A 57,671-nucleotide genomic window follows, 5' to 3' on the forward strand; every position below is an offset into this window, starting at 1 on the left:
AAAATCGATAAGATTTTTAGTGGCTATCGAACTTTTATCGATTTGTATTACAATAACGACCTCGTCATCATCGATGTAAACGAAGATGCCAGAATTACCACAAAATCGACCATTACCCAGGACGTATTAGAGCTAAAAGCGCAAGAAGGGGGCGAATTGGTGGTTTCGGCGGAGGTAGAACAGTTGTTGATAAAAACTGTTACGGGTGGACAGATAGAAGCCAGCGGTTCTGCAGATCTGCAGGACGTGGCTATAAACACCGGCGGGGTGTATGAGGGTAAGGCACTAAAGACCAAGTTTACCACCGTTAACGTAAATGCCGGATCAAAAGCGGAGATTTTTGCGACCGATTACGTAAAGGCCACGGTAAAGGCCGGTGGAGAAGTGTTGGTATACGGCGACCCGTCAAAAATGGACGAGAAAACCGTTTTTGGTGGTATCGTTACCCGCTTGTAATGGTATAATCCTTTTTTTAACTAATAACTGTTTGTAGATCAGATGTGGGAAGATATTCAGGCTGCCATACCATTGGGCTTTCTTTTAAGCTTTATGATCGGACCTGTTTTCTTCGTATTGTTGGAAACCAGTGCGATCAAGGGGTTTCGGGCGGCAGTAGTTTTTGACCTCGGCGTACTTCTGGCCGATGTCCTTTTTATCAGTGCGGCATACTTTAGTAGCTTTCAATTGTTGGAAAACCTCAGCAACCAACCGGGACTTTATGTTTTTGGAGGGGTCATTCTATTGGTATATGGGGTTACTACTTTTGTAAAGAAGCAGAACAAGGTGAAAATGGCAAAAGGGATGGAAAATGCCCCTATAAAAAAAAGCAAAGGATACATTGGCCTGTTCGTAAAAGGATTTCTACTCAACTTTATAAACATCGGGGTATTGGTTTTTTGGTTGGGCATCATCATCGTTGTCGGACCGAGTTTAAACAACGATTCTTCTCGTATTATCACGTTTTTTACGGCTATGATATCGGCCTATTTCATTACGGATATCTTTAAAATTCTTTTGGCGAAACAACTCAAGCAAAAGTTGACAAGGGAACGCATACGACTGGTAAAAAAGGCACTCGGCATCATTTTAATTATCTGCGGTATCGTGTTGATTATAAAAGGTTTTTTACCCAAGGACAAGTTTACCATTGAAAAGGGTTTGGAACATATTGAAAAAATCCGATAGTTGTGGATTTTGATGTTATACTATTTGTGGTGTTAAGGGCACTGAGCGACCTTATGCTTCAAAAAAGCCGCTGAACCCATAGTTTCAATGTACTACGAACAAAAAACCTGTCGTGAAAACAGGGATTTTTGCAGCGGCATCGAGCGCCCCGAAGCGTTGGGGGAACCGCTGTACCTATATTTATTATCATACTACAAACAAAAAAATCCCTGTCGTGAAAACAGAGATTTTTTTAGAGGCATCGAGCGGATTCGAACCGCTGTACAAGCTTTTGCAGAGCCTTGCCTAGCCACTCGGCCACGATGCCCTTAAGCGGGGCAAAGGTAATATAATTTTAGATAATCAACTTCTTTTTTCAGATAGGATTATGGTTACTTTGGCCACATCACCACCGATCGGTGGGTTTACTTTGGAAACCTGTACCTCAGTATGGGAAACGATCGGCAATTCCTTAAAAATCCGATCGATCACGCGTTGCGCAACGTGTTCCAAGAGTTTGGAAGGAACTTGCATTTCTTCTTTCACTATCGTATTGATGGTAACATAGTCGGCGGTATGTTCGAGTTGATCCGAGGATGCAGATCGGGAAAAATCGGCGGTCACCGATACATCTACCCGATAGTCACTTCCGATAATGGTTTCTTCCGGAAGACACCCATGATGGGCGTATATTTTAATGTTTTCAACCTTTATTGTTCCCAAAACAAATCGTTTTAGGCAAACTTAAGCCAATAGTCCGAATAAAGTGAAGCTAGGTTGCCGTATTTGTAAATGGTGTTATGATACCAGTGTTAGTAGGTACATCTACAATTACTAAGGCCCTGGAAGAGATCTACTCCAATGGTAACTACATGGGTACCGGTGCTATAGGTGATAATTTCGTTCAAGATGATCTGGTAGGAATATCCAAAATAGAAATTGGATTTTTTTAAACCTGCAAAAGGCGCAATATAAAGGGGATCACCAATTTGGTCGTTCAAGAAACGGTAATTGACACCGGCATAATAGTAATCTTCAAAATCGTACCATCGAAATTTAAGGTTAAGGTCCGTTTCGGAACGGCCATCACTTTCAAAAATCTTGTACAGTAACGAAGGCTCTATTTCCAGGTCGCTATTTTTATTTTTTCGGTAGCGATAGCCCGTGTATACGTAATAATTTCGAAGTTCGTTGGGTTCGTCGGCATCAAAGGTAAGGTCCCTAGGGTCTTTTCCTAAAAGGTTGGACGCATTTGCACTAAGATAAAATTTACCGTAGCGGTACATGGCACCTACATCAAAGTTATGGTTGGTGGTTTGCCGGTTGTTCACTACAGAGGGATCTAAATTACCATCGATAAACTCGTCGATATCGATACGAAATTGATTGAAATTATAGGAGAGTCCCAAAGATAGAAATTCATCGTCGTAGCGATCTAAGGTAAGGTGATGCGCAAAGGAAAGGCGCGCTCCCTGTTGTTTGGTGTAACCGTTGCTATCGTTGTAAAGAAAAAGTCCCACCCCGGATTGTTCGCCGACACGCATGTCCGCGGCCAAAGATTGGGTCTGGGGCGCATCTTTAATACCCACCCATTGTGCAAGTCCGTTAAGCCTGATCTTTACATGATCTCCAATACCAGCATATACCGGCGACAACACAAAAGGGTTGTCGGCCAAATACTGGGACAATTGTGGTGAATTCAGTTCTTGTCCTCTGGCTAGTATGGAGCAAAAAAGGAGGCCAAATGTTAATAGCGTATTGCGCATGGTTCAGTTCGGTTAATTTTTATCGATATAGGGTAAAATGGCCAACAAACTCGCGCTCGTCGGTTTCTCCGTTCAGTTTAATAATGTACCAGTAATCCCCGCTAGGCAGTTCTTTGGCTTGGTAAATGCCTTCCCATCCCGGATCACCGATGCCCATTCTATAAATCTCTCTACCATAACGGTCAAAAATGATAGTTAGTATCTTTGGAAAGCCTTCATCGTTTCTTGGTTTCCAAGTATCGTTCAAACCGTCTCCATCCGAAGGGGTAAAGAAGTTTGGAATTTCGATATCGATGAACTCCATAAATATGGTGCCACTGGTCTCACAACCGTTTTCATCGACCACCCGAACGGTATAGGTGTCGGTACGGTTTATTCTGTAGGTGTTGTCGTTGCCGTTGTTGATATCGTCAAAATAGAAGGTATACGGCGCCCTTCCTCCACTGGCCACGGCGGTAATTTCATTAATGTTCCGCTGTTGAAGTATGAGTTCTAGCGGTTCAAAATCATCGATGACAAAAGGATGCGGTTCACTTACGCAACGGCCGCTAAACAATGTAATATAATGTTCGCCCGGAGCAGAATTCCTGAAATCCGGTGTCAATTGCGCATCATTGATATCTTGGGAGTCCAGTGCGTAAAGCACGTCGCCAAGAACACTTTCGTCTTCCAATGTGATGTTTACATAATTGGACAGCACATCGGTGGCACATTCATATACCGGGGTAACTTCAGCATTTAAGTTTACCCCAGGTGCTACTGTGGTAATGGCCAGTGCCGGACAATCGTTCTCATCCAAAAGGTATATTTCATAAATACCGGGTTCCAAATTTTCAAATTCGTAGCCGTCGGTAATCGGAACATGACCGGAATCCACATTGAGTGCGGCTCGGTATTGTCCCGTACCACCGGTGATATTTAACCGAATACTTCCATCATTACGGTTCAAACAACTTTCTCCTGTGGGTTCGACCGTCAATTGTAAGGGGTCCGGTTCAAAAATGGTAATTTCGAAAAAGCTTGGTGGACATCCGTTGGAGTCCTGTGCGATGACCCTATAAACAATACCCGTTGGAGAACCTTCCAAACCGGTAAACGTGTTTATAGTATCGAATTGTTGTAGGTTGTTGTCGTTCGGTCCGGAGATTGCATATTGGTAAACGCCGGTTCCTCCTCCATTGTCCAGAATTGTAATGGTACCGTCGTTCTCTTCGGAACAGGTGGCGTCGGTTTGCGTCGGTGTAAATTCGAGGAAGGTGGCCGGTGCAACGATAACCTGTATCGGGTTGGCCGTACAGTCCTCACTGATGACGTTTACATAATAGGTTCCGGCAACCAGGTTCGGGAATTCTCCGGTGGTATTGGTGCCGGGCAAACGTGTGGTGGCATCCAAATTTGCCGGATCCAGCGCATCCAGGTCGGCAAGGCTTCCGGTATAGTTGGTGTACAGTTCATATTCGTAGTCTCCCAAACCACCAATGGCATCGGCATAAATGGTGGCGGTATCGTCAAAACACCCTATAAGGGTCGCCTCAACGTCTATAAGCGCTAACGGGGTGATTTCCGTTTCGGTAATTCCGTTGGACATCACGGCATCGCATTGGTTGGCATCGCGGACCAAAAACTGGTAGGTTCCCGCTCTTAGCGGACCGGTAAAGGAAGCATTAGGGAATACTTCAGAATCACCGCCGGACATTGGAGTCCATGTATTGTTTTGGGTATTAAAATATTCATAAGGTCCAACTCCCGTACCTGCGCCGCCCGTAGCGGTCAGTAAGAACGTGGCGCCGTTATTACAGGTCATTGAAGCTGTTTTTACCAACTGTGGCGCTACCTCGGTCGGGTTAATGACCTCTATTATATTGGATTCCTCGGAACAACCGATATCGTCGCTTACGGTAACACTATAAAAACCAGGTGATAAATCGTCGAATGTAGGTCCATTTTGGACAACACTCTGTTGGGGAGTATTCGAAGCACTGTCACCATAACGGTTCAATTGATATTCATACACCGGATTTGCAGGAACCGTCCGAGGTCCTACGATTGCCGTTAAGCTGGCATCGTTACCATTAAAACAACGGAGTATCGGCGTAGATATGGTAGCCACAATATCATCGGGTTGTTCCAGTACGATTGCAGTGGCGAACGTAGCAGGGGTACAGTTAATGGCGTCCGTAATGGTAATGTCAAAACTTCCTTCGGTAAGGTTCTCAAAGATATAGGCCGAAACGCCCGTTTGCGTAAAGCTTTGTGATGCGGACTGTATGGTGATGGTGTATGGACCAACACCGCCCGTTGGCGCAACCCTTATTTTACCCTCGTCGTTTCCGGCGCCACAGCTTACAAATGCTTCAATGGTGGCATTTGGCATAATTTCATCGGGCTGGCTAATGGCAAAATAATTGTTCAGATCACAGTTCGGAACGCCTACTTGTGAAATCTGTACCCGGTAATTGCCAAATGGCAATCCGTTTGGATTGATGACCGTATTGGCGGGAGCCCTGCCTTGATCTACTTGGGTATCATCCGTAAAATCGGTTTGTGTTCCGTTGGTTTCAAATATGGTCCAATCAAAATCTCCGGTATAGCTGCTATCAGAAATTTCCAAGGTAATCGCCCCAGTGGCGGTGTTATAGCAGATGACATCGTTCAGTTTGTCAATGGCAAGACTGAAGGTGTTGGGGTCTTCTACGATATATTGTACCTCCAATATGCATTGGGTAGCAATGTTCTGCGCTTCAAATCGGTGTACACCGACTTCTAAACCAGGGAACACGGCAGAGGGCTGATATGTACCGCCCAATTCTCGGAACAGGTAGTTGGCAGGATCCGCCGCGGAGTTGGTAAAGGCACTTTCGGCATACAAGGTCACCGTTTCAAATCCACAAGAATCGGGAGTTGCGGTAGCCGTAAGATCGGTAAACTCATCAAAAGGCACAATTTGAACGGTGTTTGCCGCCATTCCCGAACAACCGTCCGTATCAAAGACTTCAATACTATAGTTTCCTCCCGCAAAATCGGTTTCCGTATAGTCCGGGCTGCTGCCGTCCTGTACCGTAATGCCGGTATCGGTGTTTACGAATACGTATCTTGGGTAGGTATTGGTACCTCCGGTAACACCGGTAACGCTGATGGTAGGGAAGTCCGTTCTGTTCCCATTGCTACATTCGAAGGAAACCGGGCTCGGGTCGGGAACCAGTATTTCGCTAGGTTGCGCAATCGGAATGTCGATGGTATCGGGACAACCATTGTCGCCCGTCACTGTCACCGTATAGCCGACACCGCTGGTGCTGGAAAGGCCGTCAAAAGTGGCGGTCAATGCCGTGGTAGTTGTTGGTAGTATCGATGTTGCGGCACCATCTACAGCGGTAATTTCAAAATTGTACGGGCTTAGGCCATTGTCGGGAACGCTAACGGTGATCAAACCGTCCGCTACGTTAAAACAACTGGCATCGTCCACATTATCGATCGCAATTTGCGGATATACGATGGCGACCAACTCTTCTACAATGGTTTTGGGACAACCACTGATGTCATCCGTAATGGTAAAGGTATATTCCCCAACATCGGATAGGCCTGTAAATACCCCTGTGTTTTGTGGTGGAAAGGGTGTAGAACCGTCAGGGAACGTTACCGTATAGGTATAGGTACCCGAGGATCCACCGGTATGGGTAATGGTAATTTCACCCGGACCGTTACAGTCGATAGGTTTGACGATGGTCTTTGAGGGAACGATAGGGTCAAAGAACGTAATCGTTGTCGGTGTTGTGGCGGTACATCCCCATTGGTCGGTGATGTCCACGGTGTAGTCGCCCGCTCCCAATCCTGTAAACAAGGTTGTCGTCTGCGGTGCGCCAAAAGCGATTCCGTTTCGTAATAACTGGAACGTATAGCCACTCCCCTGTCCGCCACTAATAGGATTGCCGGAAGGAATACCGGTAATTTCGATTTCCCCTTCAAAATCGGTACAGTTTTGTTGAATGATCTGTAGATCTGCTAAGATCGGGGATGGATCTGTTAATCTAACATTGGGCAGTTGATGTGTGCAGCCTTCACGGTCCATGATCCATACTTCATAGATGGCGGCACTCAGATTGTCCGCCCTCGGACTTGTACCATAGTTGGCGGCATCATTGGTATCGGGAGTTAAGGAAGTGTCAAAAATGAAGTACGAATAATCGCCCCAACCTCCTTGAACGTCGATAATTTCAATAGTTCCGTTGTTTGTGGGGTTACAGGTGATTTCGGTAAACGTGCGGTCTCCGGAAATCGGATCGCTAGGTTCGCCGATGGTAAAGGCACGTCTGTTGGAACAGCCGGGCAAGTTTGTTTGGGTAATCTCAATGTTGTATCCTGAGGCGATCAGTGCATTTGATGAGAGTGTGTTTTCATCGCCAGAGTCGTACGCTATGTCATCGGTATAATCCAATGGCGTATTGTTGTCCCTATAAATCGTCCAAGTAAACGGTCCGGTGTAAGTGGCGTCCGTTAGGGCGAAAGTAACTGCACCAGTGGCACTGCCATGGCACACTACATTGTTCGTTACGGTAACATCGATATCAAAGGTGTTCGGGTCTTCGATGGTTTCCGATACGGGCAGTATACACCCGGTGTCCTTATGGCGCACCAATATCGTGTAGGCGCCTATGGACAGGCCACTGAAAACATTGGGATCTTGCCAGGAGGTACCGTTGTCGATACTGAATTCGAACCTTGTGGTATCGTTGAACGTAGAGGTCGCCGTGATGGTGATTTCCCCATCAGGGGTTGGGCTACAACTTACGGTATAGGCGCTGGAGACCGATAATAATTCGTCAAAACCGAGTATGGTAACCCTTGTTGGAAGCGCAGCATTGGAGCAACCTTCATCGTCATAAACGATGATGTCGTAGTCACGGTCAGTATTAATGACCCTGGTTTCCGTATAGGTGTTATCCGTACCATCTTGCAATACGGTCGTCGTGGCGGTTTCTATAAACACGAACCTTGTATAAGTACCCGACCCACCGTTGACCGATCCGGCACCACTGGTAAGTACGGTGATAACGGCGTTGTTTTCATTGTTTCCTGCGGTACACGCAAATGGGGTAATGGCGATCGCCGTTAGCGGAACATCCACTATTGAAGGTTCGGATATGGTGATCGGTATGGTAGTATCCGTAGGGCAATTGTTGGTCGCGGCATCGGCGGTAGCCGTAACTACGTAGCCAGCAGCTGTCGTTGTTGGCGCGAGCCCGGTAAAGATAGCACTTGTAGCCGATGTGGTGGTGGGCAGTATGGAAACTGCGGCACCATCCAAACTGGTAATCCTAAACGTATAGGGACCGATTCCGTTATCAACAACACTGACCGTAATGGTACCGTCGTTTTCGCCGAAACAACTGATATCCGTTGCCGCAATGTCGTCAAAAACAGGTGTTATCCGGTCTTCGACCCTTAGCGGTATTACCGTTGGGCAGGCCGACGAATTGGTATCGTATATGGAAACCGTGTACACTCCTGGGGTATCGGCCAGGTTCCATACGGTACTATGGGTCGGCGATGCGACTCCTGAAGCGGGTATGGCCGTTCTGGTCTGATTGACCGGACCGTTGATCTCATATTCAAAATTGCCCGATCCGTCCGTAGCCGTAATGGTAATTTCCGCATTGCCCGAACCGATACAGTTCAACAGTCCGGTTACCGTGGCGCTTGCCTGAAATTTTGGAAAAATAGTGAAGTTTTCCGTTTCCCCACAACCCTCCAAGTCCTGAATGGCAACCGTTTGTGCAACAGTACTGGAACTCAACCCTGTTATGGTGTATTCGTTACTGGCATCAAAAACGATGTTCTGGAAGGCCGAACCGTTGACACTTATGGCATAGGGAGCGTTACCCGCTTGGTCGAGCGTTACCAGCACCTCATAATTGCCCTCGGTAGCGCACTCATCTACGACGGCCAACGAAATTTCGGGATCGGGATCGGTTTGCACATCAATTCGCGGCGATTTCCAAATACAGTGAAAGGCGTCTTTGATATACACGTCATAACTACCGCCTTCTACATTAAATACGTTGGTTGCCGAACCTGCCCAAGTGGCCCTTACCGGTGGGGTTGTCAAAAACGGCAATATTTGGTATTCGTAGGGTCCGGTACCAAATTGTCCATTGGCAGTGATAACACCTGCATTTAGATTACAATTGTCGTTTTTGGTAACGTTTACGTCGCCCGATAGCGGGTTTACCGACTCTCGGATGGTAAAGGTGCCACCAGCTACCGAACAGCCGGCGTACGGACCGCCTACTTCCGTCAATAACAGATAATACTCGCCCTGTGGCAAAGCTCCTGCGTTGTTTATGGTTTGGGCGGTGACGGGAGCGCTTACCGGCACGGAAATAGGAGCTCCGGTGGAAATGTTGGACTGTGCATTGAATATTTCGTAAGTTACATCTGATGCCGCGGCATCGTAATTGTCAAAAGTGAACGAAATGTTTCCATCGGCAAATCCGGTGCAGCTTACATTGGCCACCTCATCCAAGGTCGACGTTAGATTGGATGGCGAATCGATAGGCAATAAGGCCTCTTCGAAATAATAACAGTTGGTCACATTGTCGTAAACGACAAAGGTATAGGTGACTCCCGGGCTAAGATAAATACCATTGGCCGCCTGCGAAAAGGTTACCGTATCCCCGCCAGGGGTATCCGGCCCAACGTAGTTGCTGGAATAGGGCGGTGTATTGCTTTCGTAAATGGCAAAAGAATAATCACCACTACCAACAGCACTACTTACCGAAACGATTGCGGTCCCTCCATCGGCGCAACTTGCCGTTGCTGTGGTGACATCAATGTCCAGATCATTGGGCGGCGAGGCGATAATTTCGGTTTGAAATGCAGAACACCCATTGGCATCGACTACGTCAATTTGGTAAATACCAAAATTTAAGATATCGAAGGTATGGTCTCTGGTAGTAGCAGTAGTGGCATGTGTTTGCGTAGGGATGCCGTTATTGGCCGAAAGGTAATACGTGTATTCGGCGGTGCCTCCCGTAATTCCTGAAATACTTATAGAGCCCGGATTGGTCGTGGTGCCGCTCACATCACAGGTGATAGGAGTGCTCGTAGCCGTATAGTCGATAATGGCCGGCTCGGTAATGGTTTCGGTACCCACAACAAAACACCCTTTGGCGTCCGTTACGGTCACTTCATAATTTCCTGCTGCGAGGCCTGTAGTCTGTGTGCCGTAGTTGGTGGCCGTACTGGTGTTTACCACGGAAATGGTAAAGGGCGCCAAACCGATATTGGTATCGATAACGATATCCAAGGCCCCGGAAGCATCATTGTTACACCGTAGGTTGGTCGGGGTAATACTTGTGATGACCGGTGTAAGGGCCGGAGAAACCACAACCTCATTGGTGGTTACGGTACATACGGTCGGTGTTGTGGTGTCGGATACCAAGAAATAGTAGGTGCCGTCGGTATTGGTGGTAAATACGTTGCCCGTAAAGCCGCTGGTGTTCCACGGTCCAGTGGCGGTGTTGCCCCACTGATAGGAGTAAGTTCCCGAACCGCCGATAGCGTCGATATCAATAGTAGCGTCCGCCGTACAGGTCAGATCCGACCGTAAGGTGGCGGTCGCCCTTAGCTGAGGGTTCAATACGATGGTTTGTTGGGCAGGGCTACAGCCGTATGCATCCCGAACATCGATCGTATAGCTACCGTTGGCCAAGTTGGAGAACGTATAGTTCAATGAGTTGGCCGGTGTTGGGGCTTCCCATGGACCTCCATCGATGCGGAACAGGTATGCTCCATTTCCTCCGGTAACATTTACTGCTATGGTACCGTCGTTGGCACCGGAGTAACAAGGTGTAGGGACGGCGGTAAACGCTGGTATTGTTGGGGTAACAATGGATAAGGCCGTATCTATTTCGTCATCGCAACCGTTTACGTCCCGCGCCCTAACGATATAATCTCCTGCCGACAATCCGGAAAAAATGGTATTGGACCCGTTAGTGGCATAATCGTAACCGCTAATGGCAGTTCCACTCGTGTTCTCCAACTGATATTCGTATCCAGGGGTTCCTCCCATGGCATCGGCCGTTATGGTGGCACCTGTGGCGGTATTGTTACAGGTCAACACTTCTGTTACACTCGCCGTGGTGCGCACTGCGCTGGGTGCGGTCAATGTTCGTGACAAGGGAAGCGTACAGGACCCAACGGTAATATCGATGTTTAGGGTACCGTCCCCTAGGCCTGTTAGATCTAATGGGCTGGTGGTTCCGGTCTGTGTAGTGGTGCCACCATCAGTGGTGTAGCTATAGCTACTGCCAAAATTTTCGATTTCGATACGGATGGTCCCGTCGGTGTCAGAATTACAGCTGGGGTCGGTAGCTCTGATTATTGTGGCGGCAAAGGCTTGTCCGTCCAAAACGGTAAGGTTATGGTCGAGCGAACAATCGCGCCCATAGTCTACGGTAACCGTATGTGGGCCGGGGGAAACATTGGAAAACACATTGGCTCCCGTTCCGGTCTGGCCGGGCAATGCCCCATCCAGGATATAGGTGTAATTGGCGTCAAATGGGGTAATGGTAATGTTTCCGGATCCATCGCAATTATAGGTGATGGAATCTCCTAGGGTCGGTGGGGTCGGTAAGGGGTCGATTACCACATCCGGTAAAACGAGGGTACAAACAGGGTCATTGGCGTCCCGAACGAGAATAGTGTAGGTACCATCTGCTAAATCGGTAAAAATATGACCTCCCGTAGTGCTTGTGGTCCACGCACCATTGTTAATGTTGTATTGGTAGCTGCCGGAGCCTCCCATGGGGTTGCTCACGGTAATTTGCCCAAGTACGGGCCCACAGAGATAATCCTGTGTGAGTACTGGGTTATCAGCGGACAACGCGTCGGGCTGTGCTATCGTTCTGGCAATAAATGCAGGGAGATTACATCCTCTGTTGTCGATGACCTGAATTTCATAATCTCCCTGTGAAAGGTTTGGAAAGTTAGGGGAGAGTTGGTAGGAAGCGCCGTTGTCGATACTATAACGATAGGGTGCTTCTCCTCCTCCATTGACCGTTACCGATATGCTACCATTTGCGCCGCCGTTACAACTAACGTCGTCATGGGCAACACTGACATCCAATGGCGGATCTTGGGCGATAGTAATCGGGAACAGTTCTTGGCAGTACCCCGGATTTCCCGAATTGTCCCGAACAAACACATCATAATCATCGGGAACCGACACTGAAATCGGATTGGTGGTGGAGAAATTCCCGTCCGGCGGAACGGTACCGCGCGGGGCAATGGCAAATACAAGGGTCCCCGACCCACCGTTTGCAGTAATGTTTATGTCCGTTGCGGTATCACATGCGCGAATGTTGGCGGCGGTGGCGGAAATATTCAGGGATGGACTTATTTGGGCAGTTTCCTGTACCGCATCGCATCCCAGACTATCACTAACATCGATTGTGTAAGATCCGTTTGACAAGTCTTCAAAAACATAGGTATTTGGTGTCGCCGTATCCGGGGATAGCCAAGGGCCGGTTCCGTTCAATTGGAACAAGTAAGTGCCAGTACCACCCGAAACGGTCACCGTAATGGTGCCATCACTATTACCGCTGTAACAATCGGTTGCGTCTACCGTATCGATAACAGGTGTGCTAGGGGTAACAATTTGAATGGGTGTGCCCGTCTGTGCAGGGCAATTATTGGTATCTAAAACGGCCACGATGTAACTGCCCGCTCCCAATCCTGAAAAGACCGTATTGGTAGTATTGGTGGCAAAATCGTATCCCGTAATCGGGGTGCCGGTATTGGCATCTTGCAGTTGATAGGTGAAACCGGGGATACCTCCCGTAGCGTTGGCCGTGATGACCGCGTCATCGGCATTACAGGTCAGCGCGGAGGTAACCGAAGCATTTACGGTTATCAAATCGGGTTGGGAAATTGTTGTCGTTAACGAGAACATACAACTGGTATCGTCCGCCTTACGGATCCAAACGGTATGTGACCCGGCCGCATAGAGCTCCGGTGTGGGTTGTGGGGAAGTAGTGCTATTGGTCCAAGTGCCCCGATTGTCCACGGAGTAGTCAAAACCGGCGGTTGGGTCAAAATTGGCCACGCTAAAGGTAATACTACCGTTGCTTTGTCCGTTACATGTTACATCTTTGGTTCCGGTAATGGCCCCTTCAAAGGTTCTACCACCCTCGATCAACACCTCGGTATCGATAGATTGTTCGCAAACTTCCGGTGTCTGTTCCACCAGAATATCGTCAATGGCGACGTCATTGCCATTATCTTCACTTTCATTAGTAATAATCAATAGCTCCAAGCTACTATTTGTGCCAGGGTTTAACGAAATTAAAGGAGGTTGGTTCCAAGTGTTGTTACGAGGAATGATACCTGTTGTTGCAGAAGCTACCAAATTTCCGGTACCACCGGTCGCACTGACCTCTCTAAGTTCAATAGTCAAATCGGGGTCAACTCCATTGGGGTTCCCCATTTGCATGAGGTTTAAAGCCCACAAAGAAACTGTGATGTCTTGATTTGGGTAAATATCATTTATTATACTACGATAGATGGCTTGTCCCGTATCGGGTTCACCGATATTTACTACCAAATATCGACCATCAGGATCGCTTCCGTTGGAGGTATGATCTGTCACCGGGCGGATCCAAGCACCAAAAGGACTAACAATGTTGCTGGTGACGGCATATTCGTTGTCGTTTATTTGGGTGTTGGTACCGTCCCCTGGGCGCATATTGGCGTGTGTGCCCCCTGTTTGATCTTCATAGTAATATATGGTGGTATTGGGGCTGGGCACCGTGGGTCCCGAGCCGAAATCTTCCAGTAAAAGAACACTAGGTGTCGGTGGAGTTTGTGGAATATAATTTGTTGTTACCGTATAAGTGGCGGGCGTGAGTCCGGTAAAGGTATTGCTATCGGGAGGGGTATTCAACACCCCATTAAGTTCATAGGTATAGTCGTAGGTGGTAATGTCCGGACTCATTTCAATGGTGCCAAGACCATCACAACCATAGTCCACTGTTGGCGTAAGGGTGACGATGGGCCGTTGTGGCAAATCGTCCACGGTGATATTCATAGGGAATTCGCAGTCGTTGGCATCCCTGACGATGATAGTATACGATCCCGCTTGAAGGTCGGCCACACTATTGGTTCCAAAGTTGGCACCACCATCAAAACTATAGCTGTAGGGTGCCGTACCACCGGTAACATTGGTGACCCGAACCTGCGCTCCCAAGGTAGGGTTACAACTAACGTCCCTGGATACCCCGGTAGCCGCGGATAACGGAAATGGTTCGTTGACATCGTGTACAAAACGTACCTCGCAACCGGAGTCGTCCGTAACGACTACATTATAGGTGCCGGCACCTAGGTTTACAAAGCCTGCCGTGTTTTGGAAAGTGGTTCCGTCATCGATACTGTATTGATAGGGCGATACCCCACCTGTGGCCACAATATTGATTTCGCCATCGGTCCGCCCACTACAGGAAACATCGACCGGAGTGGGCACCGTGGCCGTCATGGAGCCGTTGTCATCTATGCGAACGGGATTAGAATATCCGATACAGTTGTTATCGTCTACTACGATAAAGATGTAGGTTCCATCATCGTTGGGAATATAGGTATAGATGTCATCGGCGTCCTCATCTTCCCATCCAAAGGTAAAGGTATTGCTCAACCGAAATTCCGAACCCGGAATATCGCTAATGTCGGTATATAACTGACTTCCGTTTTTACTCCAAATGGCATAACTGTATTCTGTGCCGGCAGGACCCCCGTTGGGAGTAAGTTCAATTGTGCCGGCAGTACAACCAATATTTGCCGTTGTTATAGCGGAAACAACGGGATTAGGATCTCGGGATAGCGTTACATCGGTAACATTAAAACAACCGTCCGCTGTTCGGGTAATGATATGATAATCTCCTTGGGTAAGGTTGTTAAAGGTAAAATTGTTGCTGGGTTGTGCCCTTTCATCATCCAAAAACGTTCCACCGGGATGCCCGGCATAATAATCCGGACTGGTAATCGGGGGCGGTGGGCTACCATCGGCGATACGAATTTCGTAATGATAATCCCCTACCACGTTCAGGGCCTGAATGTTTATGGAACCGGGGGTATTGCAATTTTCCGGGGTCAGGTTGGTGGTTACCTCAAAAGGTCGTTGCAATACTTCTATGGGATCGGTTTCAAATACACAGGCCCCTGTTAACGGAAGTCCGTCCGGCCCCAATTGGATCACTTCTACCTTGTAGGCCCCAGAGGTGGTAATATCAAAGCTATTGCTGACACCATAAGGTACTTGAACGCTATTGGTGGACAAGTTGAACAATTGAAAACCATAGCCACTGGTCGGTCTGGTGACCGTAATGTTGCCCGGGGTTTCACAAATGATGTTCCTTGATCGGAATTCGATGTCGAGGTTGTTCTGAAATACGTTAAAGTAAAAGATACTGGTACAACCGTCCTGGTAGGTGAGTACCACCCGATACTGGCCTGCCGTATTTGCCGTAAAAACGTTTCCGGTAGTGACCTCGGAATAACAGCTATTGGTTACCGTAGGGCATGAAGGATCGGTATTTACGCAACTTCCCGATGCATTAAAACGCTGCCAGGAAATTCCGCGAGCATCCGATATGTTCAGCGATATGTTTTGGGAATCGTTAGATCCGCAAAGGAAAAGGTTGGTAATGTCCCGTCCATTATCGCTACAGGTGGCGATTTCGCCCCGGATATCATTGTCGGGATCTCCATCGTTATTGGCATCGTTAAACAGGGCAATGATCGGATCGGTCTGGGTGGTGCCAAAACGCTCTACATTGATGATTTCCTTAAAACCCTTACAAGGATCGTCTATTTGTTTGTCCACAATATAGGTGCCGACATCGCTTACTACAATACTGTTCTGGGGTCCATCGGACAATACGGGATCACCTGGGTCGATTTCACCATTATTGTTGGCATCAAGGACCCATACATAGTTGTTGAAGTTTTCTCCAGCTTCTAATTGTATGCTGTTTCCACAAAGTTGTTCCGTTCTTGTAAAATTACAATCGTCTAGATCATCGAGCAAGAAATTGGTTGCGCCCGGAGTTACAAAACCACAATTGTCAAAATCCGAGACACTGGGGTCATCGGATATGGTAGCGGAATTGTCGACACCGCGATAGGTGGAATAAGCTAGATTATCGATTCTATTGGAACAAGCGTCTACAAAATCAAAGCAATTTTCGGCAACCCTCACTTGAATTCGAATAGTATATCGGGGCCCACCCTCCAAAACCAGATTATCGGGTATCGCGAAAAAGAGCTCTCCGGGAGCTTCTTCCTTATAAACAACATTAGGCGCCTGTGATAGATCTACGTTTACAAGTGTCGTATTTATAGGGAGCAGATCGCGAATGATGTAATTTGCCTCGTAGGGGTCTGAGCTTCCGGGTATTAAACCTGTGGCATCATCATTTCCAATGTTATTAAACGTAAGCTCGTAAATCAGATCATCTCCCAAGTTTACTCCGGCACCGGTAATATCGTTGGTATTGGGGTCGGGATTGCCAAATTCGCGAACCTTTTTCTCCAACACAATATTGGGTTCGATAATTTCAACTGCAAATACCGCCAGAAAAGGACCATAACCATCACCTGAAGACGTGAAACGCAAGGTCGCCTCTGTTTCGTCATTCGGTAATATAGAGTTTAAGTTGTTGTCGAGTTCAATTAAATCCAAGTCTAGACCCAAGGTGTTCGTACCATAGGGGGTTCTTGTGGGAACCTGATTTCCTTTATAGGTTATTGTGGAATTGAAGAAATTGTTTCTGGGGTTGTTGTTCTCTTCCAACCTATTGAACCCGCCCGCTGCTATTGGGGTATCGATTAAGAATCGATCTCCGCGAATTCCCAAATCCCCTTCCAACGCCGCTACACCAATATTGGCATTAACATTAAAAGGAGCGGGTAACGTTCTAAAACCCTCGACCAATACATCAATATTACTGGCACTTCTGGATACACTGGCGTATCCGTCAAATGTGGAAATGAACTTACCAGGTTCGGTAGGGTTTTCATAGATAACTACCAAGACCCACCCTGCGGAGCTGGAACCACTGCGCCTTCCGCGAGTGGCCCTGATATTGGCCGCGGTATATTCCCCGTTGGGATTGGCGTTCGAACGAACTAAATCGGTTACATTTTTATAGCATACTACAGGACCGTCCTTTATAAATGTCCCTGGATTTGCTGGTTGATAACCATTGACTATAATATCATCTTCTTCCCCGGCCGGGTCAGGGTCATTATCTGCAACGAGGTCTACATAGTTACCTCCCGGAATTTTGAACTTTATTTCGTTCCACTCCTCTATTCTTGGTGTGCCGCTAAATTGTTGTCCTCCATTGGTGCTTCGTTCATTGGGGTAAGTTCCCGCCCAATAGAGTCCGGCATATCGTACTTGCGAACAATCCGGATCCGGAATGTTAAGTTCGGCACTACTTGAGCTAAAGGTAGCGGGATCGGAGTCAATGTCGATATACTCCATCCAAAGGCTATTGTTGTTCTGGTTTCCGTTGTAAGGGGTATTTGCTTGTTGCGGGTTGCTTTGGCTCGCCCGGTTCATGATGTTGTTTCCTACCAAAAGGATATCCCCGCGAATTTCAATATTATCACCGTCCAAACGGGGTTCAAATTCTACGTATTCTTGTGCTGACATCCAAGTTGTACAACTTAGAAACAGCGCTAGAAGTAACAGTCTGCGATATGGGGAACAATGATGTTTCGTAACGGTTTGGTTTTAGGTGATCATCTCGGCTTTCACCCGCATGATCCACATTTTTTCTTCGTAAGAATCGTTTAGTTTAGAGTAATAGGAAATCAAGGCGTTGTTCCATGATTCGTGTCGTTTCAGGTATACATACCGCCAGTTATTTTCTGGGTTAACGAAGTAACTTGCACTAAGGCCGTAGGAATTCAACAGTTTCACAAAACGATTGGCGTTTTTTGGACTGGCAAATACGTTGGCAATGATGTAATAGCCCGAGCCCACTCCGTTGATAATGGTTTCTCTCGTAACCGGCTGCACGTCGCCCACGCGGTCTTTTTGCACTTGATTGTAAACTACCTCTCCAGTATTATACTGGTCGGACTTTTCCTTTACTTTTTCCACGTTGCTTGCGTAACGGTCATTGGTATAGCGGTTATCGACGTTCATGATCCAAAGATCTCCGTCATAACTGCCCCCCAAACTACTCTTGTAGGCTTCGGCGGCATCTTCCCAACTGTCATGACGCTCCAAATACACATATTTGAGGCCGTTGTCAGGGTTGTCGATATAGTCGGTAACGAACCCTTGTTCGTTGAGGTCGTTCATAAATTTATCCATGTAATGACCGCCTTTGTACACGTTGGCGACAACATAGTACCCATCTTGAACACCTTCCAAGTTTTTAAATTTTCGGCTTTTGATGCTTTCGCGGCTGGCGGCAGTGTTGTAGTCCTGCGCCTGCGTATTGTCCTGTGCAGTTTGGTAATTACCGGAGTTGGCATAGGCATCATTATCGGTGGTTGAGGTATAGCTGTTATCTGTGGCGTCAGAAGAATTGGAATACTTACCGGTATTTGGGTCGTTTTGTGTAACGGCATCGGTATAGTCATCCTCTTTTCCTATTCCGGTATTGGGGATCACGTCCTTTTGTTGGGTGGTTACATTGTCATCATCGAAAGTTGTGCCGGTGTTTGCGGCAACAGCGTCGTCCCCGTTGCGGAACAAGCTTTCCGCCCTCTTTTCCAAATCCGGTCGTTCACCATCGGTTTCGTTACGGACCATGTGCATCACCATTTCGAATCTGCGCTCCAAATCTTTTTGACGGTTCGATTCGAGGGAATCCTGGCGGAACATTAATTCGGCGATAATGGCATCGTTTTCGGCCAACTTGCGCTTCAATTCCTCTATCTCTTCGTTGCTGGCCAAGTCGGTATCTTCAGGCTCATCGTCTTCGGCCAGATCATTGTCGTCCTCTAGCATCACACGATCTTCGGTCAAGTTCGGTGTAAAGGAGTAGGCAAAGGAAATTTCATGGGTCACCCCAAAATTGTCCAGGTTGTTCACAAGCCCTTTTTCCATATTGTACCCGATGGATACCCTTCGGTTTATATTGAATCCTGCTCCTGCCGATGCGCCATAAAAATCGTCATACCCCGCCTGTACCCAGCCGAGTCGTGGCAGGTCGAGAATCAAACTACCGCCCAAGGTCAAGTCGCTGGCACCAGTGGACAAAGCCCGCTGGCCGTTCATACGAACGCGCGCCAAAGGCAATAGTCGGGCATTTTCCAAAATACCGGTACTGTTGTCAAAAGGATAGGTATATTGTAAGTGTGCGGAGTAGGCCTTATCGCCAAACTCCGAAAGCGATGCACTTGTTTTAAGGTTATATTCGATTAGGTTTTCGGCGTAGGCACCAAAGTCGAATTGTCCGTAAGAGATATTGAAACCCGGTTGAAAGGAAAGTACATTGCTGTCTTCCGTACCTACCAAACGGTTATCAAATTGGTCGGTAGCGGTGACCTCGTTAAGATTGAGCCCACTACTATAGTATGCTAAGTTACCACCGAAGGTAAAATTACTTTTATCGCTCAACTTTATACCATAGGCATAGTTCGCCAATACCCCAATATTGGATATGGGGCCTAGGCTTTGGTTATACAAGCTAAGCCCAAGACCGCTCCTATCACCGATACGACCACTATAGCTTAAAAAATAGGTTTGATCGTTATCCTGAAATTGTACCGACTGGTTTCTATGTAATAAATTGATGTACGACTTATCTTCCCGTACCGTGGAAAAGGTAGGGTTGATCAGGAACCGGTTGAACTTTAACAGGTTTTGAGGCGCCACACGGTAAGGCAAAATAGGGTCGTCTTCTTGCGCCTGCAAGGTGGTGGTTACCGCCAGCAGGGCAAGCATCGATAAGGATAACAGTCTTAAAAGCTTCATGGTCGTAGGTAGTAGGTTGGGTGTTGCGTTGGTTACCGGATTACCGTAACGGTTCCTTGTTTTAGGGTTTCACTTGCATTTTTGATGATATAGTAAAAAACCATATTTTGCTTTTGAAACGACACCGATGATTGGGGCCAGTTGTTTTGATAGCCCATTACGTTCAACATTTCCGTTCCCTTATCATCATAAATGATGACATTGACGTCCGAACGGTTCGAATAGGAATTGGGGATTACCCATTGATCGTTGGCACCATCGCCGTTTGGGGTAATCACGTTGGGAATGTTGAAAAGGTCTAAATAAGTTACCGTAATCGGTCTGGAAATTTCGCAATTATCGATATTGGCGATCAATATAAAATCGCCTTCCTCGGTAAAGGTCATACTGCTAGTGCTGCTCATGAGGTTGTTTTCGGTATCGAACCATTGGTAGGCGGTTCCTCCGCTTGCATTGACCGTTCTTGAGCTTCCTTCAGGGAATATGACGTCACCATCAATATCCAATTGAATCAAATTCGGGTCTAAAGGGGTAATGGATATTTCGTTGGAAATAAGGTCACAACCATCTTTGTCGACGATCAAACGGTAGGTACCGGAATCGGTAACCGTAAGGTCGGTATCCGTAGTACTAACGGTAACCCCGTCACGCTCCCAGGCAAAGGTTTCGCCGTTCAGGTCGGAACCTGTACTAATGGTTACGATATCGGCACTGCTACAATAAACGGTACTGGTACTGCTAATGGCCAAGGTTTCGTTGGTCAACAAACGAACCGGTAGGCTGTTGGAGGCATCGGAATAGGCATCCAATACGGCCGAAAGGCTGTAGGTTCCATTTTCAGTGGTTCCGGTCAGGCTAATGGAGTTGCCGGTAGCACCCGCAACATCGGCGCCGTTCAAGCGCCACTGATAGTTAAAGTCGTTGATGAGGGCAGCTGTGACATCGGTCAGGTTACCCGCCCCGTCATCGGCGTTGATGGTACCGACCTCTAATACGGTACTGGTACTTACACAATCGGTATACGCTCCTTGGTGGGCAATAACTACCTCAAAGGAGTCCGGCAATACGGCGGTGGTCGCCTCTGAATCCATTGTGGCCGAACACGAACCGCCATTTTGGGTCACGGCCGCATAGTACGTACCATCTTGCGTAATTTCCAAGGAAGCGCTGGTTGCACCGGAAACGGCATTACCGTTACGGTACCATTGAAAACTAGGCGAAATTGCCGTAGTGCTTACGGAAATGGTTTCCGCTTGTGCGGGCAACAATACGATATTGGCCGCATTGTTTCTGGTAATGGTAAAGTTGGAGGCATTGGTTATCGTTACCGGTGCCGAACGTTCGGTACAGATGTCAGGTCCGGAAATTTCTATTTCATAATCGCCCTCAAATCCACCGGTGTTGGCACTTACCGTATAAGAAGTACCGGTCGCGCCGGATATGGCGTTTCCATTTTGATACCATTGGTAGCTCCAGGCCGGGTCGGTACTGGCAATTTGAAGGGTTTCGGATTCATTGGTACATAAAGCCGTATTGCCCGGTGTTGCGATAGCGACACCAGAACCGGCGGAACCAATAGTTACGGTTACCCAGTTCGAGAAAGCGCTAGTGGATCCGGTACAGGCGCCATAATCGATATACGCCTGGTATACACCACTCTGGTCTGCCGAAATACTCGGTCCGGTTTCGCTGAGTTGTGTAGAACTACGGTACCAAATATACCGATAGGTACTAGCATTGGGCACGTTGTCTACAACAAGGTTGATGGCGGCTGTACTGCAGACATCTCCGGTACTGCCGTCACCGTTGGGGCTGATGTTAAAGTTGGTGGTATAGTTTTGATAATACATATCAAATGCTGGCGATTCGGATCCCGTTCGGGCCGGATCGGTACTCCTAAGCCTTAGTTTGTAACCATCTCCACGGGTATCGGTAGGTATTGAGAACTCGATACCGGTATCGGTTACCGTGGTCAGGTTGCCCTCCCGGGCCAATTCCACAGGATTGGAGAACCCTCCGGAGGCATCCGATAGTTCAAGGATGAATTCGTTTCCGTTGTTCGGCGTTCCGGTAATTTGGGAAGTTACATAGTATTGGTTAAAGCCGCCGTTACCACCTGCACAGATGCGCGTCCAAGCGCTTCCACCAAAATTGGGGTTGGGTGCGGGTTCTGGGTCTCCGATGATGATTTGAGCGGACAGGGTGCCGGTGCTTGCCAGTACTAGCGACAATACGAGTGTCCGTAGCGTTGAGAATAATGTTGTTTTCATAAGTAGTTGTAGTTTTAGTGACTACCAGTTTTATCTGACTTGGGACTGGATAAAACGAATAAGCGGTCGGTGTTGAACAATAACTCAATTTTGGGTCAGCGGGTTATTGCGTGACATCGATACAGTATTCAACAACAAATATGAAGGATAATTATGGGGAAGGGAATTTAATGTTGTATCGGGAATCAAAGTTGTTGTGAAACGGCTGTATTTGTATGGGAGGCGAATTTCAAGGGCGCCATTGAAGCATTTTCGCTATTTTTGTGGATTGAAAACAAAGCATATGAGCGAAGCGCGCGAGGCCTTAAATTTTTTGGAGCACATCATTGAGGACGACCTGGAAAACGGATACCAAAAATCCCAGCTACGTTTTCGGTTTCCGCCGGAACCGAACGGGTATCTGCATATTGGGCATGCAAGCTCCATTTGCCTCAACTTTGGATTGGGATTGAAGTACGGTGCCCCGGTCAACCTGCGTTTTGACGATACCAACCCCGCAAAGGAGGAAACCGCCTATGTGGAAGCGATTAAAAAGGACGTAAAATGGCTGGGTTTCTCTTGGGATACCGAAAGGTATGCTTCTGATTATTTTCAACAGTTATACGACTGGGCCGTACAACTGATCGAAGGGGGCAAAGCCTATGTAGATAGCCAAAGCTCGGAAGAAATGGCCGAACAAAAAGGTACACCGACCGAGGTAGGGACCAACAGTCCGTTCCGGAATAGGACGGTGGCAGAAAATCTGGCCTTGTTTTCAGGAATGAAAAAAGGCGATTTTGAGGAGGGTACACATGTGCTGCGCGCCAAAATAGATATGGGAGCGCCCAACATGTTAATGCGCGATCCCATTATGTACCGCATACTGAACAAGGCGCACCACAGAACAAATACCGATTGGTGTATTTATCCGATGTACGATTGGGCCCATGGCGAGAGCGATTATTTGGAACAGGTAACACATTCCCTATGTACCTTGGAATTTTTACCGCACCGCGAGCTCTACGATTGGTTTTTAGACCAAATTTACGAAGCGGACAAAGTACGGCCGAAACAGCGGGAGTTCGCACGGCGCAATTTGAGCCATACCGTAGTAAGCAAGCGCAAGCTATTACAGTTGGTTGAAAATAATGTGGTCAACGGTTGGGACGATCCACGAATGCCGACCATTTCGGGATTACGCAGAAGAGGTTATACACCCGAGTCCATAGTGGCCTTTGCCGATACCATCGGTATCGCAAAAAGGGAAAACCTTATCGATGTGTCGTTATTGGAATTTCATGTTCGGGACCACCTCAATAAGATTGCGCCCAGGGTGATGGGGGTATTGAACCCATTAAAATTGGTAATTACCAACTATCCGGAGGGTAAGGAGGAGTATGTAACCGCTGAAAACAATCCCGGGGATTCCGATGCGGGCTCTCGGGAAGTACCCTTTTCAAGGGAACTCTACATTGAAAAAGAAGATTTTAAAGAGGAAGCCAACCGTAAATTCTTTAGGTTAAAATTGGGCGGAGAGGTACGGCTAAAGAACGGCTACATCATTAAGGCCGAGTCCTGTACAAAAGATACCGAAGGGAATATTACAGAGGTGCAATGCACTTACGACCCTAAAAGCAAGAGCGGTAGCGGCACCGAGGAAAGCTTGAGAAAGGTAAAGGGAACCTTGCATTGGGTATCCATTTCACATGCGATTTCGGCAGAGGTACGGTTGTACGATCGCTTGTTTACCGATGAAAGTCCGGACACGCATAAGGACAAAGATTTTATGGATTTTGTGAACCCTGATTCCCTACAGGTAATTACGGCTTATGTGGAACCCAGCTTAAAAAATGCCAAGGAGCAGGATCGGGTACAGTTTCAACGGATGGGATATTTCTGTGTAGATCGGGATAGTACTCCCGATAAATTGGTTTTTAATAAAACTGTCGGGTTGCGGGATACCTGGGCGAAAATTGCTGAAAAAGCATAGTATAGAAATTTCTTATCGATAAAATTATATCAATCGGTATTATTTATGCAATCTACCTATATTAAGGGCTGTTTAAGCGCTTTAAATTGTTTTTTCGATTAACTGTACATTAAATAGGAAAAAATCCCTTAGCGTAGTTCCAGTGCGATATTTGTGTCGATTAGTAAAAAGACAGCTAACCGTTACTACCATATTAAAGTTAAGATGGTATAAGTTCCAAAAAGAAGAGGTGAAAGGTATTAGAGCGCTTTTTTTAATCAACAGACCATTTCCAATAAAAAACCATTCCAAATATGCTTTGCCAGGAAGATTTTAGGCAGCGTATTTGGAATGGTCAAAAAGGTAATGTCGTTTTGGGCCTATTCGCCTTTTTTCGTATTGGTCTTCTTCATCGATTCCCCGATCATGTTACTGGCCGTAAAAGAGGCGACCATATTATTTAACATATCGGATCCCGCTTGCGGAGAATTGGGCAGCAAGATCAAGTTGGTATTGGTCTCCTCCCCTATGGATTGTAACGTATCGTAATGTTGCGTCACTACAATAAGTGCGGAAGCTTCCTGTGAGTTAATGCCCACTTTGTTCAATACCTCTACGGATTCTTCCAGGCCACGGGCGATTTCCCTTCGTTGATCGGCGATACCCTGTCCCTGCAAGCGCTTGCTCTCCGCTTCGGCCTTTGCTTTTTCTACGATAAGAATTCTAGCGGCATCCCCTTCGAACTGTGCGGCGATTTTTTCACGCTCCGAAGCGTTGATACGGTTCATGGCCTCTTTTACCTGGGAATCCGGATCGATATCCGTTACCAAAGTTTTAATGATGTCATATCCGTATTCCGACATATATTCCTGTAATTCTCTTTTTACAGCAATCGCGATATCGTCTTTTTTGACAAAAACATCGTCCAATTTCATTTTTGGGACTTCTGCACGTACTACATCAAAAACGAAAGAGGTAATCTGATCCTGCGGATACTCTAATTTATAAAAGGCATCGTACACTTTTTCCCTAATGACCAGGTATTGCACGGAAACCTTGAGTTTTACAAATACATCATCAAGGGTCTTGGTCTCGATAATAACGTCGAGCTGTTGAATTTTAAGACTGAGCCTTCCTGCGATACGGTCCACCAAAGGAATTTTCATCTGCAGGCCCGATTGGCGAATGCTGTGAAACTTACCAAAACGTTCGATTGCCACTGCGGTCTGTTGCTTTACGATAAAAAAAGAGGATAGCAGAATTACGATTCCGAAAAAAACGATAGGTATAAGAAATACATTAAATCCCATAGGTATATAATTTTGATTAGTAAATTGAAATTACGAAAACACTTTGTATATCTGTAGGAGTTCGGTGCAATTTGTTACAAGTACGTCATACGTTGTGCATTCTAACGTTGAAACGGCAGTATCATAAAAAGGTAGTAATTTGGCTTGGTGCAAGCCTTACAAGGTGGTGATGGCCCTATCGATACGGGCCAGGGTCTCGTCTTTTCCGATCATTGCCAAAATATCGAATACATGCGGTCCTTGCATAGCGCCAACGATCACCAGTCGTAAGGGGGCGAGTACCTGTCCGAAGGAAAGATCGTTATCTTTTATCCAAGCCTTAACGATGCCCTCTATCGTGTCGGACGAAAACGCATCGGTTTCCTTTAAAGGGCCAAGCAGTCGGTTCATGATATCGGGAGTGTCCGTTTTCCATTGTTTTTTTACCGCCTTTGCATCGAAGGTTTCGGGTCGTTTAAAAAAGAAATGCGACAAGTCCCAAAAGTCGGAAACAAAAGTAGCGCGCTCCTTCACCATGTCAACGATGGTCGCTACCCGATCGCTACCCAGCAGTTCCGCAGGCACTTCATGTTCATTAAGTATGGGAAGAAAGTCTTCCACCAGTGATTCGGTCGACCGTTGCTGTAGGTATTGGTGGTTATACCATTTGGTTTTATCAGGGTCAAAACGTGCGCCGGACCGGTTTACGCGGTCCAGATCAAAGGCTTCGATCAGGTCGTCCATACCGAACAACTCCTGTTCCGTACCGGGATTCCACCCCAACAAAGCCAAAAAGTTGACCACGGCCTCTGGAAAGTACCCTGCTTCCTTATAACCGGTAGTATCGTTCCAGGATAGCGGAAACACCGGAAAACCGCCTTTCTCACCATCCCTTTTGCTCAATTTTCCTTTCCCAACAGGTTTCATGATCAGGGGCAAGTGGGCAAACTGTGGGGCATCCCATCCAAAAGCATCGTACAGCAGTTGGTGCAGTGCAAGGGAGGGCAGCCATTCCTCCCCGCGAATCACATGGCTGATCTCCATCAGGTGATCGTCCACAATGTTGGCAAGGTGGTAGGTGGGCATGCCATCACTTTTAAAAAGTACTTTATCGTCGAGCGTGTTGCTGTCTATTTCAATGGTACCACGTATGATATCGGTCAATTGCAATGTCCGGTTTTCCGGACTTAAAAAACGCACCACATAGGGTTCACCGGAATTCAAACGCTCGTTCAAAGTGTTTGTATCCATGGAAAGGGAGTTGTCCAGTTTTGACCGATTGTGCCAGTTGTAGATAAAGGTTTTTCCTTTTTTTTCATGGTCCTTTCGGTGAAAATCAAGCTTTTCCGAGGTATCAAAGGCATAATAGGCGTTCCCGGAGGCCAATAGCTGCTCAATACATTCCCGGTATAGCGCTTTGCGTTCGCTTTGCCGGTACGGACCAAAGTTTCCCTCGGCCTTAGGGCTTTCATCAAAGGCAATACCACACCATTCCAAGGCGTTCATAATATAATCCTCCGCTCCGGGAACATAGCGGTTTTGGTCCGTATCCTCGATACGGAGAATGCACGTTCCTCCATGTTTTTTGGCGAATAAATAATTAAATAGGGCAGTGCGAACACCACCAATATGCAAGGGTCCCGTAGGACTTGGAGCAAAACGAACGCGAACAGTGGATGCCATAGGTAAATTTTATGGGCGCGAAGTTACGAAATGAGCCATAACAATTCTTGATACCAACCTAAATGATTATTGGCGAATTACATCTGACCATTAAAAGACAATAAATATAAACAAATGAAAAGAACCTTTTTTTGGCGCATTATCCCATAAATTGAACAGCTATTGTTTTTGAAAGGTCCAGTTGCAAGGCGATACTACGATATATTGTCCGTAGCCCTAAAAACTCAGGAACAAGGACAGGATAGGAAACAAACACTGGGCTTCACCCAAAGGATGGCGTATGCTCCTCGGAGGTTTGTTGTGGTTTCATGTCTTTGGGGATTCTTGGGTTCATAATTTTGAACCATAGCGGTGGCACCAAGGAAAGGACCATTGAGGTGGGGTAACCAAAGGGCATCTGCGGAGAAATATCGTAATAGTCCAAAATTTGATATTTTTTGGAGGACTTATAGTGGTGGTCGCTATGTCGGGTAAGTTCGTACAATACAATACGCCCCATTACATGATTGCTGTTCCAGGAATGTACTTCCCGAACGCGTTCGTACCTGCCCGAGGCCATTTTTTTGCGGATGAGCCCGTAATGCTCAATATAGTTCACCGATTCCAGCATAGTAAAGCCGACGATTCCGGTAAAAATAGCAAAGGTTAGGCCGATAGGTCCGAAAAACACGAAGGTAGCGGCAAGATATACCGACTGGAACAAGGTATACCATAGCATGTCATTGGTGATAGAGAAAAACGGCTTGTCGGCTCCTTTCAATAGTTTTTGCTGAAGTTTCCATGCACTTGTATATTGCCGTGCCACCGAGGTGAACCAAAAAGAATAAACCGATTGATTGTATTTTGCCGTGGCGGGATCCTCAGCGGTGGCCGCGTTGGCATGATGGCCAAAATTATGTTCAATGTAGAAGTGCATATAGTGCGAGGGAAGCAATAACATTTTTCCAAGATAACGTTCCCATGTTTGCTGTCGATGCCCCAATTCATGGGCCACGTTTATGCCATTGGTGCCGAGTACGATACCTACCGAAATGATGAGGCCGACCACTTCATAGAGTGCGTAAGAATGTGCGTTCACGTCCCATAGGGTGTATAGCAGCAATCCGAACACAACGGGTACGTTAAGGTAGAGCATCCAATCAAAAACCTTGCTTTTGGCCTTTTTTTCTCGAACTTCCCCTTCATGATTGCTGGTGTCGTGCGGAAGCAATACCTCCAAAACGGGAATCATGACAAAGGCATAGAATGGGGTGAAAAAGCTCCAGGGCCCTTTAAAGTAAATACTGATGACCGCGGAAAGCGGTAAGGTCATCGCGGCAATATATTTCAGGTCTTTCATGGGAAACATTGGTTACAGGTTGACAAAACGCACTATTGAAAAAAGGTTTGCTTACACTTGCGCGCCTTAGCAGGGCATTTTAACAATTTATTCGTTCTTAAATTGGTGATATCAAGTATCTTGGTAATAAATATAATTGAAATTGAACAGTTATCACAAAATACTCGACAAACTTGATCGATTCGTAAAAAAGTATTACACCAAAATGTTGATAAAGGGGATAACCCTTTTTGTCGCTTTTGGGCTGTTGTGCTTTTTTTTGGTTTTAGGGGTGGAGTATTTCTTATGGCTGGGTTCCACAGGCAGGTTGGGATTATTGCTGCTGCTGATAACAGTGGAGGTCTTTTTGGTCTACCGGTACATAGCGACGCCTTTGTTTTATCTGTTCAAGCTAAAAAAAGGAATCAGCAATAAGGAGGCCTCCCGGCTAATAGGCAGGCATTTTGGGGAAGTGGGCGACAAGCTCTACAATCTTTTGGATCTTTCCGAGGATGCAGCGCAATCGGAGCTGTTGTTGGCCAGTATCGAACAGCGTTCGCGGCAGTTGAGCGAGGTATCATTTTTGGGTGCAATAGCCTATAAGGACAATCTTAGGTATGTAAAGTATCTGTTGGTTCCCTTATTGTTGTTCGCTGCAATCGCATTTAGCGGTAATCTCGGCTCATTTTTTGGTTCGGCAAAGCGGGTAGTCAACTATGATTTGGCCTATGAACCCCCGGCCCCCTTTCGCTTTCAGGTATTGAACGACAGTTTGGAGGTGTTGGATACCGACACCTTTACGATCAGGATGGGTACTATTGGAACGATTAGGCCGGAAACGGTGTATATCGAAATTGATGGGAAACAGGCGTTATTGACGGAGAGAAACGGGAATTACCAATACCGCTTGCCAGAGCCGCTACAGAGTACCTCTTTTTCCTTCGTATCCAATGAAGTGAGATCTCCGGAATACCGGTTAAATGTGCTAAAGACCCCCGCTATGGAAGATTTTAGCATGCGGTTGGATTATCCGAGGTATACGGGACGGGCGAACAAGCGTTTACAGGGTACGGGAAACGCCACGGTACCCGAGGGTACGCGTATTAGCTGGGAAATTAGGGGAAGGGATATCGAAAGGGTAAAGTGGACCACTAGGGATACCGCTGTCAGTTTTCAGAAGGTAGCGGATGGCTATCGTTTGAACAAGCGGTTGTTCCGTACGGTCGGGTATGAAATTTCGACCGGGAACCAAAATGTTAACGACTATGAACGATTGGGCTATAGGATAAAAGTGGTCAAGGATGCGTTTCCTACGATAAAGGTGAACAAGGTGATAGATTCGTTAACACCCAATGTAGCGTATTTTTCAGGAGAGGCCACGGACGATTATGCTTTGAAGAAAACTGCTTTGGTCTATTTTCCCAGTACGGATACCGCAAGTAAAAAGCGCGTACCCTTGGAGTCACCAAAAGGGAATTACCAAAAGTTTTACTATACCTATCCTTCGGGTATGGACTTAAAGGAAGATACGGAGTATCGTTTTTATTTTGAAGTGACCGATAATGATGCCGTCCACGGTGGTAAAACTACCAAAAGTGAAGTCTTTACCATGGCATTGTTGAACCAAGACCAATTGATGGAAAAGGATTTACGGTCGCGGGAGACCTTGATCAATAGTTTTGACAAATCCATGGAGCGTTACCAAGAGCAAAAAAACGAGCTTGGGGACATCAATAAGTTACAAAAGGAAAAAAAGGAGTTGAATTTCAACGACAAGAGCCAGATAAAGCAATTTCTGAATAAGCAGAAAAATCAGGAACAAATGATGCAAAAGCTGAGCACTCAGCTGAAAGAAAACCTTAAGCGAACCGAAAGGGATGATAAGCTGAACAAGCTATTGCAAGAACGTTTAGAGCGTCAAGAGAAAAAAGCGCTTAAGAATGCAAAACTGATAGAAGAACTACAAAAGGTAGCGGATAAGATCAACCAAGAAGAGTTGAGCAAACGGTTGGAAGAACTGGGCAAGAAACAACGAACAGGGGAGCGAAGCTTGGAACAGTTGTTGGAACTGACAAAACGGTATTATGTAACCGAGAAAATGGCACAGTTGTCGAAGGCGCTTGAGAAAATGGCAACGGAGCAAGAGAACATGGCCAAAAAGGAAGGCCTGTCCAAAGAGGACCGTGAAAAACAGGAGGACTTACAAAAGGCGTTCAAGTCCTTGACAGAGGAACTTAAAGAGTTACAAAAAGACAATGATGCATTAAAAAAACCATTGGAACTGAAAGTAGATGAGAAAAAGAAAACGGGGGTAGAACGGAACCAAAAGGAGGCAGTGGACATGATGAAGGCCGGTGAAGAGCAGACGGATGATAAACAGAAACCAAAAGCCATTTCGGGAAAGCAACAGTCCGCTGCGGAGAAAATGAAGGAAATGGCCAAAGAACTACAGCAGTCGGCTTCCGGTAGCGCAGGCGGGAGCAGCGTTGCAGAGGATGCTGAAATGCTACGGCAGATTTTGGATAATTTGGTCATTTTTTCGTTCAAACAAGAAGGCCTTTTCGAAACCTTGGAAAGTATTGATCAGGACGGACCGCAGTACAGCGGAGTCGTGCGTAAACAAAAGGAACTACGGGTGTTGTTCGAGCACGTGGACGATAGTTTATTCAGCCTGTCCCTACGACAACCGGAGTTATCTGAATATGTGGACGAACAGGTTACAGAGGTGTATTACAATATGGATAAGGCCTTGGACAATCTAGCCGAAAGTCAGGTATATCAAAGCGTTTCCTACCAAAAATATGTGTTGAATGCCTCTAATGGGCTCGCTGATTTTCTGGCGAAACTTCTGGACAATATGAACCAAAGCATGAAAATGGGACAAGGGCAGGGGGAGAGCAGTGAGGGGTTTCAGTTGCCGGACATTATAAAGGAGCAGGGTGCCATGAAGAAGAAGATGGAAGGCATGGGCAAGGATGGCAAGCAACGAGAGGGAGAAAAGGAAGACGGCCAGAAGGGTGAAGGGCAAGGAAAGGGCGAAGACGGAAAGCAAGGGCAGCAAAAAGGAGGTAAAGAGGGCAATGGTGGTGAAGATGGGGATAAAAAGGGAGATAAGAAGGGTAAAGGACCCAGTGGAAACGGAAGTGGCAATGGCAATCAGTTGGGGGAGAAAGAACTGGAGGAATTGTACGAGATATATAAGCAACAGCAGGAAATTAGGGCCGCGTTGGAAAAACAACTACAGGACATGATCAACGCATCCGATCGAAAGCTTGGGGAAAAGCTGTTGCGGCAAATGCAGGATTTTGAGGATGATTTGTTGGAGAATGGAATTACTACCAGAAGCATGCAAAAGGTAAACAACATACAGTATGAATTATTGAAACTGGAGAATGCGGCGATGAAACAAGGTAAAAAGAAGGAACGGGAAAGCACGGTTAATGACAAAAAGTACCGGAACCCGATCACCACGAAGCCGAAGTTGTTGGAGGAATTTAAAAATGAGATTGAATTACTTAATCGACAAGCCTTACCTTTGCGCCCCGATTATAAAGAGAAGGTGAAGGAATATTTTCGAGCGAATGATCAATTATAATTACGAAGGCTCTTTTAGTCTGACTGATGAACCCTATTATTCCGATTGGATAACTAGGGTTATTAGGTTAAATGACTTGTTGGTGTTGGAGTTATCGTATGTTTTCTGTGACGATGTTTATCTTCTCGATTTGAACAAAAGGTTTCTGAATCACGATACGTTAACCGACATCATTACGTTCGATTATAGTGACGGCAATAAGGTTGCGGGGGACATCTTCATTTCGGTGGAGCGCGTAGCGGAAAATTCGGAAAAGTATGGAACCGATTTCGATGCGGAATTAAGGCGCGTTATGGTTCACGGAGTGTTGCACCTGATGGGATATGGGGATAAAGATGAAGAAGAGAAGAAAGTTATGCGCCAGATGGAGGATAGCATGATGAAAATGTTCCACGTGGAACATTGATGGTCGCTAAGGGTATAAATATAATAGCGTTGACGATATGTTTGCGAACGATTATGATGTAGTGGTGGTCGGAGGGGGCCACGCAGGTGCGGAAGCCGCTGCCGCTGCCGCTAATATGGGCAGTAGCACTTTGTTGGTTACAATGAACCTGCAGACGATTGGACAAATGTCCTGTAATCCTGCTATGGGCGGGATAGCCAAGGGGCAGATCGTTAGAGAAATCGATGCACTAGGTGGTTATAGCGGCATTGTTACGGATAAGAGCGCTATCCAGTTTAAAATGCTCAATAAAAGTAAAGGTCCTGCGATGTGGAGTCCCAGAGCGCAGAATGATCGTATGCGGTTTGCAGAGGAGTGGCGTCTGATGTTGGAGCGAACGCCCAATTGTGATTTCTATCAAGAAATGGTTTCGGGCCTGTTGATAGAAGCGGATAGGGTGGTGGGCGTAAAAACGTCATTAGGTTTGGAGATAAGGGCCAAAAGTGTAGTGTTGACCAATGGAACATTTTTAAATGGATTAATTCATATTGGAGAACGACAATTGGGTGGTGGTAGGGCTGGCGAAAAGGCAGCTACTGGAATTACTGAGCAATTGGTCGCGTTGGGCTTTGAGAGCGGAAGAATGAAGACCGGCACACCCCCTAGGGTGGATGGTCGATCTTTGGACTATTCAGTGATGATACCACAACCGGGCGATGAACGGCCGGAGCGCTTTTCTTATGAAAACACTCCAAAGTTATCAAAACAACGGGAGTGTCACATGACCCATACGAGTTTTTTAGTGCACGATTTATTACGAGAGGGTTTTGACCGTTCTCCTATGTTCAATGGAAGCATCAAAAGTATCGGTCCTAGATACTGCCCGTCGATAGAGGATAAAATAAATAGGTTCGCCGACAAGGATAGTCATCAGTTGTTTGTGGAACCTGAAGGTTGGGATACCGTTGAGGTCTATGTAAACGGTTTTTCTACTTCCTTGCCAGAGGATGTTCAGTTTAAGGCGTTACGTTCGGTCAAGGGTTTTGAAAACGTAAAGTTTTTTAGACCGGGGTATGCCATAGAGTATGATTATTTTCCACCGACACAGCTAAAGCATACCTTGGAAACAAAGCTGGTTCAAAATCTATTTTTTGCTGGGCAGATAAATGGCACCACGGGGTATGAAGAGGCCGCATCGCAAGGTTTGATGGCAGGTATTAACGCGCACCAAAAAGTTAAAGAAAAAGAGGCGTTCATTTTAAACAGGGATGAAGCGTATATTGGAGTATTGATCGATGATTTGATAACGAAAGGCACCGAGGAACCTTATCGTATGTTTACGTCACGTGCGGAGTACCGTACCTTGTTGCGTCAAGATAACGCTGATTTGAGGTTGACCCCCAAGGGTCATGCGTTAGGACTTGCTAGTCTAGCGCGTTTGCGACGGATGGAACAAAAGGATAAAGAATCATCAGCGTTTGTGTCTTTCTTTAAAAAGACCAGTGTGCTGCCCGAGGAAATCAACCCGATTCTGGAGGAGTTGGATTCATCGCCGGTACGGCAATCCGATAAAATGTACAAGGTGTTTTCTAGGCCAAAAGTGACCATGGAACATATGATGGTACTGGATAAAGTAGCCGCATATGTTGACGAGCACGAGGTAGATGATGAGGTGTTGGAACAGACGGAGATTCAAGTGAAATATTCCGGTTATATCGCGAAGGAAAAACTGAATGCCGATAAGTTACAGCGACTGGAAAACGTGAAGATACCGGAGGATTTCGATTATAGCCAGTTAAAGTCCTTGTCATACGAGGCACGTGAAAAGCTTGGCGCTATCAAGCCGGTGACCATTGCACAAGCGGCTAGGGTAAGTGGTGTGAACCCGTCGGACATCAGTGTTTTGCTCGTTTTTCTAGGGCGATAGCAGATAGGGTTCCACGTGGAACCTTGTTTAGAACAGCACTGTTTTGTACCCAGCTTTGCTAAAGAATGCACCATCATAAGAACATGCACCGGCGGAAATAGTTATCCCAAGAACAAGTAGCTAACGTAAACAATACGCCACAACTAAGGCCAACAGTCCCATGAAGGAGTTTTTAAGAACTAAGGATCATTCCGTAACGGGTGAGGCGTTCACCTTAATGTTGGATGAGGACATGGAAATGCTGCGCACCGAACCGATACCGCCAAACGTAGATCGATATTATGAGAGCGACACCTACATTTCGCATACCGATGCGCGGGCTTCTATGGTAGAAAAGCTATACCAAATCGTAAAAAGGCGAAACCTTCAAGGAAAGGTGAAGCTAATAACGCGGAATAATAAAACGGGAAAACGGCTGTTGGATTTTGGTGCGGGAACCGGAGATTTTTTAGTAACCGCCAAGGAGAAGGGTTGGGAGATCGAAGGGGTGGAACCAAGTCCAATAGCGCAAGAGAACGCACGGAAAAAAGGCCTTCGATTGTGTGGCTCTGTAAAAGAGCTTCAAAACAAAAAATTTGACGTAATCACCCTTTGGCACGTTTTAGAGCATGTTCCAAATTTAGAGGAACAGATCGGGGAGTTGGAGGGGCTGCTCGCCAATGACGGAACGCTTATTGTAGCCGTTCCGAACTTTAGGTCGTACGACGCAAAACGATATGGAACCTTTTGGGCGGCCTATGATGTGCCGCGGCACGTATGGCATTTTTCCAGAAATGCCATACCCAAACTTTTTCAAAAGGTAAATCTTGAAGTCGTCGCGACCCGTCCCATGTTTTTTGATTCCTTCTACGTTTCCCTATTGTCGGAAAAATATAAGACTGGACAAAATAGATACTTAAGTGCTTTTTGGAACGGATTAAAATCGAACCTAAAGGCATCCCGCACCAAGGAATATTCTTCCGTCATTTACATACTGCGTCGCAAAGAGGCATAAACGACAACTGCATCCCGATAAAATGGATTTTAAGGCTTTTTAGGGCACTTTGGCGATAAGCCCAAACCGGTGGGTCAAATAGAAATTTTGATCGGTAAAAGCGATTTAAAACAGGCTATTTTCAATAGACTTCGACAATGTTTAAAAAATAATCAATAGGTTTTGATTATAATAGAGGTGGCTGCCAATTGCAAACGGGATAAAGGTAATGGGTTAAATTTTACCATAGTTCGTGATGCATTAGAAAAGCTTTGCTACTTTTGCCGAGTTCAAAAAAACACCATAAACAAAATATCATGAAAAAATTGTTAGTGACGCTCACGGTCATCGGAGTAATGTCATGCCAACAGCCGGCAAAAATGGCCTATGTCGACAATGTGAAATTGTTGGACGAGTATCAAGAGAAAATGGACATTGAGGCAAAGTTCAATGCCAAGGTAGACGCCATGACCAAAAAGAAGGATAGTATTTCCCAAGCTTTTCAATTGGAGGCCCAAGCCTTTCAAGCAAAAGCCCAGGGAATGTCACAGAAAAAAGCCCAAGAGGAATATGGTATCATACAGCAGAAGGGGCAGTTTATTGGACAACAATTGCAACAGGAAGAACAGCAGATCCAGCAAGAAGGCCGTACCGAAATGGATTCTCTGGTGAGCAAGGTCAAAAAGGAGATCAAAACCTTTGGTAAAGCCCAAGGATACAACTACATTCTAGGCGGTGGCGAAGGCGGTGCGGTATTGTACGGATCCGAAACCGACGATATAACCGACGAAATCCTAAAAATCCTTAACGACAAGTACAAAAAGTAAGCAATACCATTTTAACTTTAAAACGGTATAAGGCAACACTTTTTCAAAAACCCAATACCCTACCAGGGTGTTGGGTTTTTTTATTGCTGCAGCAAGTACACGAGCAACACCGCAGGAACCAGATAGATGACTATGGTCTGCGCCCCAACATACTCCTTGGCCATACGCTGTCCAAAAAAGAGCATTAAAAGGGAGATGCACGACAGTACCGCCCCGTAGAAAGGAATGTCCGAATCGATGCCTATGGAAATCGTATAAAGTCCTATAGCGCAAAGGATGCCCGAGGCAATTTCCGCAACCAAAACGGTACCCAACAGCAACGGAACCATATTGCCCAGAGGGCTTTTTGCAAAATGACCCGTTAACCAGGTCAGATTTCCCTTCCAGTCGACCACTTTGTCGATACCACTTTGTAGAAAAGTGATGGCAAGAAATACTAACAATAAGAGCTGTGCAGCGTTCGCGGTCAAGTGTTCCATAGTGTAATCCCTATTTTATGAATAGTATGTGAGTTGTTCCGATCGTTTCTCACCCAAAACATGCGGCGCTTAGCGTGGCGACGTTTCCGCTTTTCGATGCAGTAAACGGGTCAGCTTTATGGAAAGATCGGTAAAAATAATTTTTGGATTTCCATTGCGTTCCACATGGTAAATGGCATCTTCCAGTTCCTTGGTAATCTCCTGAACATTGTTCCCATGTACAAAAGGAGCGAATTTTTTGAGCTGAAAACCGTCGACATGTATTTTCATAAAGGCCAGTTGTTCCGTATCGTAATTGATCAGCAAGGCCTGCCTGATCACCGTTAAACAGTAATGGAGGAACTTTTTTTGTGTTTCGCGACCGACCGCGGCCACTTCCTCGCTCCAAAGAATGAGCTCTTTTACCGCCGATTTGTTCCCTTTTGCCTTAAAAGCGCTTCGAACCCATTGTACGAACCATTTTTCGAATATCAGATCTTCCGAATCCTGGTTCATCAGGTCCAAGGCCTTGTTGAAATTTCCGTTGGCCTCATGGGCAATGCGCAACGCCTCGTCCCTGGGAAGCCCTTTAGCAACAAGTCCATCCGCAATATTGGCTTCCGCCAATGGCGGAAAACGAAGTATTTGGCAGCGCGAACGAATGGTTTGCAACAGCTGCTCCTCATCCTCCGCCAACAATAAAAAAATCGTTTGGTTGGGGGGCTCTTCGATCAATTTTAGCAGTTTGTTCGCCGCGGCGTTGTTCATACGGTCGGCCATCCAAATGAGCATTACCTTATAACCGCCCTCGTACGATTTTAGCGATAGCTTTTTAACGATATCCAAGGCCTCGTCCACCCCTATTTGACCTTGTTTTTTTTCGATACCGATATGCCGGTACCAATCAAAAAGATTTCCATAGGGCTGTTCCGAACAAAATTGCCGCCATTCCTTCATATAATGGTCGCTAACGGCATGGCTCTTTACCTTATCGCTATTGGCCACCGGAAAGGCGAAATGCATATCGGGATGGGAAAGCGAACCGAATTTTAGGTTACAGGCCTCGTTTCCATGATCGTTTTCACCGTTTTGGTTGGAGCAGATAATGTATTGCGCATAGGCAATAGCGGTATTCAATAGTCCGCAACCTTCTCCCCCTACAAACAATTGGGCGTGCGGAATCCTTCCGGAATCGGCACTTTTGGTCAAGTGCTTTTTAATATGTGACAACCCTAAAACATCCTGAAACAGCATGTCCCAAAGATAGTTTTTTTGGGAGAACCGTAAATAAAGGATACGCTTCTCGGAAAAAATTTGAGGGCAATGGTCAACTCCCTTGCCGACCGTTCGGTTTTTCCAAAATGGTACAAGAATTACCGGGGCAGCTTTCGCCCATTCCGAGAAATAAGTACATTTGCGATTCCTTTAAAACACAACGAACATGAAAACCTTGGCCGACATTAATTTTGAAAATAAAAAAGCACTCATTCGGGTAGACTTTAACGTGCCGCTCGATGCGGAATTTAACGTTACCGATGCCAACCGGATCGAGGCAGCAAAACCGACGATCATAAAGGTGTTGGAAGATGGTGGAAGTGCAATTCTAATGTCCCATTTGGGAAGACCGAAAGGAGCAAAAAAGCCGGAACTTTCGTTGCGCCATATCTGTACCAAGGTCTCCGAGGTATTGGGTGTACAGGTACGGTTCGTAGACGACAGCGTCGGCAGTGCCGCCCAAAAGGCGGCCGCGGAACTACAGTCGGGCGAAGTGTTGTTGTTGGAAAACCTAAGGTACCATAGCGAAGAAGAGCAGGGCGATACCGATTTTGCCCAGCAACTGTCGGCCTTGGGCGATGTATATGTTAACGACGCCTTTGGAACGGCACACCGTGCGCACGCGTCCACAACAGTGGTCGCACAATTTTTTCCGGAGAACAAATGTTTTGGGCATTTGTTGGCAAAGGAGATCGAGGCCATCGATAAGGTCATGCGTACCGGGGAAAAACCTGTTCTTGCCATTTTAGGAGGAGCCAAGGTCTCTTCAAAAATTACCATCATAGAAAATATTTTGGACAAGGTCGATCATTTGATCATCGGCGGTGGAATGACCTATACGTTCGTGAAGGCCCAGGGCGGTTCCGTTGGCGAATCGATCTGTGAGGATGACAAAATGGAATTGGCACTTTCCATTTTGGAACAGGCCAAAGCAAAAAATGTACAGGTACATTTACCGGTAGACGTACTGGCCGCAAACGACTTTAACAATGAAGCCGATACCCAGATCGTTCCGGTCAGTCAGATACCCGAAGGTTGGCAAGGGCTGGATGCCGGTTCGAATTCCCTGGCCAATTTTAAAACGGTAATCACACAATCGAAAACCATTTTATGGAACGGACCGATCGGGGTCTTTGAAATGGAAAACTTTGCAAAGGGTACCATTGCTATCGGAAATTTCGTGGACGAAGCCACTCAGAACGGTGCCTTCTCCCTCGTGGGCGGTGGCGATTCGGTAGCGGCCGTAAAACAGTTCGGGTTCGAGAACAAAGTAAGTTATGTTTCCACCGGAGGAGGCGCTATGTTAGAGAGTTTGGAAGGGAAAACCTTGCCGGGGATCGCCGCAATATTGGACGCCTAAGGACGTTATCCGTTTAAAAGGCAAGGGGATTTGCACACCGCTTTGGTGGTGCCGAATTTTATACTCTCAAAAAAAAGTCGGATTTTCGTTGACCCTCCCGTAATTTTTGATAGTATGATGAAGACACAAAAAAGTAACGTATTCCTTGTGGCGGCACTACTCCTGTTCGGTCTAATGAGCCGGGCACAGGTACAGGATTCTACGGTGGTCGTTGGAAAGGAGAACGCTAAACGGGATACGGTATCAGTTGCTACACCTGTAGATTCCCTGGCCATCGGCATCGCCGAGAATGTCGAACAAATGGAGCGGATGGACGAAACTTCGGATCAAGACCTCCCCTTTCCCATTCCGGACGATAAGGGGCAATATCAATTAAAGGACCACCCCCAAGCAGCCATTTACGATAGTCTTTGGATGAAAGAGCTCTACGATACGAACATGCTCTTTGAGGAAATGTATGCCGAGGTACTCCAATTGGGGAACGGTCAAATGATCGATGGAAACCCCGTTGCCGTAGCGGAAACCTATGTATACGACCTGCCTACCGATTCCCTTAAGGCGCGATTGGAACGGCTCAACCAAAAAACCCCGTTCAATGTGGTGTACAACCGGTCTTTGGAGAGCCTCATAAAATCGTTTCTGACACGCAAAAGAGGCTTAATGGAGCGGATGTTGACGGTGAGCCAGTTTTATTTTCCCATGTTCGAGGAAGAATTGGATCGCCACGATATCCCGGTTGAAATGAAATATTTGTCCATAGTAGAGTCCGCATTAAACCCAAAAGCGCGATCACGTGTCGGAGCGACCGGGCTCTGGCAATTTATGTACAGCACCGGAAAACAGTATAAACTAGATGTAAACAGCTATGTGGACGAGCGTAGTGACCCCATAAAGGCCACCAAGGCAGCTAGCCGTTATCTATCCCGCCTCTACGAAATTTTCGGGGATTGGGATCTGGCCCTGGCAGCATACAATTCCGGTCCGGGGAACGTGAACAAGGCCATCCGAAGATCGGGCGGCCAACGGAACTACTGGAACATTCGAAGAAACCTCCCGCGGGAGACCGCTGGTTATGTTCCCGCTTTTTTGGCTACCATGTACGTATTGGAATATGCCGAGGAGCATGGCCTGAAGGGCAGAAAGGCCGAGCGGGCCTATTTTGAGACCGATACCGTTCATGTAAAAAGCCTGATCACCTTTGATCAAATTTCTAAAATGGTAGGGGTGAGCGTAGCGGAGCTTCAGGTGCTTAACCCGTCCTACAAACTAAATGTTATTCCATTTGTAGCAGGTAAGGATTATGCACTTCGGCTGCCCAAAAAAGCTATGGGAAAATTTGTTGCCAACGAGGTTCAGATCTATGCCCAGGTTAAAAAGGAACTCGATAGTAAGGAAAGCCCCTTGCCCGCGCTGGTAAAACAGGCGGAAAAAGAGCGGGTACGGTATCGGGTGCGAAGTGGTGACTATTTGGGCAAGATTGCGGAACGCTACGGTGTGCGGGTAAGCCAATTGAAACAATGGAACGGTTTACGGAGCAATAACCTAAGGGTAGGGCAACGGTTGACCATTTATCCACGAAACCGTGGTGGACGTACAAAAACCGTACAAAAGACCAGTACCGCCGCAGTTACAAAAACGACATTTCCCCCAGGAACCAAAGTGCATATCGTTCAAAGTGGCGACTCCCTTTGGACCATCTCCAGAAAATATCCTGGGATTTCCGTCGAAAACTTACGAGAATGGAACGGTATTAGTGGTAGTAACCTTAAACCAGGTACCAAGTTGAAGTTGTGCGCCTGTCCATCGTAAATGTATTTCGCTTATGAAAACGACCAAGTTATTCCTTTTTCTTTTCTGCATTGTCCTTCTAGGATGTCAAGAAGGAGACCAAAAACGGTACCTTCCCTCTAGTATCGGCCCTATCAACTCCTTGGCGGTAGTCATGGACGATGACCTTTGGAAAGGGGCCGTCGGCGATAAGGTCAGGGAACATTTTGCGGCACCCGTTTTGGCCCTTACCCTAAACGAACCAAAATTCAGCATCAATCATTTTCCGCCGAAAACCTTTACCGGTACCACGCGAAGTTCCCGATCCATTTTATACGTCATGAAAGATTCCTTGGACCTGGCGCATATCAAGACCGACCTGTATGCCTCCCCACAACGAATAGGGGTCGTGAAGGGAAGGACGGTGCAGGAACTTATAGCCAATATCGATGCCAAGGCGGGAGCAATGATCGAGGCCTTTAAGGGGGTGGAGATCAAGGAAAACCAAAAACGGTTTTTAAAGTCGCTGAACAAGGAAGGGGTACTGGAAAAGAATTTTAAGGTATCGATCGATATCCCATCGGTGTACACCGTAGGAAGGCAGGAAGACAACTTCGTTTGGTTCGATCGACAGATCTTAAAGGGTACCGCCAACATTGTTGCCTACACCGTTCCCGGTGACAGGTTTAAAAACGATACCACTTTGGTGCGCGATATCGTATCGATGCGGGATACCATCGGCAAAAAATTTATTCCCGGTCCCGACAATCCGGGAAAGGTTACTTATATGCGTACCGAGCCCGCTTTTGCGCCGCATGTGTTCCATACCGAGATCGGAGGAAGAAAGGCGATCGAAGTAAGGGGCCTGTGGGACGTTAAGAACTATCCCATGGCCGGGCCTTTTCTGACCTATATTATCGACGACCCCGAGAAAAACAGGAAAATGGTCATCGAAGGCTTTGTATTTGCTCCAGCGGCCGAAAAACGTGACGACATGTTCGAACTGGAGGCCATTCTTAAGACCATAAGGTTCCAGGGAGCACCTAAATAAAAAAAGCACCGGACGCCATTGAAGGTCCAGTGCTTTTTTTGTTGCGGGTGACTTAAACAAATAAGAAGCCCGTAGAGAGCCTGAATACGAATGCGTATACGGTAATGGCCCAAAGGAAGATACAAAACCAGGAGAAGGCCTTGAAATACCGATTTAGCATCAAATAGGTCCAATCCCTGAAAGCTTCCACATAAATTTCTCTTACAAGTAATAGTTTTTTCATATAGGGTTCTTTTTAGTTTGTGGTACAAATATGGTCAGCTGCTTAAAAAAAATGGAATTATTTAGATGAAATGGCCCCTATCCACGATAGGGATGTCCCATATTGTAACGGATCGATGAACGGCACATATATCGGCATCAAAAGCTGTATTCCATTACTTACAAGGCCGTATGGCGTTAAAGCCGTTTTAACATTAATTAGTAGGAGGTGCAGTTTTCCATAGGAAACGGACACGTGCCATGGGGCAATGAAAAAGGGCTGCAACCGGGAGGGTGTTCCGGTAACGGGGAGAAAGGGCTAATACCATTTCTACTTTAAAATTACCCATTAAAAATTGCCCATCTCCGCTTATACTTCAAAATAAAAAACAACCGTAGCTACTGCTATGCTTGATTTTTCCTTTTCGTCTAAGCAAAAAAATGACTGCGTTTTATTTGGGTGATTTTAAAGCAAAAATGGTATAAAACCAAAAAAGCACCCTTACAAAGGGTGCCTTTTTCGGTTAGGTTGGTTTTGGTCGTTCTTATTCGAAAGCATAGCCGGTCGCCACTCTGAACACAAACGCGTAGAGCATTATGGCAAAGCTGGCGAAGCAAAACCAGGAGAATACCTTGAAATAGGATTTTACAAGGACACTGCCCAGATTTCTAAAAGCTTCCAGATAAATTTCTTTGATCAGTAGGGTGGTTTTCATGATTTAGGTATTTTGGTTCGATTTGGGTTTAATTGTATATATAACTGTTAATCTGATCTTTGCGTATTTTCAACGAGTTTCTTTGTTGTGAACGATTAAAAATTTGTGGTGAAATGGATATCAGGGTACGTTTGGTGCATTGGAATCGGTTTTTTATTGGTCACGGAGGTTGGTTGAAAAGGGGACCGCTGCGCTAAAGGATGTAAGACCGCTTCGCTGAAGGAGGAAAGAGATTGGATGAGGATAATCGGGCAAAGGAACGCTGTTATCAGTTTTTATCTTTAAAACAAGCCGTTTTAACGGCTTTATGGCGCTTTGGGCAATAACTAGTGGGCGTCTACCGGTAATATGGCCTTAAACGCCGCGCATACGAGTCCGATTTGCGTCCAAATAAAAAAACCGCTACTGTATAACAGTAGCGGTTTTCTTTTTGGAGCTATGGAACTTACATATCCACAACTATAAATTCAGATCGTCGGTTGTTAAAGTGTTCTTCCTCGGTACAGCGTATGTGGCCGTCACAGCCGTTCAACAGGCGTTCCTCTCCATATCCCGTAGCGCTCTCGATACGTTCCGGATCGATTCCCTGTGAGATAATGTAATCGCGGGTAGATTTTGCCCGCTTGTCGGAAAGGTACTTGTTGTACACCGCACTACCCCTGGAATCGGTATGCGATTCGATTCGGATAACCATTTCAGGATATTCCGTCATAACCTCTACCAGTCGGTTCAGTTCCGCCGCCGCGTCGTCCCGGATATAAGAGCGATCGAAATCGAAGAAGATCATTTCGGTCTTCAGTTTTTTGATACCGTCTTCCAGCGCTATCATTTCTTCCAAACGCTTCAGGTTTACGTCCAAGTCGACCCGTTCGTTATCCAAAGTGGTAACTTCCCTGCTCTCTTCAAAGAAATCGCCCTTGGTCGTTTTTAAAACGTATTTGGTATTGCTGTCGAGATCTTCAAAAACAAAGCTGCCATCCTCGTCGGTCACGACCTCTTTTAATTTTATTCCGTTTTCGTCCAACAGTTCTACTAGGGCCTGTGGCATCATATCGCCGGTAACCATTTCGGTGATCACACCGGCAATGGCGTTCATGTTTTCCGGTACTTCCTCTACCATTAGGCGCTTAAAGGAATAAATATCGTCATCGCCTTTACCGCCTTCCCTGTTGGAAGCGAAAAATCCTTGTTGGTTTTCTTCGTTTATGATATAGGAGAAATCATCTTTGTTGCTGTTTACCGGTTGACCAACATTAACGGCTTCCATAAAGCCCTCTTCCTCATCGATACGCACTTCGTACACATCGAGGCCACCCAATCCGATATGACCGTCCGAAGAAAAGTATAGTTTGTTCTCCGTGATGAAGGGAAACATTTCCCGACGTTCCGTATTAATTTCTGGCCCAAGATTTTTGGGTTCCGAAAATTCACCGTTCTCAAGAACGTCGACTACAAAAAGGTCGGTGGCACCAATACTTCCGGGCATGTCCGACACAAAGTATAGTTGTTTTCCGTCCGGACTGAGTGCCGGATGACCGGTGGAGTAGTCGTCGCTATTGAATGCTACTTCCCGGGCCTCGGTCCACTCACCATCTACTTTGTTCGATACATATATTTTCAGATGGTTCACACCATTTTGATCGCGCTTTAGTTTTTTCCCATAATTGTTCCGGGTAAAATACATGGTGGTATTATCCGGTGAAAAGGTTACGGAAGCCTCGTGGTATTTTGTATTGATGTTTTTTGAGAATTTTATGGCATCTTTTAAATCTTGCGATTCTTCGTTGATGCGGGCAACATAAAGGTCTAAAAAGGGTTGGTCGTTCCATTTATACCGACGGGTATTAAAGAAGGAGGAGTCCTTAGCGGAGGCGAATACCACCTGACTCGAATCCAGAAACATAGGTGAGAAATCCGAATATTCCGAATTGACCGCCATGTTTTTTACTTCATAGTCCCGCGAACTGTCCAAAATACCGTCGAGCACCATTTCGTTGGCGGCTAGCTTCCCCTCGTCAACAGTAGCTGCATCCGAATCCGTTTTTTTGTTGTACAACCGCATAAGTTTTTTTGCCCTGGCATATTTGCCGGTGCCTTTTAACGAATGGGCGTACTTGAAGGTGTTTTCGGCGGACATTTCGTCGCCGTACTGCTCGTATAAAATGGTATACCAACCATGGGCTTTTTCCATGTTGGTGTTGTAATAATGCGCATCTGCAGCTTTTTGTATTATGTCATAGGTATAGTAGTCTTGGCCTTTTGCCAAGGCTTCTTCATAAAGTTCCGCAGCTTCCGCGTACCACATTTTATTGAAGTAGCTGTCCGCTTTTTGGATCAATTTACTTTTGTTCGGGCGATCGACGATGGTCGGTGTTTCGGTGCTATCGTTCAATTCGTCCAACATGTCATAGGTAACCTCTTCTGCGGCGATTACGGAGGTTTCTTCCGCACTTTCCACCTCGGCGTCCATGTTTTCGACTATTTCGCCCGAGCCTTCTACTTGCATGATCCAAACCTCGTCGTCATAAGTACCGTCCAGTCCGGAAGCGCTACGCTCTATGGCTTCCCTCCAGTTTTCATGCTGTTCTAGGTACAAATAGTTGAGTTGGTTTTCAGGATTTTGTATCGTATTGGCATCAAAACCTTTTTTACGTAATTTTTTTACGGTTTTTTTGAGATTCTTCCCCTTACTAAATACCCCTGATACAATGTAGTATCCATTGGGAACACCTTCTAGATCATTGAAGGTTCGAAAGGCGATATTGTTTTCTTTGGCAACACTGGCAAAAGTTTCCGGTTCTTTGGGTAAGAACACTGGGGCCGCCTCCGTTTCCGTTGAAATTCCGCTAATACTGATATCGTCTTGCGGTAAAACAAGGTCGTTTTCCGGAGTTTCCTGTGCATGGAAACACAGCGAAAAGAGCAGTACGCTGGAAGTAATTAGTTTTTTCATGTATAGGGTCGTTAGAAAAATCTTGGGGATTTTAATCTGTTTTCTCGAGTAATCCATTGGTACCTAAGGAAAATCTCATGGGTACCCGTGTTATAATTATTGAGTTCGGTAATCGTATAATCATAGGCATAACCCACATTAAACTTTGGGGACAGCTGAAATCCGAACAATGCACTTACCGAATCGTCCCAACGATAGTTCACTCCTAAGTTTAACGTGTTATTCAGCAAAAAATTGGCCGAGACGTCAACAGAGATTGGCGCGCCGGTCACTTGTTTAACAAAAAACGAGGGTTTGAACTTCAAACTTCGATTGACATCGAACACATAACCACCGATCAGGAAAAAGTGAAGGCGCTCCACTGCCTCCGACTCCTGAATTTCGTCATAGTGGGCGTTTGTAAAGATATTTGGGGTCGATAATCCCAAGTAAGCCCTGTCGGTATAGTAGAAGACACCAGCACCTATGGAAGGCAACAGTTTACTATTGATGTTTTCATTAAAACGAGTTTCCGGTTCTCTAAAAAGGCCCTTGTTCCAGTCCAAACTGAAAAAACGGACACCTGCTTTAAGGCCGAGCGCCAAACGGTGCCCTTTGTTGTTCAAAATCAATTGATGTGCATAGTTCCCATCGATGTAGGTTTCTTCCGAGGGCCCGAGTTCATCTTGTACTATGGAAAGCCCGACACCGTCGAACCTGCCAATAGGAGAATCCAATCCAAAGGTAATGGTCCGTGGGGAACCTTCTATGCCTACCCATTGGTCCCTAAAAAGACTGATGGCGGTCAAGTGGCCCCGTGAACCGGTATACCCGGGATTTACGGTCATGGTATTGTACATGTAATGTGTTACCTGAGGGTCCTGTTGTGCATTTGCCCAGCAGGGGAGTAGTACAAGTAACAGCAAGAATTTAAAGATTTGGGATTCTTTCATGCTTATATGGGTTGGCTTCCGCTAATTTGGAAAACTTACATTGGTGTCGGCAAACAAACGCCGATATGGATGTACTGATTAATCATTACTTCTTTTAACGTCAAAACCTTACGGTTTATGTGATTCTGCCCCCTTTTGTTGTAAAGGGTCCTCTTTTTGTTGTGTACTACCGTTTTAGCGGTATCAACGCACTTTTTCTAGTTTAGACCAAAAATAATACTGGTCGGAATAATTTACCTAGAAATATAGATCCATCCTGTTTTCACGGGGTTTCCGTCCGCGAGGTCCAGTACATAGTAGTAGGTTCCCACTGGTAGTTTTTCGGTTATGTTTATGGTAGCGCGCCCTTCGGAGGTACCGTCCCAGGTATTGTCATAATTGCTACGTTCGTATACTTTAGTGCCCCAACGGTTGAATACCTGTAAGAGGTTGTCGGGATAGTCCTCGATACACTCTATAAAGAACACATCGTTGGTACCGTCGTTGTTGGGGGAGAATTCGTTGAACACCGTCAAACAGTCCTGTTCGGTACCGATGTTCCCCCCATCGATCACCGTTATGGTTACCGAAGAGCTATCGTTTGTAGTATCGATATCCAGCTGCTCCACAAAAGCGAGACTGGCGGTGTTGGTGTAATCGTCGCCCGCTACCACGGTGACGGTCAGTTCCAGTTCGGCGGTTTCGCCAGGGGCCAGGGCGGCGATGTCCCATTGTCCGGTGCTCTGGTCGTAGGTTCCCACGGAGGCGTTTCCGAGTATGAGCTGGAACCCGTTGGGCAGTGTTTCGTCGATACCGATATTGGTGGCCTCGTCCGGCCCCAAATTCTCTGCTGTAATGGTAAACACGACGGTCTGGTTTATGGCCGCTTCCAGTACATCGGCAGTCTTTACTACTCGAATATCCGTTTCTTCCGAGAGTACCTGCATCACCAATAGTGACTCATCGTCCTCGATGGGTCTGCCAGGGTCGTAATTGTCTACGGTGGAATCGGGATCACCGGCCTCGGATGCCGTAACTTCCGAGATGAAGGAGTATTCCCCTGCCGTATTTGTTGGGGTATCGGCCGTTGCGGTAAAGGTGAAGGTAAGGGTTTCGCCGTTCGTTATTTCGGGCAACGACCACGTTATGGCATTGCCGCTCTGTACGCCACCGTTCTGTATGGAAACAACGGTAAATCCGCTCGGCACGATGCTTTCCAAGGATACGTTGGGCGCATCAAAAGGGCCTATATTGTCCAAGGTGAGGGTAAAGGTTACCAGCTCGCCGACATCGGCGGGCTGTAGGTCCGAGGTCATGTCGAGCTCCAAATCCGAAACGCGGTCCTGTACGGGTACTATGATGTCCAACGGCCCGCAATGGCAGTTGGATGCGGAGGGCGTAAATGCGATCACGATATTACCCGTTGCGCTGCAGGCGTCCGGACTATCAAAACTGAAGGTCTCGGTAACATTGGCGTTCCCCGGAACACTTTGGGCCAGGGCCCCGGTATGTATGGCGGGCCCCGTTATGTTCCCTATCGCATCGGAACAATATACAGTGTATTGCGCCCCGGCCGGCAACGCTATGGCGCTGGTATTTTCTACTCCGAAACTGACATCGAAGGTGCTATCGCCGTTAGCACGTGTTCCTACTATAGCTTCGGGAGTTCCAAAAGCGGTAATGATGGATTTTTCCAGGGTCACATCGGTAGAAGAAGAGCCCACCAAGGTTTCACTACTGCTACAGGATACCCCTCCGCAGGATAAGGCGCTACTGACCTCAAAATTGGCTATGGTGATCGGCACATCAACGGCACATACATTGGGTTCGTTCTTTAAGGCCACATCGAATTCATATAGAATAAAATCCCCGTTGTCCGCGCCTACGGGCATGTTCACGGTCATTTCCTCATGGTCGTCCACCACGGTGATCACCGGATTGGTAACGGAAATGAATGCCGAACTATTCAAGGAACCCGGAATGAAACGTAGTCCGTCCGGTAGAACAATACGTGCTATATCCTCATTGGATGTTGGTCCGTTGTCCACAATGACCGTTTGAACGGAAACGGTAAAGGGATCGCACCCTTGGAAAACCCCGCCGTTGGGAGTAGTGATGGTCGTTGCGGTACTATAGCTGGATTCGGCACCGTTCAATACCAAGGGGTCGGTGGACAAGCGGGTACCGTTTCCTTCTGCGGGCACCCCGCAGGTGTTGTTCCCGAAGGCGGTATAGGTAATGGCGGTATTGGAGGTAAAGTCGCAACGGAGGTTCAGGTTCAGGTTGATAATGGCGATCTGCTCGTCCAGATTGGCGGCATTGGATGCCCCCTTGATGCCCTGTTCCGCGGCGATCGTGGTATGGTCCAGGATGTTTACGGTAACCTGGTTCCCCGCCAGGGTAGAGGAAACGCTCTGCACGTCCCCTGACCCCCTTGGGTATTCCACTTGGATATCGTTGATCAATACGCCGGAAACGTCCCCGGGGATATCAAAGGTGATGTAGGGATCGATCAGGTCCCCTGCATCTGCGTTTCGCATTTCCAGTCCGATGTTAAAATCGGTACAGACGTCCACGCTCGTGGTAGGTTGCTCCGTTATCAGCAACTGTAAGGTCGCACTTTGTGGTTCCAAGCGAAGCGTAAGTTGTGGGATGTAGGTAGCTGTGGCGTATGCCGCGGCATCCACTGGGTAAGCGGCACAATCCCAAGAATTGGAGACGGGAATATCAAAACTGGAACATTCTGAAAAGGTACCAGTGAACCGTATGGTCTTACATTGGGTAGGTCCATTGCTATATTCTCCTATCTCGATCCAAGTATTCGATGCGTCCTGGGTAAATGGTATAGGTGTTTCTACACCGCCAGAGAAAAGTACCGCTTCCGAAACGGTGAAATTGGTCGCAGTGCCCAGTTGTAACCAATTGTTGGGTATTGTGGAGGTCGTGGTACCGCACACTTCCATTTCATAGGTGATGTTGGATTGGTTTCCGCTGATTACGGGGTTGGGCGAGGTAACGGAAAAGATAGGTTTCTCGTGGGAGAAGTTTTTGGTCTGCGTCCGGACCCTAGTCAAGGGATAATCGGAATACGCATATTCCTGATACGTTATCTCATAGGAGTTAGTGCCCGAATCGGGGGTGTCGATATTTCCCAGCACCGGCACCCGGAGAAAGAACATGACATTCCCTTGGATACGGCGATGTCTAAAATCAGTGTTAGGGGTTACCGTAACCTGATTTCCCGTTTGCGAGTAACTGAGCCTACCGTTAGGTACAGAGGGTGTGCCCGGAAAGCCGATGAACGTAATATTATCATTGGCTAGTGTTGTATTTTGCGGTAGGGTGGTCGTAGCCGACACAAAAACCACGGAAGGTCGAAACTCATTGGGAAAGTGATCGATGGAAGAGTTCGTATGCGCTCCTAGCCGGCTTTGATCGTTAAATGGGGTACAACCACTGCCATTACTGCCTCCAGTTTGTACAAAGGCGGAAACCTTTAGGTAGCTTGCTTCGTCCCCCAAGCTTAAACAGGCCACCTTAGCGCCACCACCATCGAAATAAAAGTACTCCCCCCTGAAATTATCTAGCGTATGTACGGTACGATCGTTAAAACTGTCGGCCCATAAAAACTTAAGCCGCAGTTCCAATTGATCTCCGGGATCAAAGCTTGATGCAAACGCTGACAGATCGAAACGTATTCTATAGTTATTACTGCCCTCCGTTATAACCGTGGGCATGGTAGTAATGTCGAATGCGCTACCGTTGATCAGTAATTCCGACTTGTTCGGGGCCAAGGGATCCGTGGTGGGCAAAAATTCAAAAAGGTCCGAACCTCCGGCTGCTGGTCCCGGCGTCCTATAGGTAATATCAAAACTGAGATTGTCTACAGAAATGTTATTTACTTCACCTAAGGCGGTAATCAGCATTTCGTCCCTTGCCGCATAAAAATTGGTAGCGTGTATTGCAGGGTCCAACACCGTTTTCGTCGTCATGGTGTCGTCCGTCCATCCGGCAGTAATCCGTTCGGCGTCGAAAGCGTTTATGGACGGTCCGTCGCAATTACCAGGACAAATGGCGGTTGCCGATATGGTTCCACAATAGAGAACCATGGAAAGACAGGGGCCACTGTATCTTACGGTATACTGAAAGTCCACGGGGCCTGTAGCACTGGAACCGCAGGAATATTCCAAGGGAAATAATATATTTTCCCTCAGGGTTTCCGTATCGGGCATGTCGGTAGTTAAAAACCGAACGGTATTGGGGCCTGCCATAGAAAATTCCGGTCCTGCACCCGCCGCCAAGGTAACGCCGTTCGGAACGGTCATTTCTACTTCAAGGGATGTGTCCGGGTCGGGCGTAAAGAATGAGCGAAGGTTGCAAAAAGGCGCATCTCTTCCGGAAACGCCCAAATTGGTCAGTAAATTAACATTGAACGACTGCCCGTCGAAAATATCGGACGGATTGGTAACCGTTAATGGAGAAATACGAAAACGCCCATCATTGAAATAGGCACGATCGGCACCAAATTCATCACCACATTGGTTTCGACTAATTCCTTGAGAGCGCACGGACCAATCCCTAACAACATCGGTACTTACTATCGGACAGTTGGGGGTATTGGGGTCAAAATCAAAGTCAAAACTATAATTCACGATCGCACCGGGTGCCAAATCGTCAAAAAAGCCATCCCCATCCAAATCCTCGAACCCTCCGGGACCATCGGGGTCTACCCCGGGCATCCCATGATCGCTATCGTTAACAACGGCATAGGAACCGAGCCCCCTGTTTGCATTTTGGGTGTGCGGGAGTCGAACAATGGGCATCGGATTTCCCGTATCCGTGAAAATGAAGTTGGACAATAACTTGTGCGGTTGAGGCCCGTCATTACCCCATAGGCCATTTTCGGTACTACTCAGCGATATGGTATTATAAGTTCCAAAACCAGTGTTCAACACAACGTCGAACGCCGGTACGGTTCCCTCATTTACCATTTGGGCAAGATAGGTGGCCCCATTAACAAGATCTATACGGCCGAACGTGGTCAGTTCCCTGATATTGAGATCCGGGCCTTCCTGGGACACATTGACCAAGGCCGAGACCGGACTGGTTACCTGACAGATTTCCGAGGTACTACACCCCCATTCGGATTGGTGCGTAATGGAGAGACTGCCACAACCTGCGACCACAAAGCGTTCTTCCAACGCCACCACTTCCGTTTCTTCGAAACTGGAATCCCCGTCGCCCACATTTCCTAAAAAGGGAGCTGCACTGAAATCGATACTATAATAGAAGACGTTTCCCGAAACCGAGTTCGGAGTCAATGTTGTGCCATTGAACCGCAACTCATAGGAAGCGTTTAAATCGGGGTCGACGGTGACCGTATGGTAGAACAGCTGTGTGTTTCCGTTACCGGAATTGGTAATCTCTATTGGTTTTGTTATTGTTTGACCGTTGGTGGCCGTAGAGTTGCTGTAATTTAATATGGACAACAACGGACTTAAAAAGTTATAGGAGTTGATGGTGGGGTCGGTATCCGAATCGGTCTGCGCGCCACTGGCGTTGACATAGGAAACGGTGTGTGCATCTTTAAAAAGGCCGCCGTTGTATGAAAACTGAACGGCGTCACAATCCGCGGTCTTTAGAAATCGAAATTGTACCCGGTCCGAGGTTTGCCAATTGGCGTTCCCCGGGCGCTCCAAGGTAAAAATGGGCGCGTTGGGGTCGGTGTCGTCCACGGTCAGCGTGAAATCGCCGGAACCCTCTTGATTTCGAATTTCTTCTGTTCCGGGAATATAGGAAACCCCATCGGGAAGCGTAAAAGAAATTTCAAAACTGTTGTTTTGGTCCGTTTTTGATAGAATGTTCAAGAAGGAAAAGGCATTGTTGGCGCCTCCACAGGGCCCTAGATCGTTAGAGCTTACGCCTACGCGAAAATCGGGATTGTTGATTTGGCCTGAAACGGTATATCCGAATAGGATACAGAAACACAATATTAGATATTTTGAGCACGCCGATGCTGTAGCGGCCCTTTTAAGAAAAGTAATTGCCCCCATTTGTTTTTGGTTTGTAGGTAAAATTTGGGTTTCCAGAACACGATTTGTTCAAATCAGGTTCATATCACTAAAATAAACGGAAGGGAGTTTCGGGGGAAATCTTTGTTGTGTATCCGCTATTTTTAATGGTAAATGCCTTATAACTTGTTATTTCCTACTTTTTTTCACTGTTGTTTGTTGTTTTGTGTTTGGTCGTTTTTGGGGTTATCGGGAAATGTACAGCCAACCTGTCCGTGGGGTTGCTTCTCCGTTCCCAAGGTCGAGCAGGTAGTAATAGGTGCCTACCGGCAAACGTTCTTCGGTGGCAATGGTCGCCCTGCCCATGGAGCTTCCGTCCCACGTATTGTTATAGCCCTGCGCTTCGAAAACCAGCGTTCCCCAACGGTTATACACCTGTAAGGTGTTGTTGGGATACTGTTCTATACACTCGATAAAGAAGAAATCATTGGCACCGTCGTTATTTGGTGAAAATTCGTTGAACACTGTCAAACACTCACTTTGGGTGACCGTAGGTGTCGCTTCTCCCCGGTCGTTTTCGGTATTCGGATCGATCTGATCTACATAAATGAGTTCGGCAATATTGGTATAGTCGTCTATATCGGTCACTGTTACCGTCATTTCCAAAATAGCGGTATCCGATGGCGCAATGCTGGGTATTTCCCAAGTTTGGGACACTTCTTCATACACCCCGTTAGCGGTATTGGTGGAAACCAGTACATACCCTTGTGGCAGTTGGTCCTCGATCCCTATGTTCGTAGCTTCATACGTACTATTGTTGGTCACCGTAATGATAAACGTAATGGTGTCCTCGAAAAAGGTTTCTGCGCTGTCGACGGTTTTTACTACTTCCAAATCCACTGTAGGGGAAGGAATGGAAAAACGTGCCTCGTCGTCCTCACTTTGGTCGCCATCATCATTGTCCGGGGCCGAATCGGGATCATATTGGTCCGTTGTGGTCACCTGGGCCGTGTTAGTGTATTCATTGATGGTGTTGGACGGTACGTTTACGGTCACCTCATACGACACGGTTTGCGTTCCTACGGGTACGGAGGGAAGCACCCAAGTAATGGTATCCGCTGCATTGGTACCCCCGTTGTTTATGGTTCCCAAGGTGAAGCCGGAAGGAAGGTTGTCTACAAGGGTTACGTTGGTGGCAACGCCCGGTCCATCATTGGTCAATGTCAGCTCAAAAGTTACGGTATCTCCGGCATTCGGATTTTGTATGGAAGCGGCGCTTAGGGCCTTTGTCAGACTTAAGTCGGCAGGGATAAGTAGTATGGAGGCATTGTCCTCATCATCTTCGCTCTGATCACCGTCATCGTTATTTGGGGCGGAGTCTGGATCAAATTGATCGACCTGGGTCACTTGAACAATGTTCATATACTCCGCGTTCCGCCCCGTAGGGATGTTTACTGAAACCTCAAAAGTAAGGACCACCGGCGTACCACTGGGTACATTTAGCCCGTTCCATGTAATAATGGTACCTGTCTGTGTGCCGCCATTATTAATGTTGGTAACGGTGAATCCTTCGGGGACGGTATTTTCTATGGATACGTTGGTCGCCTCATCACTTCCGTTGTTCACCACTTCCACGGTAACCATGAGCACATCGCCCGGATTGGCATCCGATGCCGATATGGTGTTGATAAGCTCTAGATCCGTCTGTTGCGGTGTAATGGTGGTACTGCTTTCATCGTCTTCACTTTGATCCCCGTCGTCATTATTTGGGGTCGAGTCCGAATCAAATTGATCGGAAGCGGTCACTTGCGCCGTATTGGTATATTCTCCGGGGATGTTTGCCGGTTGTTCTATAGTCGCTTCGTAAGATACGGTTTGGCTTCCTACTGGTACCGAGGCAATTGTCCAGCTGATGTTGTTCGCGGTACTTGTGCCGCCATTGTTTATGGTGCCCAAGGTGAAACCGGATGGCAAGCGGTCTTCGACGGTAACGTTGGTAGCATCGTTCGGCCCATCATTGGTCAAAGTAAGTTCAAAGGTAATGGTATCTCCAACATTCGGGTTAGGTACCGTAGTTGTTTTAACCAGGCTTAAATCCGATACCATGATTGAAACGGAGGCATTGTCCTCATCATCCTCACTTTGATTCCCATCGTCGTTGTTGGGAGCGGAATCCGGATCGATCTGATCGGCCTGAATTACTTGTACCGTGTTGGTATATTCTCCAGAAGTTCCGGTCGGGGCATTGATTTCCGCCTCGTAGGTAAGATCGATGTCCCCGGCCGTTACCGTGGCCAGGTTCCAGGTAACGACGCCTCCTGCGAAATTACCGCCATTTGAAATACTGGTCGGGTTTACGGTATACCCCACGGGAACATTGTCGGCTATGACCACATTGGTGGCGGTATCGGGCCCATTGTTGGTAAGGGTAACGGTAAAGATTACCGTATCGGAAACATTGGGGTTGGGTTCGTTTACTGTTTTTTCCAATTGAAGATCTGACAATTGGCAGGTTAGCGAAGCCGAATCATCGATAACATCTGGATGGTAAGCGCCATAGGCCGCTGCGGTTACCCTCCCCGAACCATCGGTAGCCGCAGGCGATCCGGAGCCGTATTGGCCGTTGTCCGGACCGTCGGCATTCGGATCTTGATAAGCCTCGTTGGCGTCGCTACAACCGTCGCCATCGCTATCCAGTATTCTAAGGTCGGGATTTCCATCGGTATCGCTGTCCTGTAAGGTGTAATTGATATTACCACTTTCTAAAGGGTTTTCAACAGCGTCCGGTAAGCCGTTTGCTCCGGCACTTCCGTTTACCGTGCCGTTGGTATGGGGTTGTGTGTGCCCCGCTTCTACGGCATCAAAAATACCATCGTTATCGCTATCCACATCCAAACGGTCCACTACGGTATCGTTATCGGTATCGCGATCACAATTTGCCGAAAATACGTTAAATGGAATCAATTGCTTGGCAAGGGAAGGTCCTTCGTACCGGACTTCCAACCGTTCTCCTCCGAAACGTTCAAAGAACGGAATTTCAATCTGATAGGTGCCCGGGGCCAAGGTAATTGTGCCCGAACGCTCCCGGAAACCGTGGGCCCCATCGTTATTCACGATTTCGGCCCCGTCGATGAACAGTTTTGAACCATCGTCGGACTGGGTATAAAAAGTATAGCTTCCGCCGGTAGTTATGGCTATAAAACCGGAATAGCGAATGGCAAAGGTTTCCCTGTCCCCATTGTCCAGTAAATTTTGTAGGTTATCAACATCGATTTCGTTTACCGACCCTTCGAACGTGGCATTATTAGTAGGAATGTTATCGGTTGTTCTTCCGGGCACATCGATTTCGAAAAACTGATAGTTCAAAATTCCGCTACACAAATCACTTTCCTCTAAATCTGGTACTCCGTCGTTATCATCGTCAAGATCTTCAAAATTAAGCACGCCATCGTTATCGGTGTCGTGGTCCACATATATTTTCGCCAGTCCGTTGCTACAGTTCGATGGATTGGCCGTTTCGCAAATGCGATACCCAATAACATAATATCCGGGCTCGGTATTGGATGCCAGATTCACCGTACCATCGGGGTTCATGGAAATACTTCCGGTAGGATCCGGTGCTATTTCCGTTAGCGTTACCGTGGAAAGGGTTACGGGCGTCTGGTTTAGGCGATCGTTGGTGAGTACATTGTATATCGCAGTACTTCCCGGTATTCCGTTTATAGGGGTTAGGTTCGAATCTTCGGCAGCTTGTATCGGAGCAATATCCACTGTTGCGTATGCGATTGCGCGATCACAGGTTCCTGGAGCGCTTAAATCGCAAATTTCATATTCGAAGGAGTACGTCCCGACCGACGTGTTGGGTATAATACGGGTAGTGCCGTTGGAATTTAATCGAAATCGATTTCCGGCCGAGGTCGTGGTCCGTCGTAGCGAAACATTTGATAATGTGGCCGTGTTTCCGTTTACCAGATCATTGTCAAGTACATTGTAAATATTGTTCTGCCCAGTGGTTCCGCTAATGCTACCGGTGTAATTATCATCTACCGCTGTAATACAGTCGGGAGCCGTTACATTGGTTTGGGCAGTACAGGTGGTGGCTTCGCTCACCGTTACCGTAATATCGGTTCCATTGGGTACTCCGGAAACGGTCCAGCTATTCCCTCCGTTATCGACCGTGGTTCCTGCAGTACTGGTAACGGTTCCTCCACTTACGGTCAGGTCGACCGTATAGGTAGCAGCGGGAGCACAACTTGGCGTGCCGACGATGGTGATGGTAGGAGGCGCATTTACGGTGACTATAATTTCAGAACGGCCACTCTCGCAGCCATTGGTCGTTTGGCTTACGAAATAAGCGCTGTTCCCGACAGTTGCGGTACTTGGCGTTGGAGCGGTAGTATTGCCCGTTCCTCCCGTTGCGGCGGTGTACCATAACAAATTGGAACCGGATGCGGTAAGCGCAGATGCCGTATCGCCTTGGCAGTAGGTTACTGGGGAACTAACGGTAGGAGCCGATGGAATCGCATTTATTTCTACCGTTATTTCCGCCCGTGTACTTTCGCAGCCATTGGCATTCGTTTGGGAAACATAATAAGAGGTGTTTCCTGTAGTTGCCGTGCTTGGTGTAGGAGCGGAAGTGTTTCCCGTGCCTCCTGTCGGAGCGGTATACCATAGCAAATTGGATCCCGTGGCGGTCAAGGGGCTTGCCGTATCCCCTTCACAGTAGGATACCGGTGTGCCGATTCCCGGTGGAGACGGGCTGTTGTTGATCGTAACGACGATTTCGGAACGGGCGCTTTCACATCCGCTCGCACTGCTCTGGCTTACGTAGTAGGA

At 47.0% G+C, this 57,671-nt stretch carries 27 protein-coding genes and 1 tRNA gene (2 of these 28 cut by a window edge); 11 read left to right on the forward strand and 17 right to left on the reverse strand.

From position 1 onward, the window contains the following. A protein-coding gene (locus ACRD7P_RS08485) for a head GIN domain-containing protein (RefSeq protein WP_430907118.1) crosses the window boundary here: on the forward strand, positions 1-456 show its 3' portion. It extends 228 nt beyond the left edge of the window; only the last 456 of its 684 coding nucleotides appear in the window; its start codon lies beyond the left edge, outside the window; it ends in the stop codon at positions 454-456. A gap of 42 nt (positions 457-498) precedes the next feature. Next, positions 499-1,185 (forward strand): LysE family translocator, encoded by a 687-nt coding sequence (locus tag ACRD7P_RS08490; RefSeq protein WP_430907119.1) that lies wholly within the window; start codon positions 499-501, stop codon positions 1,183-1,185. A 236-nt stretch (positions 1,186-1,421) separates the two neighbouring features. On the opposite strand, the gene ACRD7P_RS08495 is transcribed toward ACRD7P_RS08490, so the two are convergent. The 6 genes from ACRD7P_RS08495 to ACRD7P_RS08520 all read right to left on the reverse strand — a co-directional run bounded on the left by ACRD7P_RS08495 (position 1,422) and on the right by ACRD7P_RS08520 (position 22,187). Next, positions 1,422-1,492: transfer RNA gene (locus ACRD7P_RS08495), tRNA-Cys, on the reverse strand. 35 nt (positions 1,493-1,527) lie between these two features. After that, positions 1,528-1,887: a dihydroneopterin aldolase gene (folB, locus tag ACRD7P_RS08500; protein WP_430907120.1), complete on the reverse strand. Its 360-nt coding sequence runs from the start codon at positions 1,885-1,887 to the stop codon at positions 1,528-1,530. Positions 1,888-1,976: 89 nt separating this feature from the next. Beyond that, positions 1,977-2,930, reverse strand: a complete 954-nt coding sequence (locus tag ACRD7P_RS08505) for a PorP/SprF family type IX secretion system membrane protein (RefSeq protein ID WP_430907121.1) — start codon at positions 2,928-2,930, stop codon at positions 1,977-1,979. A gap of 19 nt (positions 2,931-2,949) precedes the next feature. Then, positions 2,950-17,637 (reverse strand): T9SS type B sorting domain-containing protein, encoded by a 14,688-nt coding sequence (locus tag ACRD7P_RS08510; protein ID WP_430907122.1) that lies wholly within the window; start codon positions 17,635-17,637, stop codon positions 2,950-2,952. 81 nt (positions 17,638-17,718) lie between these two features. After that, entirely contained in the window at positions 17,719-19,917 is a 2,199-nt protein-coding gene (locus ACRD7P_RS08515; RefSeq protein ID WP_430907123.1) for a PorP/SprF family type IX secretion system membrane protein, read from the reverse strand. 32 nt (positions 19,918-19,949) lie between these two features. Continuing rightward, complete coding sequence (locus ACRD7P_RS08520) at positions 19,950-22,187, reverse strand: gliding motility-associated C-terminal domain-containing protein (RefSeq protein ID WP_430907124.1); 2,238 nt, start codon at positions 22,185-22,187, stop codon at positions 19,950-19,952. Positions 22,188-22,470: 283 nt separating this feature from the next. On the opposite strand from ACRD7P_RS08520, the gene ACRD7P_RS08525 reads away from it, so the two are divergent. Then, positions 22,471-24,156, forward strand: a complete 1,686-nt coding sequence (locus ACRD7P_RS08525; protein WP_430907125.1) for a glutamine--tRNA ligase/YqeY domain fusion protein — start codon at positions 22,471-22,473, stop codon at positions 24,154-24,156. Positions 24,157-24,515: 359 nt separating this feature from the next. On the opposite strand, the gene ACRD7P_RS08530 is transcribed toward ACRD7P_RS08525, so the two are convergent. The 3 genes from ACRD7P_RS08530 to ACRD7P_RS08540 form a co-directional block, all read right to left on the reverse strand. Further along, the gene (locus tag ACRD7P_RS08530; RefSeq protein ID WP_430907126.1) at positions 24,516-25,445 is read right to left on the reverse strand and encodes an SPFH domain-containing protein; all 930 of its coding nucleotides are present in this window, start codon (positions 25,443-25,445) and stop codon (positions 24,516-24,518) included. Between the two features lie 156 nt (positions 25,446-25,601). Further along, on the reverse strand, positions 25,602-27,107 hold the full coding sequence (gene gltX / locus ACRD7P_RS08535; protein ID WP_430907127.1) for a glutamate--tRNA ligase: 1,506 nt from the start codon (positions 27,105-27,107) through the stop codon (positions 25,602-25,604). Between the two features lie 262 nt (positions 27,108-27,369). Next, positions 27,370-28,446, reverse strand: coding sequence for an alkane 1-monooxygenase (locus ACRD7P_RS08540; RefSeq protein ID WP_430907128.1), 1,077 nt, complete (start codon positions 28,444-28,446; stop codon positions 27,370-27,372). A 142-nt stretch (positions 28,447-28,588) separates the two neighbouring features. Between ACRD7P_RS08540 and ACRD7P_RS08545 the strand changes: the two genes are divergently transcribed. The 5 genes from ACRD7P_RS08545 to ACRD7P_RS08565 all read left to right on the forward strand — a co-directional run bounded on the left by ACRD7P_RS08545 (position 28,589) and on the right by ACRD7P_RS08565 (position 36,132). Further along, positions 28,589-32,020: a DUF4175 family protein gene (locus ACRD7P_RS08545; protein WP_430907129.1), complete on the forward strand. Its 3,432-nt coding sequence runs from the start codon at positions 28,589-28,591 to the stop codon at positions 32,018-32,020. Then, complete coding sequence (gene ybeY, locus ACRD7P_RS08550) at positions 32,007-32,426, forward strand: rRNA maturation RNase YbeY (RefSeq protein WP_430907130.1); 420 nt, start codon at positions 32,007-32,009, stop codon at positions 32,424-32,426. Before ACRD7P_RS08545 ends, ybeY begins: the two co-directional genes overlap by 14 nt. 37 nt (positions 32,427-32,463) lie before the next feature. Next, positions 32,464-34,332, forward strand: coding sequence for a tRNA uridine-5-carboxymethylaminomethyl(34) synthesis enzyme MnmG (mnmG, locus tag ACRD7P_RS08555; protein WP_430907131.1), 1,869 nt, complete (start codon positions 32,464-32,466; stop codon positions 34,330-34,332). Between the two features lie 160 nt (positions 34,333-34,492). After that, on the forward strand, positions 34,493-35,326 hold the full coding sequence (locus tag ACRD7P_RS08560; protein WP_430907132.1) for a class I SAM-dependent methyltransferase: 834 nt from the start codon (positions 34,493-34,495) through the stop codon (positions 35,324-35,326). A gap of 296 nt (positions 35,327-35,622) precedes the next feature. Then, entirely contained in the window at positions 35,623-36,132 is a 510-nt protein-coding gene (locus ACRD7P_RS08565; RefSeq protein WP_430907133.1) for an OmpH family outer membrane protein, read from the forward strand. An 80-nt stretch (positions 36,133-36,212) separates the two neighbouring features. Here the strand turns inward: ACRD7P_RS08565 and ACRD7P_RS08570 are convergent, their stop codons facing one another. Further along, positions 36,213-36,611, reverse strand: coding sequence for a DoxX family membrane protein (locus ACRD7P_RS08570; RefSeq protein ID WP_430907134.1), 399 nt, complete (start codon positions 36,609-36,611; stop codon positions 36,213-36,215). A 69-nt stretch (positions 36,612-36,680) separates the two neighbouring features. Further along, entirely contained in the window at positions 36,681-37,844 is a 1,164-nt protein-coding gene (locus tag ACRD7P_RS08575; protein ID WP_430907135.1) for an ATP-binding protein, read from the reverse strand. Positions 37,845-38,031: 187 nt separating this feature from the next. Between ACRD7P_RS08575 and ACRD7P_RS08580 the strand changes: the two genes are divergently transcribed. From ACRD7P_RS08580 to ACRD7P_RS08590, 3 genes are all read left to right on the forward strand, one after another. Next, positions 38,032-39,225, forward strand: a complete 1,194-nt coding sequence (locus tag ACRD7P_RS08580; RefSeq protein ID WP_430907136.1) for a phosphoglycerate kinase — start codon at positions 38,032-38,034, stop codon at positions 39,223-39,225. A gap of 117 nt (positions 39,226-39,342) precedes the next feature. After that, positions 39,343-41,034, forward strand: a complete 1,692-nt coding sequence (locus ACRD7P_RS08585) for a LysM peptidoglycan-binding domain-containing protein (RefSeq protein ID WP_430907179.1) — start codon at positions 39,343-39,345, stop codon at positions 41,032-41,034. Positions 41,035-41,047: 13 nt separating this feature from the next. Further along, entirely contained in the window at positions 41,048-42,043 is a 996-nt protein-coding gene (locus ACRD7P_RS08590) for a DUF4837 family protein (protein ID WP_430907137.1), read from the forward strand. A gap of 52 nt (positions 42,044-42,095) precedes the next feature. Here the strand turns inward: ACRD7P_RS08590 and ACRD7P_RS08595 are convergent, their stop codons facing one another. From ACRD7P_RS08595 to ACRD7P_RS08620, 6 genes are all read right to left on the reverse strand, one after another. After that, positions 42,096-42,266, reverse strand: coding sequence for a DUF6747 family protein (locus tag ACRD7P_RS08595; RefSeq protein ID WP_430907138.1), 171 nt, complete (start codon positions 42,264-42,266; stop codon positions 42,096-42,098). A gap of 523 nt (positions 42,267-42,789) precedes the next feature. Next, positions 42,790-42,960, reverse strand: coding sequence for a DUF6747 family protein (locus ACRD7P_RS08600; RefSeq protein ID WP_430907139.1), 171 nt, complete (start codon positions 42,958-42,960; stop codon positions 42,790-42,792). Positions 42,961-43,405: 445 nt separating this feature from the next. After that, positions 43,406-45,913, reverse strand: a complete 2,508-nt coding sequence (locus ACRD7P_RS08605) for an OmpA family protein (protein ID WP_430907140.1) — start codon at positions 45,911-45,913, stop codon at positions 43,406-43,408. Positions 45,914-45,924: 11 nt separating this feature from the next. Then, the gene (locus tag ACRD7P_RS08610; protein ID WP_430907141.1) at positions 45,925-46,845 is read right to left on the reverse strand and encodes a PorP/SprF family type IX secretion system membrane protein; all 921 of its coding nucleotides are present in this window, start codon (positions 46,843-46,845) and stop codon (positions 45,925-45,927) included. Between the two features lie 233 nt (positions 46,846-47,078). Then, on the reverse strand, positions 47,079-52,877 hold the full coding sequence (locus tag ACRD7P_RS08615; protein ID WP_430907142.1) for a gliding motility-associated C-terminal domain-containing protein: 5,799 nt from the start codon (positions 52,875-52,877) through the stop codon (positions 47,079-47,081). Positions 52,878-53,081: 204 nt separating this feature from the next. After that, a protein-coding gene (locus tag ACRD7P_RS08620) for a gliding motility-associated C-terminal domain-containing protein (RefSeq protein ID WP_430907143.1) crosses the window boundary here: on the reverse strand, positions 53,082-57,671 show its 3' portion. The gene runs 4,050 nt beyond the window's last position; only the last 4,590 of its 8,640 coding nucleotides appear in the window; its start codon lies beyond the right edge, outside the window; its stop codon occupies positions 53,082-53,084.

The organism is Maribacter sp. 2-571, from assembly GCF_050589625.1.
In the GTDB taxonomy this organism is placed as follows: Bacteria; Bacteroidota; Bacteroidia; order Flavobacteriales; family Flavobacteriaceae; genus Pelagihabitans.

Bases quoted from the DNA above. Each gene is read 5' to 3' on its own strand.
- gltX (WP_430907127.1), bottom strand. From the start codon at position 27,107: ATGGCATCCACTGTTCGCGTTCGTTTTGCTCCAAGTCCTACGGGACCC.
- mnmG (WP_430907131.1), top strand. From the start codon at position 32,464: ATGTTTGCGAACGATTATGATGTAGTGGTGGTCGGAGGGGGCCACGCA.
- ACRD7P_RS08575 (WP_430907135.1), bottom strand. From the start codon at position 37,844: ATGCTGTTTCAGGATGTTTTAGGGTTGTCACATATTAAAAAGCACTTG.
- ACRD7P_RS08525 (WP_430907125.1), top strand. From the start codon at position 22,471: ATGAGCGAAGCGCGCGAGGCCTTAAATTTTTTGGAGCACATCATTGAG.
- ACRD7P_RS08530 (WP_430907126.1), bottom strand. From the start codon at position 25,445: ATGGGATTTAATGTATTTCTTATACCTATCGTTTTTTTCGGAATCGTA.
- ACRD7P_RS08565 (WP_430907133.1), top strand. From the start codon at position 35,623: ATGAAAAAATTGTTAGTGACGCTCACGGTCATCGGAGTAATGTCATGC.
- ACRD7P_RS08610 (WP_430907141.1), bottom strand. From the start codon at position 46,845: ATGAAAGAATCCCAAATCTTTAAATTCTTGCTGTTACTTGTACTACTC.
- ACRD7P_RS08490 (WP_430907119.1), top strand. From the start codon at position 499: ATGTGGGAAGATATTCAGGCTGCCATACCATTGGGCTTTCTTTTAAGC.
- ACRD7P_RS08585 (WP_430907179.1), top strand. From the start codon at position 39,343: ATGAAGACACAAAAAAGTAACGTATTCCTTGTGGCGGCACTACTCCTG.
- ACRD7P_RS08505 (WP_430907121.1), bottom strand. From the start codon at position 2,930: ATGCGCAATACGCTATTAACATTTGGCCTCCTTTTTTGCTCCATACTA.
- ybeY (WP_430907130.1), top strand. From the start codon at position 32,007: ATGATCAATTATAATTACGAAGGCTCTTTTAGTCTGACTGATGAACCC.
- ACRD7P_RS08615 (WP_430907142.1), bottom strand. From the start codon at position 52,877: ATGGGGGCAATTACTTTTCTTAAAAGGGCCGCTACAGCATCGGCGTGC.
- ACRD7P_RS08605 (WP_430907140.1), bottom strand. From the start codon at position 45,913: ATGAAAAAACTAATTACTTCCAGCGTACTGCTCTTTTCGCTGTGTTTC.
- ACRD7P_RS08590 (WP_430907137.1), top strand. From the start codon at position 41,048: ATGAAAACGACCAAGTTATTCCTTTTTCTTTTCTGCATTGTCCTTCTA.
- ACRD7P_RS08580 (WP_430907136.1), top strand. From the start codon at position 38,032: ATGAAAACCTTGGCCGACATTAATTTTGAAAATAAAAAAGCACTCATT.
- ACRD7P_RS08560 (WP_430907132.1), top strand. From the start codon at position 34,493: ATGAAGGAGTTTTTAAGAACTAAGGATCATTCCGTAACGGGTGAGGCG.
- ACRD7P_RS08510 (WP_430907122.1), bottom strand. From the start codon at position 17,637: ATGTCAGCACAAGAATACGTAGAATTTGAACCCCGTTTGGACGGTGAT.
- ACRD7P_RS08515 (WP_430907123.1), bottom strand. From the start codon at position 19,917: ATGAAGCTTTTAAGACTGTTATCCTTATCGATGCTTGCCCTGCTGGCG.
- ACRD7P_RS08540 (WP_430907128.1), bottom strand. From the start codon at position 28,446: ATGAAAGACCTGAAATATATTGCCGCGATGACCTTACCGCTTTCCGCG.
- ACRD7P_RS08595 (WP_430907138.1), bottom strand. From the start codon at position 42,266: ATGAAAAAACTATTACTTGTAAGAGAAATTTATGTGGAAGCTTTCAGG.
- ACRD7P_RS08600 (WP_430907139.1), bottom strand. From the start codon at position 42,960: ATGAAAACCACCCTACTGATCAAAGAAATTTATCTGGAAGCTTTTAGA.
- ACRD7P_RS08570 (WP_430907134.1), bottom strand. From the start codon at position 36,611: ATGGAACACTTGACCGCGAACGCTGCACAGCTCTTATTGTTAGTATTT.
- ACRD7P_RS08520 (WP_430907124.1), bottom strand. From the start codon at position 22,187: ATGAAAACAACATTATTCTCAACGCTACGGACACTCGTATTGTCGCTA.